This window comes from Mesorhizobium sp. LjNodule214, assembly GCF_964252735.1.
Lineage (GTDB): Bacteria > Pseudomonadota > Alphaproteobacteria > Rhizobiales > Rhizobiaceae > Mesorhizobium.
Map to the genome: position 1 here is coordinate 555,070 of NZ_CAXUPE020000001.1, position 54,943 is coordinate 610,012.

The 54,943-nt window shown below is 64.1% G+C and carries 57 protein-coding genes and 1 pseudogene (1 of these 58 cut by a window edge); 27 read left to right on the top strand and 31 right to left on the bottom strand.

The window, feature by feature from the left end:
- Positions 1-139: 139 nt before the first annotated feature.
- The 3 genes from ACSQ3Z_RS02700 to rplS all read right to left on the bottom strand — a co-directional run bounded on the left by ACSQ3Z_RS02700 (position 140) and on the right by rplS (position 1,807).
- Positions 140-649 (bottom strand): MarR family winged helix-turn-helix transcriptional regulator, encoded by a 510-nt coding sequence (locus ACSQ3Z_RS02700; protein WP_436169841.1) that lies wholly within the window; start codon positions 647-649, stop codon positions 140-142.
- Entirely contained in the window at positions 646-1,080 is a 435-nt protein-coding gene (locus tag ACSQ3Z_RS02705; RefSeq protein ID WP_436169842.1) for an organic hydroperoxide resistance protein, read from the bottom strand. The genes ACSQ3Z_RS02700 and ACSQ3Z_RS02705 overlap by 4 nt, the downstream gene beginning before the upstream one ends.
- Before the next feature lie 187 nt (positions 1,081-1,267).
- Entirely contained in the window at positions 1,268-1,807 is a 540-nt protein-coding gene (gene rplS / locus ACSQ3Z_RS02710; RefSeq protein ID WP_436169843.1) for a 50S ribosomal protein L19, read from the bottom strand.
- A 320-nt stretch (positions 1,808-2,127) separates the two neighbouring features.
- On the opposite strand from rplS, the gene ACSQ3Z_RS02715 reads away from it, so the two are divergent.
- The gene (locus ACSQ3Z_RS02715) at positions 2,128-2,880 is read left to right on the top strand and encodes a sulfite exporter TauE/SafE family protein (RefSeq protein ID WP_436169844.1); all 753 of its coding nucleotides are present in this window, start codon (positions 2,128-2,130) and stop codon (positions 2,878-2,880) included.
- Here ACSQ3Z_RS02715 and trmD read toward each other — a convergent pair.
- Positions 2,862-3,560, bottom strand: coding sequence for a tRNA (guanosine(37)-N1)-methyltransferase TrmD (trmD, locus tag ACSQ3Z_RS02720; RefSeq protein ID WP_436169845.1), 699 nt, complete (start codon positions 3,558-3,560; stop codon positions 2,862-2,864). The genes ACSQ3Z_RS02715 and trmD overlap by 19 nt on opposite strands.
- Positions 3,557-4,156 carry a ribosome maturation factor RimM gene (gene rimM, locus ACSQ3Z_RS02725; protein ID WP_436169846.1) on the bottom strand — a complete coding sequence of 200 codons (600 nt, stop codon included), beginning with the start codon at positions 4,154-4,156 and terminating at the stop codon, positions 3,557-3,559. Before rimM ends, trmD begins: the two co-directional genes overlap by 4 nt.
- Before the next feature lie 113 nt (positions 4,157-4,269).
- Between rimM and ACSQ3Z_RS02730 the strand changes: the two genes are divergently transcribed.
- A complete protein-coding gene (locus ACSQ3Z_RS02730; RefSeq protein ID WP_436169847.1) occupies positions 4,270-5,208 on the top strand; it encodes a tyrosine recombinase XerC in 939 nt (312 codons plus the stop codon).
- A gap of 62 nt (positions 5,209-5,270) precedes the next feature.
- The gene (locus ACSQ3Z_RS02735; protein ID WP_436169848.1) at positions 5,271-6,338 is read left to right on the top strand and encodes a TraB/GumN family protein; all 1,068 of its coding nucleotides are present in this window, start codon (positions 5,271-5,273) and stop codon (positions 6,336-6,338) included.
- 779 nt (positions 6,339-7,117) lie between these two features.
- On the opposite strand, the gene lpdA is transcribed toward ACSQ3Z_RS02735, so the two are convergent.
- From lpdA to mdh, 10 genes are read right to left on the bottom strand one after another with little or no spacing between them, the layout of a single operon-like run.
- On the bottom strand, positions 7,118-8,521 hold the full coding sequence (gene lpdA / locus ACSQ3Z_RS02740; RefSeq protein ID WP_436169849.1) for a dihydrolipoyl dehydrogenase: 1,404 nt from the start codon (positions 8,519-8,521) through the stop codon (positions 7,118-7,120).
- A gap of 25 nt (positions 8,522-8,546) precedes the next feature.
- Positions 8,547-9,302 (bottom strand): SDR family oxidoreductase, encoded by a 756-nt coding sequence (locus ACSQ3Z_RS02745; RefSeq protein ID WP_436169850.1) that lies wholly within the window; start codon positions 9,300-9,302, stop codon positions 8,547-8,549.
- The gene (locus ACSQ3Z_RS02750) at positions 9,299-9,817 is read right to left on the bottom strand and encodes a hypothetical protein (RefSeq protein WP_436169851.1); all 519 of its coding nucleotides are present in this window, start codon (positions 9,815-9,817) and stop codon (positions 9,299-9,301) included. Before ACSQ3Z_RS02750 ends, ACSQ3Z_RS02745 begins: the two co-directional genes overlap by 4 nt.
- Before the next feature lie 42 nt (positions 9,818-9,859).
- Positions 9,860-11,134: a 2-oxoglutarate dehydrogenase complex dihydrolipoyllysine-residue succinyltransferase gene (odhB, locus tag ACSQ3Z_RS02755; RefSeq protein ID WP_436169852.1), complete on the bottom strand. Its 1,275-nt coding sequence runs from the start codon at positions 11,132-11,134 to the stop codon at positions 9,860-9,862.
- A gap of 28 nt (positions 11,135-11,162) precedes the next feature.
- A complete protein-coding gene (locus ACSQ3Z_RS02760; RefSeq protein ID WP_436169853.1) occupies positions 11,163-14,150 on the bottom strand; it encodes a 2-oxoglutarate dehydrogenase E1 component in 2,988 nt (995 codons plus the stop codon).
- 39 nt (positions 14,151-14,189) lie between these two features.
- A complete protein-coding gene (locus ACSQ3Z_RS02765) occupies positions 14,190-14,936 on the bottom strand; it encodes a hypothetical protein (RefSeq protein WP_436169854.1) in 747 nt (248 codons plus the stop codon).
- Positions 14,937-14,977: 41 nt separating this feature from the next.
- Positions 14,978-15,880: a succinate--CoA ligase subunit alpha gene (gene sucD / locus ACSQ3Z_RS02770; RefSeq protein WP_436169855.1), complete on the bottom strand. Its 903-nt coding sequence runs from the start codon at positions 15,878-15,880 to the stop codon at positions 14,978-14,980.
- Positions 15,881-15,930: 50 nt separating this feature from the next.
- On the bottom strand, positions 15,931-16,302 hold the full coding sequence (locus ACSQ3Z_RS02775) for a cupin domain-containing protein (protein ID WP_436169856.1): 372 nt from the start codon (positions 16,300-16,302) through the stop codon (positions 15,931-15,933).
- 4 nt (positions 16,303-16,306) lie between these two features.
- Positions 16,307-17,500, bottom strand: coding sequence for an ADP-forming succinate--CoA ligase subunit beta (gene sucC, locus ACSQ3Z_RS02780; RefSeq protein WP_436169857.1), 1,194 nt, complete (start codon positions 17,498-17,500; stop codon positions 16,307-16,309).
- Positions 17,501-17,533: 33 nt separating this feature from the next.
- Complete coding sequence (gene mdh / locus ACSQ3Z_RS02785; protein ID WP_436169858.1) at positions 17,534-18,502, bottom strand: malate dehydrogenase; 969 nt, start codon at positions 18,500-18,502, stop codon at positions 17,534-17,536.
- 214 nt (positions 18,503-18,716) lie between these two features.
- On the opposite strand from mdh, the gene ACSQ3Z_RS02790 reads away from it, so the two are divergent.
- Together ACSQ3Z_RS02790 and ACSQ3Z_RS02795 are read left to right on the top strand one after the other, a co-directional pair.
- Positions 18,717-19,145, top strand: coding sequence for an N-acetyltransferase family protein (locus ACSQ3Z_RS02790; protein ID WP_436169859.1), 429 nt, complete (start codon positions 18,717-18,719; stop codon positions 19,143-19,145).
- Between the two features lie 84 nt (positions 19,146-19,229).
- Positions 19,230-19,949 carry a cysteine hydrolase family protein gene (locus ACSQ3Z_RS02795; RefSeq protein WP_436169860.1) on the top strand — a complete coding sequence of 240 codons (720 nt, stop codon included), beginning with the start codon at positions 19,230-19,232 and terminating at the stop codon, positions 19,947-19,949.
- 48 nt (positions 19,950-19,997) lie between these two features.
- On the opposite strand, the gene zapE is transcribed toward ACSQ3Z_RS02795, so the two are convergent.
- From zapE to ACSQ3Z_RS02810, 3 genes are all read right to left on the bottom strand, one after another.
- On the bottom strand, positions 19,998-21,191 hold the full coding sequence (zapE, locus tag ACSQ3Z_RS02800) for a cell division protein ZapE (RefSeq protein WP_436169861.1): 1,194 nt from the start codon (positions 21,189-21,191) through the stop codon (positions 19,998-20,000).
- 87 nt (positions 21,192-21,278) lie between these two features.
- A complete protein-coding gene (locus tag ACSQ3Z_RS02805; protein WP_436169862.1) occupies positions 21,279-21,818 on the bottom strand; it encodes an AprI/Inh family metalloprotease inhibitor in 540 nt (179 codons plus the stop codon).
- Between the two features lie 273 nt (positions 21,819-22,091).
- Positions 22,092-22,535 carry a VOC family protein gene (locus ACSQ3Z_RS02810; RefSeq protein WP_436169863.1) on the bottom strand — a complete coding sequence of 148 codons (444 nt, stop codon included), beginning with the start codon at positions 22,533-22,535 and terminating at the stop codon, positions 22,092-22,094.
- Between the two features lie 140 nt (positions 22,536-22,675).
- Between ACSQ3Z_RS02810 and ACSQ3Z_RS02815 the strand changes: the two genes are divergently transcribed.
- The 8 genes and pseudogenes from ACSQ3Z_RS02815 to ACSQ3Z_RS02850 all read left to right on the top strand — a co-directional run bounded on the left by ACSQ3Z_RS02815 (position 22,676) and on the right by ACSQ3Z_RS02850 (position 29,950).
- Complete coding sequence (locus ACSQ3Z_RS02815) at positions 22,676-23,689, top strand: MBL fold metallo-hydrolase (protein ID WP_436169864.1); 1,014 nt, start codon at positions 22,676-22,678, stop codon at positions 23,687-23,689.
- A 59-nt stretch (positions 23,690-23,748) separates the two neighbouring features.
- The gene (locus ACSQ3Z_RS02820) at positions 23,749-23,910 is read left to right on the top strand and encodes a DUF1328 family protein (RefSeq protein WP_120014473.1); all 162 of its coding nucleotides are present in this window, start codon (positions 23,749-23,751) and stop codon (positions 23,908-23,910) included.
- A gap of 177 nt (positions 23,911-24,087) precedes the next feature.
- Positions 24,088-24,972, top strand: coding sequence for a diaminopimelate epimerase (dapF, locus tag ACSQ3Z_RS02825; RefSeq protein ID WP_436169865.1), 885 nt, complete (start codon positions 24,088-24,090; stop codon positions 24,970-24,972).
- Positions 24,972-26,270: a tRNA (N(6)-L-threonylcarbamoyladenosine(37)-C(2))-methylthiotransferase MtaB gene (gene mtaB, locus ACSQ3Z_RS02830; protein ID WP_436169866.1), complete on the top strand. Its 1,299-nt coding sequence runs from the start codon at positions 24,972-24,974 to the stop codon at positions 26,268-26,270. The genes dapF and mtaB overlap by 1 nt, the downstream gene beginning before the upstream one ends.
- A 12-nt stretch (positions 26,271-26,282) precedes the next feature.
- Entirely contained in the window at positions 26,283-28,019 is a 1,737-nt protein-coding gene (ftsY, locus tag ACSQ3Z_RS02835) for a signal recognition particle-docking protein FtsY (RefSeq protein ID WP_436169867.1), read from the top strand.
- A 61-nt stretch (positions 28,020-28,080) separates the two neighbouring features.
- On the top strand, positions 28,081-28,749 hold the full coding sequence (locus ACSQ3Z_RS02840) for a septation protein A (RefSeq protein WP_436169868.1): 669 nt from the start codon (positions 28,081-28,083) through the stop codon (positions 28,747-28,749).
- Between the two features lie 12 nt (positions 28,750-28,761).
- A pseudogene (locus tag ACSQ3Z_RS02845) lies at positions 28,762-29,380 on the top strand (pyridoxamine 5'-phosphate oxidase family protein).
- Between the two features lie 36 nt (positions 29,381-29,416).
- Positions 29,417-29,950, top strand: a complete 534-nt coding sequence (locus ACSQ3Z_RS02850) for an NADPH-dependent FMN reductase (protein ID WP_436169869.1) — start codon at positions 29,417-29,419, stop codon at positions 29,948-29,950.
- Positions 29,951-29,962: 12 nt separating this feature from the next.
- Here the strand turns inward: ACSQ3Z_RS02850 and ACSQ3Z_RS02855 are convergent, their stop codons facing one another.
- Positions 29,963-30,883, bottom strand: a complete 921-nt coding sequence (locus tag ACSQ3Z_RS02855; RefSeq protein ID WP_436169870.1) for an SMP-30/gluconolactonase/LRE family protein — start codon at positions 30,881-30,883, stop codon at positions 29,963-29,965.
- A gap of 285 nt (positions 30,884-31,168) precedes the next feature.
- Here ACSQ3Z_RS02855 and ACSQ3Z_RS02860 point away from each other — a divergent pair, with 285 nt between their 5' ends.
- The gene (locus ACSQ3Z_RS02860; protein WP_006202677.1) at positions 31,169-31,336 is read left to right on the top strand and encodes a hypothetical protein; all 168 of its coding nucleotides are present in this window, start codon (positions 31,169-31,171) and stop codon (positions 31,334-31,336) included.
- A 152-nt stretch (positions 31,337-31,488) separates the two neighbouring features.
- On the opposite strand, the gene ACSQ3Z_RS02865 is transcribed toward ACSQ3Z_RS02860, so the two are convergent.
- The 4 genes from ACSQ3Z_RS02865 to ccmA all read right to left on the bottom strand — a co-directional run bounded on the left by ACSQ3Z_RS02865 (position 31,489) and on the right by ccmA (position 33,659).
- Positions 31,489-32,067, bottom strand: a complete 579-nt coding sequence (locus ACSQ3Z_RS02865) for a DsbE family thiol:disulfide interchange protein (RefSeq protein ID WP_436169871.1) — start codon at positions 32,065-32,067, stop codon at positions 31,489-31,491.
- On the bottom strand, positions 32,064-32,261 hold the full coding sequence (ccmD, locus tag ACSQ3Z_RS02870; protein ID WP_436169872.1) for a heme exporter protein CcmD: 198 nt from the start codon (positions 32,259-32,261) through the stop codon (positions 32,064-32,066). The genes ACSQ3Z_RS02865 and ccmD overlap by 4 nt, the downstream gene beginning before the upstream one ends.
- Before the next feature lie 124 nt (positions 32,262-32,385).
- Positions 32,386-33,051 carry a heme exporter protein CcmB gene (gene ccmB / locus ACSQ3Z_RS02875; RefSeq protein ID WP_436169873.1) on the bottom strand — a complete coding sequence of 222 codons (666 nt, stop codon included), beginning with the start codon at positions 33,049-33,051 and terminating at the stop codon, positions 32,386-32,388.
- Positions 33,051-33,659, bottom strand: coding sequence for a heme ABC exporter ATP-binding protein CcmA (ccmA, locus tag ACSQ3Z_RS02880; RefSeq protein WP_436169874.1), 609 nt, complete (start codon positions 33,657-33,659; stop codon positions 33,051-33,053). Before ccmA ends, ccmB begins: the two co-directional genes overlap by 1 nt.
- Positions 33,660-33,943: 284 nt before the next feature.
- On the opposite strand from ccmA, the gene acnA reads away from it, so the two are divergent.
- Positions 33,944-36,634 carry an aconitate hydratase AcnA gene (gene acnA / locus ACSQ3Z_RS02885; protein WP_436169875.1) on the top strand — a complete coding sequence of 897 codons (2,691 nt, stop codon included), beginning with the start codon at positions 33,944-33,946 and terminating at the stop codon, positions 36,632-36,634.
- A gap of 46 nt (positions 36,635-36,680) precedes the next feature.
- Here acnA and ACSQ3Z_RS02890 read toward each other — a convergent pair whose 3' ends face one another.
- Positions 36,681-37,355, bottom strand: coding sequence for a ceramidase domain-containing protein (locus tag ACSQ3Z_RS02890; RefSeq protein WP_436169876.1), 675 nt, complete (start codon positions 37,353-37,355; stop codon positions 36,681-36,683).
- Positions 37,356-37,540: 185 nt separating this feature from the next.
- Here ACSQ3Z_RS02890 and ACSQ3Z_RS02895 point away from each other — a divergent pair, with 185 nt between their 5' ends.
- Positions 37,541-38,290, top strand: a complete 750-nt coding sequence (locus ACSQ3Z_RS02895; RefSeq protein ID WP_436169877.1) for a DUF1223 domain-containing protein — start codon at positions 37,541-37,543, stop codon at positions 38,288-38,290.
- Positions 38,291-38,924: 634 nt separating this feature from the next.
- A complete protein-coding gene (locus ACSQ3Z_RS02900; RefSeq protein WP_436169878.1) occupies positions 38,925-39,314 on the top strand; it encodes a DUF2794 domain-containing protein in 390 nt (129 codons plus the stop codon).
- A 99-nt stretch (positions 39,315-39,413) separates the two neighbouring features.
- Here ACSQ3Z_RS02900 and ACSQ3Z_RS02905 read toward each other — a convergent pair whose 3' ends face one another.
- From ACSQ3Z_RS02905 to ACSQ3Z_RS02920, 4 genes are all read right to left on the bottom strand, one after another.
- Complete coding sequence (locus ACSQ3Z_RS02905) at positions 39,414-39,983, bottom strand: N-acetyltransferase family protein (protein ID WP_436169879.1); 570 nt, start codon at positions 39,981-39,983, stop codon at positions 39,414-39,416.
- Between the two features lie 106 nt (positions 39,984-40,089).
- Entirely contained in the window at positions 40,090-40,863 is a 774-nt protein-coding gene (locus tag ACSQ3Z_RS02910) for a Bax inhibitor-1/YccA family protein (protein ID WP_436169880.1), read from the bottom strand.
- Between the two features lie 235 nt (positions 40,864-41,098).
- A complete protein-coding gene (locus ACSQ3Z_RS02915) occupies positions 41,099-43,648 on the bottom strand; it encodes an ABC transporter permease (protein WP_436169881.1) in 2,550 nt (849 codons plus the stop codon).
- Positions 43,648-44,346 carry an ABC transporter ATP-binding protein gene (locus tag ACSQ3Z_RS02920; RefSeq protein ID WP_436169882.1) on the bottom strand — a complete coding sequence of 233 codons (699 nt, stop codon included), beginning with the start codon at positions 44,344-44,346 and terminating at the stop codon, positions 43,648-43,650. The genes ACSQ3Z_RS02915 and ACSQ3Z_RS02920 overlap by 1 nt, the downstream gene beginning before the upstream one ends.
- Positions 44,347-44,481: 135 nt before the next feature.
- On the opposite strand from ACSQ3Z_RS02920, the gene ACSQ3Z_RS02925 reads away from it, so the two are divergent.
- On the top strand, positions 44,482-45,126 hold the full coding sequence (locus ACSQ3Z_RS02925) for an arylesterase (RefSeq protein WP_436171820.1): 645 nt from the start codon (positions 44,482-44,484) through the stop codon (positions 45,124-45,126).
- Positions 45,127-45,243: 117 nt separating this feature from the next.
- Complete coding sequence (thpR, locus tag ACSQ3Z_RS02930; RefSeq protein ID WP_436169883.1) at positions 45,244-45,840, top strand: RNA 2',3'-cyclic phosphodiesterase; 597 nt, start codon at positions 45,244-45,246, stop codon at positions 45,838-45,840.
- Here thpR and ACSQ3Z_RS02935 read toward each other — a convergent pair.
- Positions 45,744-46,262, bottom strand: a complete 519-nt coding sequence (locus ACSQ3Z_RS02935; RefSeq protein WP_436171821.1) for a low molecular weight protein-tyrosine-phosphatase — start codon at positions 46,260-46,262, stop codon at positions 45,744-45,746. The two genes, thpR and ACSQ3Z_RS02935, sit on opposite strands and share 97 nt — an antisense overlap.
- A 106-nt stretch (positions 46,263-46,368) precedes the next feature.
- Between ACSQ3Z_RS02935 and ACSQ3Z_RS02940 the strand changes: the two genes are divergently transcribed.
- From ACSQ3Z_RS02940 to ACSQ3Z_RS02960, 5 genes are all read left to right on the top strand, one after another.
- Positions 46,369-46,665 (top strand): 4a-hydroxytetrahydrobiopterin dehydratase, encoded by a 297-nt coding sequence (locus tag ACSQ3Z_RS02940; protein WP_436169884.1) that lies wholly within the window; start codon positions 46,369-46,371, stop codon positions 46,663-46,665.
- Between the two features lie 128 nt (positions 46,666-46,793).
- The gene (locus ACSQ3Z_RS02945; RefSeq protein WP_436169885.1) at positions 46,794-47,156 is read left to right on the top strand and encodes a YkvA family protein; all 363 of its coding nucleotides are present in this window, start codon (positions 46,794-46,796) and stop codon (positions 47,154-47,156) included.
- Positions 47,157-47,407: 251 nt separating this feature from the next.
- Positions 47,408-47,911 carry an invasion associated locus B family protein gene (locus ACSQ3Z_RS02950; protein ID WP_006202696.1) on the top strand — a complete coding sequence of 168 codons (504 nt, stop codon included), beginning with the start codon at positions 47,408-47,410 and terminating at the stop codon, positions 47,909-47,911.
- A gap of 414 nt (positions 47,912-48,325) precedes the next feature.
- On the top strand, positions 48,326-49,561 hold the full coding sequence (gene rlmN, locus ACSQ3Z_RS02955) for a 23S rRNA (adenine(2503)-C(2))-methyltransferase RlmN (protein ID WP_436169886.1): 1,236 nt from the start codon (positions 48,326-48,328) through the stop codon (positions 49,559-49,561).
- Positions 49,558-50,037: a hypothetical protein gene (locus tag ACSQ3Z_RS02960; RefSeq protein WP_436169887.1), complete on the top strand. Its 480-nt coding sequence runs from the start codon at positions 49,558-49,560 to the stop codon at positions 50,035-50,037. Before rlmN ends, ACSQ3Z_RS02960 begins: the two co-directional genes overlap by 4 nt.
- Here ACSQ3Z_RS02960 and ACSQ3Z_RS02965 read toward each other — a convergent pair.
- Positions 50,009-50,650 (bottom strand): LysE family translocator, encoded by a 642-nt coding sequence (locus ACSQ3Z_RS02965; protein ID WP_436169888.1) that lies wholly within the window; start codon positions 50,648-50,650, stop codon positions 50,009-50,011. The two genes, ACSQ3Z_RS02960 and ACSQ3Z_RS02965, sit on opposite strands and share 29 nt — an antisense overlap.
- Positions 50,651-50,816: 166 nt before the next feature.
- Here ACSQ3Z_RS02965 and ACSQ3Z_RS02970 point away from each other — a divergent pair, with 166 nt between their 5' ends.
- Both ACSQ3Z_RS02970 and ACSQ3Z_RS02975 read left to right on the top strand, forming a co-directional pair.
- Complete coding sequence (locus tag ACSQ3Z_RS02970; RefSeq protein WP_436169889.1) at positions 50,817-52,040, top strand: argininosuccinate synthase; 1,224 nt, start codon at positions 50,817-50,819, stop codon at positions 52,038-52,040.
- A gap of 153 nt (positions 52,041-52,193) precedes the next feature.
- Entirely contained in the window at positions 52,194-52,787 is a 594-nt protein-coding gene (locus ACSQ3Z_RS02975; protein ID WP_436169890.1) for a hypothetical protein, read from the top strand.
- 111 nt (positions 52,788-52,898) lie between these two features.
- On the opposite strand, the gene ACSQ3Z_RS02980 is transcribed toward ACSQ3Z_RS02975, so the two are convergent.
- Positions 52,899-53,693 carry a lytic murein transglycosylase gene (locus tag ACSQ3Z_RS02980; protein WP_436169891.1) on the bottom strand — a complete coding sequence of 265 codons (795 nt, stop codon included), beginning with the start codon at positions 53,691-53,693 and terminating at the stop codon, positions 52,899-52,901.
- 254 nt (positions 53,694-53,947) lie between these two features.
- On the opposite strand from ACSQ3Z_RS02980, the gene ACSQ3Z_RS02985 reads away from it, so the two are divergent.
- A protein-coding gene (locus ACSQ3Z_RS02985; protein ID WP_436169892.1) for a flavin monoamine oxidase family protein crosses the window boundary here: on the top strand, positions 53,948-54,943 show its 5' portion. Its footprint extends 252 nt past the window's final position; the window shows 996 of its 1,248 coding nt (coding positions 1-996); it begins with the start codon at positions 53,948-53,950; the stop codon falls past the right edge of the window.

Here is a 54,943-nt window from a genome sequence, read left to right on the forward strand (position 1 = left end):
GGGGCCTGCAGGAAAATCCGGCGCCGACTTTAGCTTTCCGCAAGCGCCTTGCAAGCCGATCCGCTGCACCGCTTGGCGCGATAGCGGATTCCCATGCCTTCAATCGGCGGATTCCGGAACGATCGTGTCGCGGTGGGGATCAGTCGCGATCCGCCGCATTCTCGGTAGCGTTCCGCAACCGAGCGACCAAGCGGGTGACCGTCTGGTGCAAGGCTTTCAGCTCGCCAGGCTCCAGCGGCATGCTGCAGGCAAGCCCGGAGGACACCTCCTTCATCCGCCCACGCAGCGCCTGGCCCTTGGCGGTCGGCTCGACCAGCACGCGGCGCTCGTCCGCCGCGTCGCGCCGGCGCGTGACGAGACCACCTGCTTCCAGTCGCTTGAGCAGCGGGGTCAGCGTCGCGGAATCCAGGCCCAGCGCCGCGCCAAGCGCGCCCACTGTGCTCGGCGCGTGCTCCCACAGCGCCAGCATCGCCAGATATTGCGGATAGGTGAGCCCGAGCGGATCGAGCAGCGGCCGATAGAGCTTCGTCATCAGCCCGCTCGCCGAATAGAGCGCGAAGCATAGCTGCTGGTCGAGTCGCGGAACCGGAAAAGTCCCGGCGGCAGCCGCCGGGACGTCGCAGGCACTCTCTGTGGTCTTTGTCGTCATGCTGCCTTTGCCGGAAGCGCCACTGCCGAAAGCGTCACCTCGACATTGCCCTTGATGGCGTTGGAATAGGGGCAGATCTGGTGCGCCGCCGATACAAGCGCTTCCGTGGCCGCCTGATCAAGACCTTTCGTCTCCGCCGACAGCGAAACGCCAAGCGCGAAACCGCCCTGGCCATTGGGGTGCAGGCTGACTTTGGCCGTCACCGCAGCATCCTCGAGTGACAGCTTCTGCTTGCCGGCGATGAAGCGCATGGCGCTTTCGAAGCACGCCGCATAGCCGGCAGCAAACAGCTGCTCCGGATTGGTGGCGCCACCCTTGCCGCCCAGTTCCTTCGGCATGGCAAGGTCGACGCTGAGCAGCCCATCATTGGTCCGGACATGGCCGGCGCGGCCGCCGACGGCGCGGGCTTCGGTGGAGTAGAGTGCAGGCATTTCGTTTCTCCAATTGATTTGTGCACGATTGTTTAGTGTACAAGACAATTGGAGTCAACCAAAGCTGGGGCAGATTTTCCGCCTGGAGAGCAAGCCGGTCCCATCGGGATGGGCTCTGCCTGCCTGCAAAACGAAAAAAGGCGGCCGAAGCCGCCTTTCCGAAGCATGCGTCTCGAAAAACTTATACTTATTCGGCGGTAGCCGCTTCCGCGGCCTTGGCGGCCTCTTCGGCGGCCTTCTTCTCAGCCGCTTCCTGGGCGGCCTTCTCGGCGGCCAGCGCCTGGGCGGCGGCCACCTTCTCGGCCTCGATGCGCGCCTTCTCGGCGTTCAGCGCATCGCGCTCTCCGTCGTTCAGCTTGCGGGCGCGCACGCCGGTGTTTTCCGAAATACGGGCCGACTTGCCGCGACGGTCACGCAGGTAATAGAGCTTGGCGCGACGCACCTTGCCGCGGCGCACGATCTCGACGCCCTCGACCATCGGCGAATAGACCGGGAACACGCGCTCCACGCCTTCGCCGTAGGAGATCTTGCGGACGGTGAAGTTTTCCTGGAAGCCGGCGCCGGAGCGGGCGATAACGACGCCCTCATAGGCCTGGACGCGGGTGCGGGTGCCTTCGGTCACGCGGACCTGGACACGCACGGTGTCGCCGGGCTGGAATTCGGGAAGCTTGCGCTTGGCTTCGATCTTGGCGGCCTGTTCGGCCTCGAGCTGACGGAGAATATCCATCTGTAAAAATCCACTTCTTGTTCTTCCGACAGTCAGAGCGTCCGACACTCGCCTTGCAGTTCCATTGACCGCTCGGCTATGCCCTTTGTTGGAAACATCGGGCAGGGGCGACTACACCGTCATTGTTGACGGGCCAGAAGATCGCGCTTGGCAGATTGTTCTTCCGGTTCGGGCGGGCACATACAGCTATTTCGACGCTTTGTCACGCCTTGGCCCTGTCTTTTTTGCGCGCATGCCATCACGCAATTGTCCCGGGCGGGGTTGCGCCCACTGCTCAAGCTTCCTAATCCGGGCAAAACACAAGTCCCGGCGCCATCCTCATGTCTGTTTTCGACGCTGTCCTGCTCTTTGCGGCGGGCTTTCTGTCCGGCGCCGCCAACGCGGTCGCCGGCGGCGGCACATTCATCACCTTCGGCGCCATGACGCTGGTCGGCCTGCCGCCGATCGTCGCCAACGCCACCTCCTCGGTGACGCAGTTCCCCGGCTATATAACCTCGACGCTCGCTTACTGGGCCGACATCAAACATTTCTGGCGAGGCGCGCTGCTGCTCTGCCTGCTCTCGGCGGCCGGCGCGCTCACTGGCGCGCTCATCCTGCTCGCGCTGGACAATCCGTCGTTTCGCGCCATGGTCCCCTGGCTGCTGCTCGCCGCGACCGCTCTGTTCGCCGCCGGGCCATGGCTGAAGCCGGCGCCGAAGCCGGATCATGAAGCGTCGGTCGGCTCCCTCGTCGGCTCGCTGGCGCAGTTCCTGACCTCTATCTATGGCGGCTTCTTCGGCGCCGGCATGGGCGTGATGATGCTGGCGACACTGGGGCTCACCCAGAGCGGCGACTACCATCGGCTGAACGCGCTGAAAAACATGCTGGCCGTGGTCATCGCCGCCATCGCCATCCTGGTCTTCGTCTCGGGTGGCGTCGTCGCCTGGCCACAGGCGATCGTCATGATCCCGGGCGGTGCGCTGGGCGGCTATGCCGGGGTCTGGATCGCCAAGCGCGTGCCGCAGAATGTCGTGCGCGGCTTCGTCGTCGCCGTCGGCCTCTTTCTCGCCTTCTACTATTTCGCCAAGGGCTGAGCGGCAAAGAGATCAGGCCGCCGCTCTTTCGTCAGCTTTTCGGCCTCGACGCGCCGCCACGCGGCGATCTTCTTGTGGTTGCCCGAAATCAGCACCTCGGGGATCTGTCGGCCCTCGAATTCCTGCGGCCGCGTGTAGTGTGGATGTTCGAGCAGGCCGTTCTCAAAACTTTCTTCCTCGCCCGACACCGCATTGCCCATGACGCCGGGCAAAAGCCGCACCACGGCGTCGAGCAGCACGAGTGCTGCCGGCTCGCCGCCGGACAGAATGAAGTCGCCGACCGAAATCTCTTCCAGCCCGCGCGCCTCGATCAGCCGCTGGTCGACGCCTTCGAAGCGGCCGCAGAGGATGACCGCGCCCGGCCCCGCCGCCAGTTCGCGCACGCGGGCCTGCGTCAGCGGTTTTCCACGCGGGCTCATCAGCAGTCTTGGACGCGCATCGCCCGGCGGTGAAGCATGGTCGATCGCCCTGGCCAGCACGTCGGCGCGCATCACCATGCCGGCGCCGCCGCCGGCCGGCGTGTCGTCGACGGTGCGGTGCTTGTCGGTGGCGAAGTCGCGGATTTGGATCGCTTCCAGCGACCATGTGCCGGCCTCCAGCGCCCGTCCGGCCAGCGACAGGCCGAGCGCGCCCGGAAACATCTCGGGATAGAGCGTCAATACCGAAGCAGCAAAGCTCACCGGTTGCCCCCGGCGTCCCTCGGTCCGCGCGGTCGGCCCTTCGGGTCGAAACCGTCGCGGCCGGGCGCCTCGCCCTCTTCGTCTTCGACCAGGCCGGCGGCTGCCGGATCGACGCGAACAAACCCTTCGGCGATCGACACTTGCGGAACGGCGGCTTGGGTAAACGGGATCAGCACGCCCTTGCGGCCGCCAAGCGTCACGTCGAGGATGTCGCCGCCGCCGAAATTGTGCACGGCCACGACCTTGCCGATCTCGGCGCCGGTGTCGTCCCTGACCGCCAGCCCGACGAGGTCGGCATGGTAGAACTCATCCTCCTCGCCATCGTCGGGCAGCATCGAGCGGTCGACGAACAGTTCGGTGCCGGCGAGCGCCTCGGCGGCATTGCGGTCGCTGATGCCCTTGAACCGCACCACGACCACGGTGTTGGCCGGCCTGATGTCGATGATCTGGAAGGCGCGGCCGTCCCTGGCATAGAGCGGCCCGTAGTCGGCCAGCGCCAGCGGCTCACCGGTAAACGTCTTCACGCGCAGTTCGCCCTTGATGCCATGCGCGGCGCCGATCACGGCCATCTGGACGGGGTTCTGGGGCTTGCTCATGGCGAAAGGTCCTTTGCCTTGCTCTAGCCCTAGCCGGTTGTCATTTCAATGACGGGCTCTTCACCGCTTCCTAACCCGGCCGGCCGAAAATGCCCGGGAACTGGAAGAACGCTATGCAGGAATTCCTCATCCCGGCGAAACCCGACCTTCACGCGGCGCGCGAAAGCTGGCTGAAGATGCTGGCGCGCGAGCGCCGACTGTCGCCTGAGACAGTCGAAGCCTATGAGCGCGACACGCGCCAGTTCCTGCATTTCCTGACCGGACATTGCGGCGGCCCGCCCGGCATTTCGGATATCGCCGATCTGCGCCCGGCAGACCTGCGCGGCTTTCTCGCCGCCCGCCGCAACGCCGGCGCCGGCGCCCGCACGCTCGGCCGGGGGCTGGCCGGCATCCGCTCGCTGCTGCGCTTCCTCGAGCGTCGCGGTCTCGCCAATGCGGCGGGTGCGGCAGCGCTGCGCGCGCCGCGCCAACCAAAGTCGCTGCCCAAGCCACTGACCGCCAGCGACGCAAAACATGTCGTGTCGGTGGAGGGCCAGCTGGCCGAAGAGCCATGGATTGCCGCCCGCAACGCCGCCGTGCTGACGCTGCTCTACGGTTCGGGTCTGCGCATTTCCGAGGCGCTCGGCCTCAGCGGCGCCGACCTGTCGTCGGAGGGCGACACCGTGCTGCGCATCACCGGCAAGGGCGGCAAGACGCGGCTGGTGCCGGTGCTGCCGGTGGCATTGAGGGCAGTTGCCGAATACCGCAAGCTCTGCCCCTATCATATCGACCCGAAGGGCCTGCTGTTTCGCGGCGCGCGCGGCGGTCCGCTCAATCCGGCCATCGTCCAGCGCGAGATGGCAAAACTGCGCTCGGCGCTCAACCTGCCCGATACGGCGACGCCGCATGCCTTGCGCCATTCCTTCGCCACGCATCTGCTGGGACGTGGCGGCGACCTCAGAACCATCCAGGAACTGCTCGGCCATGCCAGCCTGTCGACCACTCAGATCTACACCGGCGTCGACACGGCAAGGCTGCTCGAAATCTACGACTCCGCGCATCCGCGGGCGTGAACCCTTCAAATTTGCGGCGCCGATTAACGGTTTTGCCGCTTTTTTCCCTTAAGACGCAGGCCATGAAACGCGTCATCGCCATCGCTGACCGAGCGGCCATTGTGTCGCTCAAGCTGCTTGTTGCGCTCAACGTCTTGTTTTTCCTGTCTTTCCTGATCGTCGCGCTGCTTGCCGCCGGCAGGGCGCATGCGCAGACGCCAGCCTGCAGCGGCGCCGACATGCTGTCGGCCTTGCAGAAGGACAACCCGGACAGCTACCGCAAGATCGAGACGGAGGCGGCCGCGACCCCGAACGGCAAGGGCTTGTTGTGGAAACTGGAAAAGGCCGGCGAGAAGCCATCCTTCCTGTTCGGCACCATGCATATGACTGACCCGCGCGTCACCACGGTGCCGCCCGCCGCGCAAACGGCCTATGACGCCGCCGACACCATCATCATCGAGACCACGGAAGTGCTCGACAAGCAGAAGATGATGGCGGCCATGCTCAAAGAGCCGGACCTGATGATGTTCACCGACCACACGACGCTGTCGTCGCTGCTGTCGCCGGACGACGCCGCGGCGGTGAACAAGGCGCTCGACGCGCGCGGCATCCCGCCGGGCAGCGTCGCCAAGATGAAGCCGTGGCTGCTGTCGGCCATGGTGGCGCTCCCGGTCTGCGAGGTCGCCCGCCAGGCCGGCGGCACACCGGTGCTCGACGTCAAGCTCGCGCAGGATGCCATGGCTTCAGGCAAGGCCGTCGAAGGTCTGGAAACGGTCGCCGACCAGTTGCGCGCCATGGCTTCGCTGCCGCTCGCCTTTCACATGAAAGGGCTGGTCGACACCCTGAAGCTCGGCGACAAGATAAACGACGTCAACGAAACCATGATCGTGCTCTACCAGCGCGGCGACACCGGCATGTTCTGGCCGCTGTTCCGCGCGATCCTTCCAGGCGATGGCGATGACGCGGCCGGCTACGCGGCCTTCGATCAGACCATGATCACCAGCCGCAACCAGGTAATGGCTGAGCATGCCGGACCGATCCTCGCCCGCGGCAACGCCTTCATGGCGGTCGGCGCCATGCACCTTCCGGGCGCGCAAGGCCTGGTCGAGGATTTCCGCAAGGCCGGCTACACCGTCACCGCCGTCAACTGACCTGCACGGTCGGGTTGTACGCCGAATCACACGCGGGCTGGTGCTTGTCGAGATTCGCCCTGATTCGCGGTCCGGTCACGCATCGGTCCTGTTTACAGCGAAAAAGGCCAAAGCGGTTGGCTTCCGCTCGCTCGCGGCCAAATTTGCGGGGGAAACACATGCCAACCAGCGAATCCGGGTTAAAATTGCCCTGCTTTCGGCATTTTCAAGGCGTAGTATGAAACCCGTTCAACGGTTGCGCGTTGATGGGTGTTGATTGATACTTTTCATCCACGGAGGACACTTTTATGGCGAACCCCAACGACCCCTTCACCTCTCCTGGCCCGGCGCCCAAATCGGGCGGCGGCGGTAGCGGCTGGCTGATTGCCCTGGTTGTCATTATCCTGGCCATTGTCGCCTACTACGTTTTCGGAAGAAGCGGCGAACACCCCACGGCGCCCGCCGAACCGCCGGCCGCCAGCACACCGGCGCCTGCTCCCGCACCGGAGCCGATGAAGCCCGCCGAACCTGCTCCGGCACCTGCGCCTGCGCCAGAACCCGCGCCGGCTCCCGCCCCGGCCCCGGCGCCTGCGCCAGAACCCGCACCGGCTCCTGCGCCAGCCCCGGCGCCCGCACCGGCCAACTGATCAGGCTGCTGAGTTCAACGACGAACGGCCCGCCGAAAGGCGGGCCGTTTTGTTTGGGGCGATGAAATCGAAACGGCCACCGTCAAGCGGCTATGCTGGGCGATTGGCCACAAGCTGCCACACCCTTCGTCGGAAGCGTTCGGCCCGTCGGCTCTAGATGTGGATCGGCTTGAAGAACGTGGCCAGCGCCGCTTCCTTCACCGCTTCCGACATCGTCGGATGGGCATGGCAGGTGCGGGCGAGGTCTTCCGACGAGCCGCCGAACTCCATCAGCACCGCCGCCTCGTGGATCATCTCGCCGGCGCCGAAGCCGACGATGTGGACGCCCAGCACGCGGTCGCTTGCCTTGTCGGCCAGGATCTTGACGAAGCCGTCGGTGTGCAGCATGGCGCGCGCCCGGCCGTTGGCGGTGAACGGGAATTTACCGGCCTTGTAGTCAATGCCCGCCTTCTTCAATTCCTCCTCGGTCTTGCCGACCGAAGCGATTTCCGGGCTGGTGTAGACGACACTTGGGATCACGTCGTAGTTCACATGGCCGGCCTGGCCGGCAATGGTCTCGGCAACCGCCACGCCCTCGTCCTCGGCCTTGTGGGCGAGCATCGGCCCGGCGATGACATCGCCGATGGCGTAGATCCCCGGCACGTTAGTCCTCAGATGGCCGTCGGTCTTGACCCGCCCGCGCTCGTCGACCTCGACGCCGGCTTCCTTCAGCCCGAGACTGTCGGAATAGGCCCGGCGCCCGGTCGAGATCAGCACCGTATCGGCCTCGATCGTCTCGGCCGCACCACCCTTGACCGGCTCGAAGGTGACGGTCGCACCTTTCTTCGCCTTGGCGACGCCGGTGACCTTGGCGCCGAGCTTGAACTCGAAACCTTGCTTGGAAAGCATGCGCTGGAACTGCTTGGATACCTCGCCGTCCATGCCGCCCAAAATGGTGTCGAGGAACTCGACGACGGTGACTTTGGCACCAAGCCTGGCCCAGACCGAGCCGAGCTCCAGCCCGATGACGCCGCCGCCGACCACCACCAGATGGCTGGGCACTTTGGCCAGCGACAGGGCGCCGGTAGATGAGATGATCACCTTCTCGTCGATATCGACCTTGACGCCGGGAATGCCGGCGACGTCGGAACCGGTGGCGATGACGATGTTCTTCGTCTCGATCTCCTCGACCTTGCCGTCCTCGCCAGTCACCGACACCTTTCCCGCCGCGACCACCTTGCCGGTGCCGCGAAAGCTGTCGATCTTGTTCTTCTTGAACAGGAAGGCGACGCCGTTGACGTTGGCCGCCACCGTGGCGTCCTTGTGCGCCATCATCTTCTTCAGATTGAGCTTCGGCGTCACCTCGACGCCAAGCGTATCGAAGGAATGGCCGGCCTCGGCAAACATCTCGGAAGCATGGAGCAACGCCTTGGACGGGATGCAGCCAATGTTGAGGCAGGTGCCGCCGAAGGTCGCGTTCTTCTCGACCACAGCCGTCTTCAGCCCGAGCTGCGCCGCCTTGATGGCGCAGACATAGCCGCCCGGGCCCGATCCGATGATAACGACGTCATAAGCCATGATGATGTCCTTCTTGGTCTGGCCCTCAGCGGCCGCCGCTTACATTCAGGATCGCGCCCGTCGAATAGGACGCCGCGTCCGACAACAGATAGAGGATTGCGCGCGCGACTTCATCCGATGTGCCCGCCCTTTTCATCGGCAGCGTGTCCTGGATGCGCGCCACCCGGTCGGGCTGGCCGCCGGAGGCATGGATTTCGGTGTCGATGATGCCCGGGCGCACCGCATTGACGCGGATGCCCTCCGTCGCCACTTCGCGGGCAAGCCCGAGGGTGAAAGTATCGATCGCGCCCTTGGACGCGGCGTAGTCGACATACTCACCCGGCGAGCCATGCGCCGAGGCGGCCGACGAGACGTTGACGATGGCGCCACCCTTGCCGCCGTGACGGGTCGACATGCGCCTGACAGCCTCGCGCGCGCAGAGGAAGGAGCCGACGACATTGATGCGCATCATGCGCTCAAGCCGCGCGCCGCTCATCTCGTCGAGGCGCGCCTTGGCGTCGACGATGCCGGCATTGTTGACCAAGGCATCGAGCCGCCCCCAGGCACGGTCGACCGCCTCGAACATGCCGACGACATCGGCCTCGTTGCCGACATCGCCTCTCACCGCGATCGCTTCGCCGCCGCCAGCCTCGATCTCGGCGACCAGCGTCCCGGCGGCGCCTTCATTGGAGGCGTAGTTGACCGCAACGCGGTAGCCGGCTTCGGCGCCGAGCCGGCACACCGCCGCACCGATGCCGCGGCTGCCGCCGGTGACCAGAAGAACCTTTTGCGCCGTGCTCATTCCTGGCAGCCCTTAAGCAGAAACGCATCCCACGGCACCTTGGAAAAGCCATCGGCACCATAGGCCGCCGACATCTGCAGGGACGGCCCGAGGTCGGGAAAAATCAGCGTCTTCGGCGCGTCCACGCCTTCGGCTGGCAACAAAGCGATATTGCCCTTGTCATCGGCACTGTAGACGACGCCTTCCCAGACCGTGCAGGCGGCAAGCTCGTCGCCGGTGACATCGCCCGTCGGGCATTTGTACATCAGCGAACCATGCGGCCGCGCCACGCCGTCCGTCCACATGACGATGCCGTCCAGCACGACGCCCTTGTCGAGCACCATCTTGAAGCTGTTGGTGACGGTGGCCGAGTCCATGGTCGGCCTGAAATCGATCCCGGCCTCGCTTTCGGCATCGCCATAGACGGCAAGGGCGAGCGGGCAGGCGGCATGGGCATTTGCAGCGACCAAGGCCATACCGGCCGCAAGCGATGCGACCGGTAATCCCCTGGGCAGACGAAAGGAACGGGTCGTCATCCGGTGGCGCGATCCTTTCTCCGGGCTCGCCTTGAACCCGTTCTAGAGGTCGAGCACCAGCCGTTCCGGATCTTCCAGGCTTTCCTTGACGCGGACGAGGAAGGTCACCGCTTCCTTGCCGTCGACGATGCGGTGATCGTAGGAGAGCGCCAGGTACATCATCGGCCGGATGACGATCTGGCCGCCGACCACCACCGGCCGGTCCTGGATCTTGTGCATGCCGAGAATGCCCGATTGCGGCGCGTTCAGGATCGGCGTCGACATCAGCGACCCGTAAACGCCGCCATTGGAGATGGTGAAGGTGCCGCCCTGCATATCCGCCACCGAGAGCTTGCCGTCGCGCGCCGCCAGACCCAGCCGGCCGATCTCCTTCTCGATCTCGGCGATCGACATCTGGTCGGCGTTGCGCACGACCGGCACGACGAGGCCTTTTGCCGTGCCGACGGCGACGCCGACATGGGCGAAGTTCTTGTAGATGATGTCGGTGCCATCGATCTCGGCGTTGACCGCCGGGATTTCCTTCAGCGCATGCGTCACCGCCTTGGTGAAGAAGCCCATGAAGCCGAGCTTCACGCCGTGCTTCTTCTCGAACACATCCTTGTATTTGGTCCGCAGCGCCATCACCGCGCTCATGTCGACCTCGTTGAAGGTGGTCAGCATGGCGGCGGTCGACTGCGCTTCCTTCAGCCGGCGCGCGATGGTCTGGCGCAGCTTGGTCATGCGCACGCGCTCCTCGCGCGAGGCGTCGTCGGCCGATGACGGCGCCCGCACGGCGACTGGTGCCGCCTTCGGCGTCTCGGCCGGCTGCGACGGCGCGCCCCTGGCGATGGCGTCGAGCACGTCGCCCTTCAGCACCTGGCCGCGCTTGCCTGAACCCGCGATCTGGTCGACCGCAAGATTGGCCTCGGCGATCAGCTTTGCCGCGGCCGGCGCTGGCGGCATCGAGCGCTGTTCGATCGCGCCGGCGTCGCCGGCGATCTTGGCGCTCTCGGCCGCGGCCTGCTTGACGGTGGACGCCGCCTCGGGGCTCGACGCCTGTGACACGGCTTGCGGCTTGGTGGCGGGAGCGGCAGCGCCGGCCCCGGCCGAAATCGTCCCCAGAAGCGCGCCGACCCCAACGGTCTCGCCTTCCTTGGCGGTGATCTCCGAAAGCGTGCCCGCGCTCGCGGCCGGCACCTCCACCGTCACCTTGTCGGTCTCGAGCTCGACCAGCGGCTCGTCGGCGGCGATCGCGTCGCCGACCTTCTTGAACCATTTGCCGATGGTCGCCTCGGTGACGGATTCGCCGAGTGTGGGGACGCGGATTTCGGTAGCCATTGTGCCTGTCCGTTCTCTTGAATGGGTTCTATTCGCCGAGCGCGTCGTCGAGCAAGGCGGCGAGCTGGCTGAGATGCTTCGACATCAGTCCGGTCGCCGGCGAGGCGGAAGCCGGCCGGCCGGTGTAGCGCACCCGCTGATGCTTGGCGTCGATATGCGCCAGCACCCATTCGAGATACGGGTCGATGAACGACCAGGCGCCCATGTTCTTCGGCTCCTCCTGGCACCAGACCATCTCCGCGCTGCGGAAGCGCGACAGTTCGGTGATCAGCGCCTTGGCCGGGAACGGATAGAGCTGTTCGACGCGCAGCAGGTAGATGTCGTTGATGCCGCGCTTCTCGCGCTCCTCGTAGAGGTCGTAATAGACCTTGCCCGAGCACAGCACGACACGGCGGATCTTGGAATCCTTGACCAGCTTGATCGCCTGGCCGGAGAGCAGCTGGGCATCGTCCCACAGCAGCCGGTGGAAGGAGCTTTCGCCTGAAATCTCCGGCAGCGTCGACACCGCCCGCTTGTGGCGCAGCAGCGACTTCGGCGTCATCAGGATCAGCGGCTTGCGGAAGTCGCGCTTCAATTGCCGGCGCAGGATGTGGAAGTAGTTAGCCGGCGTGGTGACGTTGGCCACCTGCATGTTGTCTTCGGCGCAAAGCTGCAGGAAGCGCTCGAGTCGGGCCGAGGAGTGTTCGGGACCCTGGCCCTCATAGCCATGCGGCAACAGGCAGACGAGGCCCGACATTCTGAGCCACTTGCGCTCGCCCGACGAGATGAACTGGTCGAACACCACTTGCGCGCCGTTGGCGAAGTCGCCGAACTGTGCTTCCCACAAGGTCAGTGCCTTCGGCTCGGCCAGGCTGTAGCCATACTCGAAGCCGAGCACCGCTTCTTCCGACAGCATCGAGTTGATGACCTCGTAGCCGGCCTGCGCCGCCGAAATATTGTTGAGCGGGATGTAGCGGGTTTCGTCGCGCTGGTCGTAGAGCACGGAATGGCGCTGCGAGAAGGTGCCGCGCTCGGAATCCTGGCCCGACAGCCGGATCGGATTCCCGTCGAGCAGGATGGCGCCGAAGGCCAGCGCCTCGGCGGTCGACCAGTCGATGCCTTCGCCGGACTCGATCGCCTGGCGGCGGTTCTCGAGGAAGCGCAGGATCGTCTTGTGCGCCTCGAAATCCTTCGGCACTTCGGTCAGCTTCTTGCCGAGTTCCTTCAGCGTCTTGACCGGCACGGCGGTCTTGCCGCGCCGCTGTTCGTCCTGGTTGTCGGCTGTGCGCAGGCCCGACCAGGCGCCGTCCAGCCAGTCGGCCTTGTTCGGCTTGTAGCTCTGGCCGACCTCCCATTCCGATTCGAGATGCGCCCGCCAGTCGGCCTTCATCTTGTCATACTCGGCCTGGGTGATGTGGCCTTCGGCGATCAGGCGGTCGGCATAGATCTGCACGGTCGTCTTGTGGTTGCGGATGCTGCGATACATGATCGGCTGGGTGAAGGCCGGCTCGTCGCCCTCATTGTGGCCGAAGCGGCGATAGCAGAACATGTCCACCACGACCGGCTTGTGGAACTTCATGCGGAATTCGGTCGCCACCTTGGCGCCATGGACCACGGCTTCCGGGTCGTCGCCATTGACGTGGAAGATCGGCGCCTCGATCATCTTGGCCACATCCGACGGATAGGGCGACGAGCGCGAGAAACGCGGGTTGGTGGTGAAGCCGATCTGGTTGTTGATGATGAAATGCAGCGTGCCGGCGACGCGGTGACCGCGCAGGCCCGACAGGCCGAGGATCTCGGCAATCACGCCCTGGCCGGCGAAGGCGGCGTCGCCGTGCAGCAGCAGCGGCATCACCTTGGCGCGTTCCGACAGCGGCACGATCTCGCCGCGCTCGCGCCCGGCGAACTGGTCCTGCTTGGCGCGCGCCTTGCCCATCACCACCGGATCGACGATTTCCAGATGCGAGGGATTGGCGGTCAGCGACAGATGCACCTTGTTGCCGTCGAACTCGCGGTCCGAAGAAGCGCCGAGATGGTACTTGACGTCGCCCGAACCCTCGACCTCGTCGGGAGCCGCCGAGCCACCCTTGAATTCGTGGAAGATGGCGCGGTGCGGCTTGGCCATCACCTGGGAGAGCACGTTGAGCCGGCCGCGATGCGCCATGCCGAGCACGACCTCCTTGAGGCCGAGCTGGCCGCCGCGCTTGAGGATCTGCTCCAGCGCCGGGATCAGCGACTCGCCACCGTCGAGGCCGAAACGCTTGGTACCCTTGTACTTGACGTCGATGAACTGCTCGAAGCCTTCCGCCTCGATCAGCTTTTGCAGGATCGCCTTCTTGCCGGGAGCAGTGAAGGTGATCTCCTTGTCGGCGCCCTCGATGCGCGCCTGGATCCAGGCCTTCTCCTCGGGATCGGAAATGTGCATGAACTCGACGCCGAGCGTCGAGCAGTAGGTGCGCGTCAGGATTTCCAGCATCTGCCGGATGGTGCCGAACTCGAGGCCCAGCACATTGTCGAGGAAGATCGGCCGGTCGTAGTCGGCGGCGGTGAAGCCGTAATTCTCCGGCGACAGCTCGTTGTAGTCCTCGAGCGGCTTGGCGATGCCGAGCGGGTCGAGATTGGCGTGCAGATGGCCGCGCATGCGGTAGGCGCGGATCATCATGATGGCGCGCACGGAATCGCGCGTTGCCTGATGCACGTCGGCGTCGGAAAGGACGATGCCGTTGGTGACAGCTCTGTCCTTGACCTTCTTTTCCAGGTGCTTTTCGACGATGCCCCAATTGCCGTCGAGCGCCGACACCAGCTCGCCATTGGCCTGCAGCGGCCAGGACGGCCTGGCCCATGAGGCGCCCTTGGCGTTCTTGCGGACATCGGCGGCGTCGTCCTGCAGCGCCGCGAAGAAGTCCTGCCATTCGGGGTTGACCGATTCCGGATCGTCCTCATAAGCGGCATACAACGCGTCGATGTAATCGGCGTTGCCGCCATAGAGGAATGAGGTAAGCGAGAATTGGTCGTTGGTTTGATCTTGTCGTGCCATTTTGCCTATTAGCGGAGTGCTACTCCGTTCTCCCTATCCCTAATGCGCTACCACACGGCTAAGCCGCCACATGCCAAAAGGGTTCGTATACAGATTGTGTTCCCCGTCTGGCTGCTGCGTCTCCACACTCAAACGATATCGCGGTGCGCCTGTTTCCAGTCCAAACGTCTGACCGGCCAAAAGCTTGGGGCTTTCGTAAAGTTGATACATGTTGAAGCCGCGAAGCAGCTTGACGGCAGACTGAAACTCGTCGCCTGAAACGATAGAATCCCAAAGTCCCAGATTACGCATGCCGCAGCTGTAGGTCGTCGTGCCATCCGAGACAGAATCCAGAACCACCAGTCCATAGATCTCAACAAAATCACCGCTTGTCCGTTCAAGCCATTGATCCGCTGAGAATGCCTTGCCGGCCGTTTCGACCTTCACGCCAAGACCGCCGGCCTTGATCAGATGGGCTGCCGCTTTTGCGATGGAAATCGATGTTTCCTTCGTTTGTGGGGATGTTGAAAGCAGGTAGACGACGCTCCTATGCCAGGCGATTTTGTCAATGACATCCTTACCGAGCTCGTTGACGACCCCAGCGCTAGCGAAGGCTCTCGTCATGTCCTCGTCGCGGTCGCAGAAATCAAACTCGAACGCAGCTTTGCTCGGTCCATGCATCACGATCATCCCCGCAGCCACATATTCGGCTGAAGGCATCGACGCCTCTGCAACAGCGCGCACGAAGGCCGACCTGCCCTCCCAAGGGCCGGGTATGCATAGGATGATGCGCTTCTCATCTTCCATGTCCTGCTCATCGGCATTCGAAAGCTCGACTGCTCACGTTCTTATCCCTTGATCGCCTCGACCAGCGTCGTGCCCAGCCGTGCCGGCGACGGCGAAACCTTGATGCCTGCCGATTCCATTGCCGCGATCTTGTCCTCGGCACCGCCCTTGCCGCCGGAGATGACCGCGCCCGCATGGCCCATGGTGCGGCCGGCCGGTGCCGTGCGCCCGGCGATGAAGCCGGCCATCGGCTTCCTGCGGCCATGCTTGGCTTCGTCCTTGAGGAACTGCGCGGCGTCTTCCTCGGCCGAGCCGCCGATCTCGCCGATCATGATGATCGACTTGGTCTCGTCGTCGGCGAGGAACATCTCCAGCATGTCGATGAACTCGGTGCCTTTCACGGGATCGCCGCCGATACCGACGGCGGTGGTCTGGCCGAGGCCGACATTGGTGGTCTGGAACACCGCCTCATAGGTAAGCGTTCCCGAGCGCGAAACAACGCCGACCGAGCCCTTGCGGAAGATGTTGCCGGGCATGATGCCGATCTTGCATTCGTCGGGGGTCAGCACGCCCGGGCAGTTCGGGCCGATCAGCCGCGACGTGGAACGGTCGAGCCTGGCCTTGACCTTGACCATGTCCATCACCGGTATGCCTTCGGTGATGCAGACGATCAGCGGGATCTCCGCCTCGATCGCTTCGATGATCGCTTCGGCCGCACCCGCCGGCGGCACATAGACGACCGAGGCGTTGGCGCCGGTCTTTTCCTTGCCTTCGGCGACGCTGGCGAAGATCGGCAGGCTTTCGCCCGTCGCGCCGGTCCAGGTCTCGCCGCCCTTCTTGGGGTGGATACCACCGACCATCTTGGTGCCGTGATAGGCCAAAGCCTGCTCGGTATGGAACGTGCCGGTCTTGCCGGTCAGGCCTTGCACGAGCACCTTGGTGTTCTTGTCGACGAGAATGGACATTGGAGCCCTTTTTTAAAAACCGTTGATCGAGGAACGCTGCGCGGTCATGGTCAGAGCCGCTTGAGATCGGCGACGGTGAAGTCGCTCTTGGCATTGCCGGTGTTTAAAGTCGTCGCCGGCTCGAACATCAGCACCACCGGCTCATCGGTGAGCGAGCGCGGCCGGTGCTCGACGCCGCGCGGCACGACGATGAAGTCGCCTTCGCCGAGTTCGACCGGCCCGTCGCGGAAATCGATCGCGATGCGACCGCGCAGCACGAGGAAGGCCTCGTCCTCATTGTCATGCGCATGCCAGTCGAAGACCTCGCCGAACTTGGCAACCTTCGCCTGGCTGTCATTCACGTCGCCGGCGATGTGCGGATCGAAGACCTTGGTGATCGTCCGGTCCGCCGCCTCGACGAGGTTTATCTTGCGCGGAGGCACAGGCTCAGCCCTTCACCGCCGCAACGATCTTCTTGGCAGCATCATCGAGGTCGTCGGCGGAGACGACGTTGAGGCCGCTGTCGTTGATGATCTTCTTGCCGAGCTCGGCATTGGTGCCTTCGAGCCGCACCACCAGCGGCACCTTCAGCCCGACTTCCTTGACCGCGGCGATCACGCCCTCGGCAATGACGTCGCACTTCATGATGCCGCCGAAGATGTTGATCAAAATGCCTTCGACTGCCGGGTCCCGGGTGATGATCTTGAACGCCGCCGTCACCTTCTCCTTCGATGCGCCGCCGCCGACGTCGAGGAAGTTGGCGGGCTCGGCGCCATAGAGCTTGATGATGTCCATCGTCGCCATGGCAAGGCCGGCGCCGTTGACCATGCAGCCGATATTGCCGTCGAGCGCGACATAGGCAAGGTCGTATTTCGACGCCTCGATCTCCTTCTCGTCCTCTTCGGTGGTGTCGCGCAATTCCATCACGTCGGGGTGGCGGAACAGCGCGTTGTTGTCGAACGACACTTTCGCGTCGAGCACGCGCAGCCGGCCGTTCTTCATGACGATCAGCGGGTTGACCTCGAGCAGGCTCATGTCCTTCTCGACGAAGGCCTTGTAGAGCAGCGGGAACAGCGTGCCGCCGTCCTCGGCCGCGTCGCCGTCGAGCTTCAGCGCGCTGTTGAGCGTCTTCACGTCATCTGCCGTCACGCCCTTTTCCGGATCGACGGCGACGGTGATGATCTTTTCCGGCGTGTCATGGGCGACCGCTTCGATATCCATGCCGCCCTCGGTCGAGACGACGAAGGCGATGCGGCCGACCGAACGGTCGACCAGGATCGACAGATAGAGTTCGCGCTCGATGTCGGCGCCGTCCTCGATATAAAGGCGGTTGACCTGCTTGCCGGCCGGGCCGGTCTGCTTGGTGACCAGAGTGTGGCCGAGCATCTCGTTGGCGTTGGCGACCACATCGGCCACTGACTTCGCCAGGCGCACACCGCCCTTGGCGTCGGGCGACAGCTCCTTGAACTTGCCCTTGCCGCGGCCGCCGGCATGGATCTGGCTCTTCACCACATAGAGCGGGCCGGGCAGCGCCTTGGCGGCGGCTTCCGCCTCGCTCGCCTTGAACACCGGCACGCCCTCGGCAACCGGCGCGCCGAAAAACTTCAGCAGCGCCTTGCCCTGATATTCATGGATGTTCATGGCTCAATATCTCCAGATCGATTTGCTGGGGGATCACTTCGAGGCGAGGTGCGGGGCGATCTTGACGCAGGCTTCAGTGAGGCCCTGCACAGCTGCCACCGAGCTGTCGAACATCTTCTGCTCGCTCTTCGAGAGGTCGATCTCGATGATGCGCTCGACACCACCGGCGCCGATCACCACGGGAACGCCGACATAGGTGTTCTTGACGCCATATTGGCCCGAGAGGTGCGCCGCACACGGCAGCACGCGCTTCTTGTCCTTGAGGTAGGCCTCGGCCATCGAGATCGCCGAAGCGGCCGGCGCGTAATAGGCCGAGCCGGTCTTCAAGAGGCCGACGATCTCGGCGCCGCCATCGCGGGTGCGCTGCACGATCTGGTCGAGCTTGTCCTTCGAGGTCCAGCCCATCTTGACGAGATCGGGCAGCGGAATGCCGGCGACCGTCGAGTAGCGGATCATCGGCACCATGGAGTCACCATGGCCGCCGAGCACGAAGGCGGTGACGTCCTCGACCGAGACCTTGAACTCCTCGGCCAGGAAATAGCGGAAACGTGAACTGTCCAGCACGCCGGCCATGCCGACGACATGGGTCTTGGGCAGGCCGGAAAACTTCTGCAGCGCCCAGACCATGGCGTCGAGCGGGTTGGTGATGCAGATGACGAAGGCCTTCGGCGCGTATTTCTTCAGCCCGGCGCCGACCTGTTCCATGACCTTGAGGTTGATGCCGAGAAGGTCGTCGCGGCTCATGCCCGGCTTGCGCGGCACGCCGGCGGTGACGATGCAGACATCGGCGCCCTCGATCCCGGCATAGTCATTGACGCCGGTCAGCCTGGAGTCGAAGCCGTCGACCGGCGACGATTGCGCGATATCCAGCCCCTTGCCCTGCGGAATGCCCTCGGCGATATCGAATAGCACCACGTCGCCGAGATCCTTGAGGCCGATCATATGGGCGAGCGTGCCGCCGATCATGCCAGAGCCGATGAGCGCTATCTTGTTGCGTGCCATGTCAGGATGTTTTCCCTTGTCGGTGACGGCGCCAAACGGCGTCGAGGAAGAGGCCGGAATGCTGCGGGGAACCGCGGATTTTCGCCGCACCCAATAGCCCCGGCGGAGATGAAATTCAAACGATTATTTTGGGCGTAGGAATTTCAATCGGTTAGATGGTTTGGGACTTACGTAAACGTCAAAATTTGTGAGCCGACTTTGGGGAAGTTACACAATGACGATCGAAATCAGAAGGCTTGAAGCGGGCGATGACGCCCTTGTGATGCACGTCGCCGAGGACGTGTTCGACGAGCCGGTGCGGCCTGACCGGCTTGCCGCCTACCTCGCCTCGCCGGGACATTTCATGATCGTGGCATTGGCAGACGGCGTGGTGGTCGGCCAATGCGCCGCCGTCATCCACCGCCATCCCGACAAGGTGAGCGAACTCTACATCGACGAGGTCGGCGTGACGCCGGCCTTCCAGCGCCAAGGCATCGCCCGAAAAATGCTCGACGCCTTGTTCGCGATTGGACGTGAGCATGGCTGCGGGGAGGCTTGGGTCGGCACCGAGCCGGACAATGCTGCGGCGCGGGCACTCTATGAGTCGCGCACCGAGCGGTATGGGCCAGCAGAAGAGTTCGTCATGTATGTGTATGAGCTCTAGGTTTCACCTGACGGGTACTTGCTGCCGGCAATCATGGTATGATGCCGACAAGATAGCCATCAGCATACGAATGGAGGGGTGCTCATGGGAACGCGACAATCCATCGAGGCGAGGCCTGAACCAGTCAGCTTCGATACCGGCCGGACTGCGGTCATGGTCATCGACATGCAGAAGGATTTCGGCAGTCGCGGCGGCATGTTCGACCTTGCCGGCCTCGACGTTGCGCCGATCGGCCGTCTCGTCCAGCCCATCTCGCGCTTGCTCGAGGCGGCGCGCAATGCCGGACTGTTCATCATCTACACAAGGCAGGAGCACAATGCCGACCTCTCCGACGCCGGAAGCGAGGACGCCCCGCACCGGATCAAGCACAAGCGCATGAATGTCGGGCGCACCGTTGCGGCCCCGGACGGCAGCGAAAGCCGGGTCCTGGTGCGCGGCACCTGGAATACGGCGATCGTTCCGGACCTCTCGCCCCACCCTGGAGACGCCGTGATTTCGAAGCATCGCTTCAGCGCTTTCTTCGAAACCTCGCTCGACTCTGTTCTGCGCGCCAGAGGCATCGACACGCTGATCTTCACCGGGGCGACGACAAGCATATGCGTCGAATCGACGGTCCGCGACGCGACATTCCGCGATTATCGCTGCATCGTGCTCAGGGATTGCACGACGGAGCTGATTGGCGCAAACGCCCCGCGCAGCAACCACGAGGCATCGCTGCTCGCCATCGAGGTTCTTTTCGGCTGGACGGCCGAGTCTGATGCCGTGATCGGCGCCTTGGCCGAGCAACGCGCAGCGGCCGAATGAAGGATCGGCCCGCCGGCCTAAACGCCGAGTTGCGGTGAGCGAAGCCTTCTACGCCTGCGCCTGCTGCGCCTCCAGCGGCGTCGCCTGCTGCCGCCCCGCCCAATCCTCCAGCCAGTCGCGGCTCTGCATCTCGATCAATCGCGAGGCCGTGCGCTCGAATTCGAACACCTCGTTGCCGCGCTTGGCCGTATAGAGCCCGGGCGGCAAGGCTTCGGCGCTGACCACCAGCCGCACATGATGGTCGTAGAGCGTGTCGATCAGCAAGATGAAGCGCTTGGCCTCGTTGCGCTTGCCTTCGCCGAGCACCGGCACATGGTCGATGAAGAGGGTCGAGAAGCGGCCGGCGATCGCCAGATAGTCACGCGCGCCGAGCGGCTTTTCGCAAAGATCGGCGAAGGAGAAGCGCGCCGCTTCGCCGGCGGCGCGGGGTACCGCCACCTGCCGTCCCTTCACGGTCAGCGCCGTCTCTGCCGTCGGCCGGCCATGCGTCATCGCTTCCCAGGTCTGGTCGAGCATCTGGTCGGCGCCGGCATCGTCCGGCGTGACATAGACCGGCATGCGGCTGAGCTTTTCGAGCCGGTAGTCCTTGTCGGCGTCGAGAGCAAGCACCTCGGCATGCCGCCCCAATATGCCGACAAAGGGCAGGAAAAGCTGGCGGTTCAGCCCGTCGCGGTAGAGATCGTCGGGTGCGACATTGGAGGTGGCGACCAGCACCACGCCATTGGCAAACAGCGCCGAAAACAGACGGGAGAGGATCATCGCATCGGCGATGTCGGTGACGGAGAACTCGTCGAAGCACAGCACCCAGGCCTGCTCGGCCAGCGCGCGCGCCACCGGCGGGATCGGATCGTCCTCCTTGACGTCGCCATTCTTGCGCGCCTGCCGGTGCTTCTGGATACGGTCCTGCACATCGGCCATGAAGTCGTTGAAATGCACGCGGCGCTTGCGCCGGACCGGCAGCAGCTCGAAGAACATGTCCATCAGCATGGTCTTGCCGCGGCCGACGCCGCCATGGATGTAGAGGCCCTTGACCGTCGCGGGCGGCTGCTTGCGGGCAAACAGCCAGCCCAGCGCGCTCGACTTCTGCGCCAGCCGCTTGACCGAGATCTCGTCGATCAGACGGTCGAGTGCCGCGGCGATGCGCTCCTGCGTCGGATCGCGCTCGATGGCGCCGGTCTCGACCAGATGGTCGTAGCGCTGCCTGACGGTCGCATGAGTCTGGAGGCCGTCACGCAGATGCATCGGTCACGTCGTTCTCGAGCAGTTCCAGGAAAGCTGTAGCGGTTTTCCGTCCGGAATTGCGTAAAAACAAATAAGGGGCGGATCGGCCTATCTTGTAAGCGAAATCGGCAGGCCGGTGGAAGTCTGGCCGTCGAATTTCTCGCCGCCCGAGGAATAGAGGCGCGCCAACGTGCCGCCATTCTCGTCGTAAAGCGTCAGCTGCTTGCCGGCGACGTTCCAAGACTTGATGCCGTCGATCGGCGCCGGGCAGTGCAGCGGGCCGGCGCGGTAGCCGGCGCCGAATTTGGTCTGTGGCGTCGCCACCTTGCAGCTCTGGCCCGACACGCTGGCGTTCCAGACGCCGGCGACGCTGGCCGCGGTCAGATCCGGTGCGCCGGCAGGCGCCGTGCCGTCCGGCGGCAGCGAGGCGACCTGGCTGTTCGCCGGCGCCGTCGGGAACTGCGACGGGTCGGTGGTGCCGGGCGCGGCCGGCGGCGGCAGCTGGTTTCCCGTAACCGTTCCGGATGGCGCCGGCGTCAGCGGCGCGGGCTGCTGGTCGTCCATCGAGGAGAACCGCGAGGTCGAACAGCCGCTTGCAACAAGCGCGGCAAGCGATACGGCCACCAGAGCAGTCTTCGAAAAAATCATTCCAACCTCCGTCGGATACGGCTGGGGGAACGCCGTCCGCGCAATCTCTCCCTCACCAAGATGGAGAAGGTGGCAGAATTTCAACCCGATATGGTTAAAATAGGGTTTTCGGCGCGATTGTTGCAATTTTATCGCAACAGCCGTGTGACCGCTCAGGCGCCTGTTGCCGTCTGGCCGGCGAATGCGCGGCGTTTTGGGCGTGAAAGCTAGAGCTATTTGTTTTTTTGCGCAATTCCGGACGGAAGACCGCTACGCACTTTTCCTGGAATTGCTCTACGCGGGGAGCCGCGCGCTCGGCACGAAGACGTAGCCGTCCGGGCCGACGACATGGCATTCGCGCAAGCCGTGCGGCTTGTCGATCGCGCCGGCGAGCACGATGTGCCCGAGGTCGCGCGCTTTGGCTTCAACCGCATCCGGATCGGCGCCGTAGAGGCGAAGCTCGATGCCCGCACCGCGCGTTTCGGCGCCCGCGATGACGCCGGTCATCGGGTTGTCGAGGTAGCTGTGGTCGGCATGCAGCATGAACACCGACCCCAGGAGTTCGATCGCCGCGAAATCCTCATCGGCATAGATGATATCAGCGCCGAGCACGTCGCGACAAAAAGCTTCCATGGCCGGCATGTCGGTGACCAGAAGATTGACGCCGATGCCCCGCGCCAGCGAGCGGCCGAAATCCTCGGCCTTCATCCACGGTGTTTTGGTCCGTTTCTTCGCCATGGTGGTCCCCTGCCTTGCCGGTTCCCACGATTCTAGCCGATGCAGATCGCCTACCCTTGGCATTCGCCGGCCAAATGCTTGCGCCAGACAGCCAAGGCCCTATCTCAGAAGAAAGGGACGCAGCGGGAGCGGAAGAAAAAATGGCTGCGAGAAAAAGAGCCGCCAACCGCTACTATGGCGGCCCGCCCAGCGATCATTTCGACGGCACCTTGTTCTTCAATCCCGACGGCCAGCCGCCGGGCCGCTTTGCCGACCTGCTGAAATGGCAATTGAGCGGCGAGCGCTCGAAATGGCCGGCGGCCAGTCCGAGCCCGTTTCATCAGGCAAGGCCGGACGAACGAATCGACGGATCAGGGCTGCGGCTGACCATGGTCGGCCATTCCTCGCTGCTGGTCCAGACGGCCGGTCTCAACATCCTGACCGATCCGGTCTGGTCGCCGCGCGTCTCGCCGCTCTCCTTTGCCGGGCCAAAACGGGTCAACGCGCCCGGCATCGCCTTTTCGCAGCTGCCGCCGATCGACCTCGTTCTGGTCAGCCACAACCATTACGACCATCTCGATCTCGCCACGCTGAAGCGATTGAAGGCCAAGCATGACCCGCAGGTGCTGACGCCGCTCGGCAACGACGCCATCATCGACGATGTGGTGCCCGGCATGCAGCTCACAGCGCATGACTGGGGCGACAGGGTCGAGATCGGCGACGATGTCGCGGTCCATGTCGAGCCGGTGCATCACTGGTCGGCGCGCGGCGCGCGTGATCGGCGCATGGCGCTGTGGGCGGGTTTCGTCGTCGAAACCCCGGCCGGAAAGGTCTACTTCGCCGGCGACACCGGTTTCCATGGCGGCACCAATTACCGGCTGATGGCCAAAAAACATGGCGGCTTCCGCCTCGCCATCCTGCCGATCGGCGCCTATGAGCCGCGCTGGTTCATGGCGCCGCAACACCAGAACCCGGAAGAGGCGGTGCAAGGCATGAAGCTGTGCAACGCCGCCCATGCCGCCGGCTGTCACTGGGGCACGTTCCAGCTCACCAACGAGCCGATCGACGAGCCGACCCGGAAACTGGCCGAAGCGCTGGACACGGAGGGGGTGCCGCAGGAGCGCTTTCGCGCCTTGCGGCCGGGCGAGGTCTGGGACGTGCCGGAGATTGGCTGAGGAACCCAACCTTTGAAAACGCGTTGGTTCCACAACGCAATTCGGCTGGGAGGCTTTCCATCATCAAGTGGATCATCATTCTTCTGATTGTCGCCGCCGCCGCCAGCCTGCTCGGCATGCCGGCGCTGGCGGGTGCCGCCGCCACCGGCGCGCGCATCCTCATCGGCATCGTCCTCATCATCTTCCTGCTGCTCGTGCTGGGCGTTTTCGCGGTGACATAGGTCCGGCGTCTTCGCCGTGGCCAGCCGGCGTCTTCGCCGTCGCCAGCCCGGCGTCTTCGCCGTGGCCCAGCTCAGCATCTTCGCGTAGCTGAGCCCGTCGTCTTGAAGCGTGGCACACTGGTAATTCCTGCCCGTTTCCGCCATATAGCGCCAAACGGACATGGAACCATCGGAGCAATGGCAGGCACGGCCCCCTTCGCCAAGATGAACGGCATCGGCAACGAGATCATCGTTGCCGACATGCGCAGCCGTGCCGATCGGGTGACGCCGGCTGCCGCCATCGCCCTGAATGCCGATGCCGCGACCAAGTTCGACCAGATCATGGCGATCCATGACGCGAGGACGCCGGGCACCGCCTTCTTCATCGATATATTGAATTCCGACGGTTCCGGCGCGCAGGCCTGCGGCAATGGCATGCGCTGCGTCGTCCAGGCGCTGGCAGCCGAGACCGGCCAGAGGATATTCACCTTCGAGACCGTCGCCGGCATCCTCAATGCCAGGGAGCACGCCGACGGCACGATCTCGGTCGACATGGGCACGCCGCGCTTCGGCTGGCAGGATATTCCGCTGGCCGAGGAATTCCGCGATACCCGCATGATCGAATTGCAGATCGGCCCGATCGACGCGCCGGTGCTGCATTCGCCCTCGGTCGTCTCGATGGGCAATCCGCACGCCATCTTCTGGGTCGACAGCGATGTCTGGTCCTATGAGCTCGACCGCTTCGGTCCGCTGCTCGAAAACCATCCGATCTTTCCCGAGCGCGCCAACATCACCATCGCGCAAGTGACCTCGCCGGATACCATGGTCATCCGCACCTGGGAGCGCGGCGCCGGCCTGACCAAGGCCTGCGGCTCGGCGGCTTGTGCCGCGGTGGTCGCAGCCGCCCGCACCAGGCGCACGGGACGCAGCGTGTCGCTGATGACCCCGGGTGGCGGCTCGCTGCATGTCGAATGGCGCGACGACGACCACGTCATCCTGACTGGTGCCGCCGAATGGGAATTTTCCGGCAGCTTCGACCCGTCGACCGGCGCCTGGGCCCGCGACACCGAAAGCGCGGCCTGATGCCCGCTCTTCAAAAAGGTGTCGACGTCGTCACCTTCGGCTGCCGGCTGAACACCTATGAATCCGAGGTGATGCGCCGCGAGGCCGAAAGCGCCGGCCTCGGCGAGCTGCAAGGCGGCGCGATCATCTTCAACACCTGCGCCGTCACCGGCGAGGCGGTGCGCCAGGCCAAGCAGTCGATCAGAAAGGCCCGCCGCGAGAACCCGACCGCCCGTATCATCGTCACCGGCTGCGCCGCGCAGACTGAGCCGGAAAATTTCGTCGCCATGGGCGAGGTCGATCTCGTTCTCGGCAATGAAGAGAAATTGAAGGCGCACTCCTATCGCGCGCTGCCGGATTTCGGCGTCAACGACACCGAGAAAGCGCGCGTCAACGACATCTTCTCGGTGCGCGAGACGGCCGGCCACATGGTCGACGCCATCGAGGGCCGGGCGCGCGCCTTCGTCCAGGTGCAGAACGGCTGCGACCACCGCTGCACCTTCTGCATCATCCCCTACGGCCGCGGCAATTCGCGTTCGGTGCCGATGGGCGCCGTGGTCGAGCAGGTCAAGCGGCTGGTCGGCAACGGCTATGCCGAGATCGTGCTGACCGGCGTCGATATGACCAGTTTTGGCGCCGACCTGCCGGGCGCACCGAAGTTGGGCAAGCTGGTGAAGACCATCCTGAAGCAGGTGCCCGACGTGAAGCGCCTGCGGCTGTCCTCCATCGATTCGATCGAGGCCGATGACGAATTGCTCGACGCCATTGCCACCGAGCCGCGGCTGATGCCGCATCTTCATCTGTCGCTGCAGTCGGGCGACGACATGATCCTGAAGCGCATGAAGCGCCGGCATCTGCGCGATCAGTCGATCCGCTTTTGCGAGGATGTGCGCAAGCTGCGCCACGGCATCGTCTTCGGCGCCGACATCATCGCCGGCTTCCCGACCGAGACCGAGGCGATGTTCGAGAACTCGGAAAAGATCGTCGAGGAATGCGGCCTGACGCATCTCCATGTCTTCCCGTTCAGCCCACGCGAAGGCACGCCCGCCGCGCGCATGCCGCAGGTCCGCCGCGAGGTGGTCAAGCAGCGCGCCGCCCGGCTGCGCGCCGCCGGCGAGGCCGCCTACCGCCGCCACCTCTCCTCGCTCGCCGGCACACGTCAGTCGATCCTGGTCGAGCGCGATGGGCTCGGCCGCACCGAAGGGTTCACGCTTGCCGCGATCGCTGCAGGCGCGCCGGGCGAGATCATCGAGGCCGAGATCACCGGCCATGACGGTGCCCGCCTGATCGCCGCGCCCGCTACCGCCCGCGCCGCCTGAGAAACGCAAAGCATGGCTGGTTTTTTCAAGAAGATATTTTCGTTCGGCAAGAAGGAAGTGGTCGAGGAGCGGATCGACGAGACCGCACCGCTGCCGCCGATCAAATGGGACGCGCTGGACGCACTGAAGCCGGCGGCCGAGCAGGCGTTGCCGGAGTTTTTGAAGCGCGACGAGGCGCAGCCTGCGGCAGAGGTCGCGCCGCAGGCTGAACCGACGCCGCCTCCCGCTGTTGTGCCAGAAGCGCCGCCGGCGCCGCAACCGGTCCCCGAGGAACCAAAGCCCGAGCCGACCCCGACCATTCCATCAACGCCGGAGCCGGTTGTCCCGTCCGAGCCGGAACCTCTGCCGGAACCCGAGCCTGTCGAGGAGCCGGAGCCCGAGAATCCTGCCGAGCCGCCAGCGCCTCAGGAAGTTCCGACGCCACCCGTCGTTCCGGAGCCTGCCCCAGAACCGCAGCCTCAGGAAATCCCGCCACCCGCGCCGGCCGAGCCGGAGATCACGCCGCCGCCGGAGACACAACCGGAACCCGCACCGGTCGAAGTGCCGACGCCTCCTGTGGAGGTTCCGGCCGAAACGCCGGCGCCTGAAATTCCTCCGGCCGAAGTCTTGCCGCCCATTCGCCAGCCGGCACCCGTCGAGCCACAGCCGGTGCGTGCCGAAATTGCGCCGGAGATCGAAGCCGCGCCAACGCCCCACCCTCCCCTCGATGGGGAGGTAAAGTCCGCGCCCATCCCACAACCAGCCGGGCCAAAGCCCGCTCCTGGCAAGGTAACCGTCACCAAGAAGGTCGAGCAGAAGGCCGAGCCGCAGAAAGTGCCGGAGCCGGCGCCGAGGCGCTCATGGTTCCAGCGCATGAAGGACGGGCTTGCCCGTTCGTCCCGCGAACTCTCAGGCAACATCGCCGGCGTCTTCACCAAGCGCAAGCTGGACGACGACACGCTGCAGGATCTGGAGGACGTGCTGATCCGCGCCGACCTTGGCCTGGAGACGGCCTTGCGCGTCACTGACGCACTGGCCTCCAGCCGCTACGGCAAGGATGTCTCCGACACCGAAGTGCGCACGGTGATGGCGGCCGAGGTGGAGAAGGTGCTGACCCATGTCGCCATGCCGCTGGAACTCGACCTCTCCCATAAGCCGCATGTTATCCTGGTCGTCGGCGTCAACGGCACCGGCAAGACCACGACCATTGGCAAGCTGGCGGCCAAGCTGACCGATGGCGGCCTGTCGGTGATGCTAGCCGCCGGCGACACTTTCCGCGCTGCGGCGATCGAGCAGCTCAAGATCTGGGGCGAGCGGACGAAGTCGCCGGTGATCGCCTCCAAACTCGGCGCCGACGCCGCCGGCCTCGCCTACGACGCCTTCGAGAAGGCCAAGGAGGCCGGCTCCGACGTGCTGATCATCGACACCGCCGGACGGCTGCAGAACAAGACCGAGCTGATGGCGGAACTTGAAAAGATCGTCCGCGTGCTGGGCAAGCTCGATCCGGAGGCGCCGCACACCGTGCTGCAGACGGTCGACGCCACCACCGGCCAGAACGCGCTCAACCAGGTCGAGATCTTCCGCAATGTCGCCGGCGTCAACGGCCTGGTCATGACCAAGCTGGACGGCACGGCGCGTGGCGGTATTCTGGTGGCGATCGCGGCAAAGCACAAACTGCCGGTCTATTTCATCGGCGTCGGCGAACAGGTCGACGACCTCGAACCTTTCTCGGCAAGCGAATTCGCGAGGGCGATCGCTGGAGTGGCCTAACAAGCGTGATCTCGAAAAGGCGCAAGCTTTTTGGATTGGATCACGCGCAAGAAGGAAGCCTATGAACCCGCCCATCCTCGAGCGCGACCCGTCGGATCCGCAGAAGCAAAAGAAAGAAGGCGTCAACCCGGTGCTCAAGCTGGCGCTCGAGCTCGGCCCGCTGCTGGTGTTCTTCTTCGCCAATGCGCGCAGCGGATGGCTGGTGCAGAAATTTCCCGTGCTGGCCGAATTCGGCGGCCCGATCTTCGTCGCCACCGGCCTGTTCATGGCCGCGACAGCGATCGCGCTGATCGCCTCCTGGCTGCTCACCCGCACTCTGCCGATCATGCCGATGGTGTCGGGCGTCGTCGTCTTCATTTTCGGCGCGCTGACGCTCTATCTGCAGGATGATGTCTTCATCAAGATGAAGCCGACCATCGTCAACACGCTGTTCGGCGGCGTGCTGCTCGGCGGCCTGTTCTTCGGCCGGTCGCTGCTCGGCTACGTCTTCGATTCCGCCTTCAGCCTCGATACCGAAGGCTGGAAAAAGCTCACCTTCCGCTGGGGGCTGTTCTTCCTGTTCCTGGCCCTCGTCAACGAAGTTGTGTGGCGGAATTTTTCGACCGATGCCTGGGTTACCTTCAAGGTCTGGGGCATCATGCCGATCACGCTTCTGTTCACCTTCAGCCAGATGCCGCTGATCCTGCGTCATTCGCTCGAGGACAAGACCGAAGAGAAGGCCGGCAAGTAGGGAGACGCGGCCATGGAGTTTGTCACCTCGCGCGACGAGCTGAGGACGATCTACAAGACGCCCCGGCCGACCGACGGTTCGATCCGCAAGGAACTCAGAGCGCTCGACGGCCACTGCCGCTCCTTCATAGGCAAGAGCCCTTTCGTGCTGATCGGTTCCTCCGACGGCGCCGGCAATGCCGATGTGACGCCGAAGGGCGACAGACCGGGCTTTGCGGCCGTGCTCGACGACAGGACCATCGCCATCCCCGACCGGCCCGGCAACAACCGGCTGGACACTGGAAAACATCATCCGCAATCCCTCGGTCGGCCTGCTCTTTCTCATCCCCGGCATGAACGAGACGCTGCGCGTCAATGGCGATGCCCGCATCACCGTCGATGCCGGCCTGCGCGAACGCCTCGCGATTGACGGCAAGGCGCCGCAAAGCGTCGTCGTGGTGACGGTCAAGGCCGCCTACATGCATTGCGCCAAGGCCTTCATGCGCTCCGATTTGTGGAAACCCGAGACCTGGTACGACCGCGCGACGCTGCCCACGCTCGGCCAGATCATGCGCGACCAGCTGGCGCTGGCCGACACCGCGGGTGATATCGACCGCGAGCTGGACGAGGATTACCGCAAGACGCTGTGGTAGCATTTCGGAACGACTCACCGTTCAGATCCCATCCCCTTGATCGAAATCCTCGCCATCTCCGGCAGCCTGCGCGCCGCCTCGACCAATTCGGCCCTCGTCGCGACGCTGGCCGCGAACGCGCCTGCGGATTGCAGCGTCACCGTCTATGATGGGCTTGGCCGGCTGCCGATCTTCAACCCGGACGATGAAGGCGAACGCACGCCACTGGAGGCATCAAGGCTGATCGACGCCGTCACCCGCGCCGATGGCGTCATCGTCTCCTGTCCCGAATATGCCCATGGCGTGCCGGGCGGGCTGAAGAACGGGCTCGATTGGCTGGTGTCGCGCGATGCCGCGGTCGGCAAGCCGGCCATGCTGGTGCATGCCTCGCCGCGCTCGCTGTTTGCCCGCGCGGCACTCGCCGAGATCATGCGCACGATGTCGTTCGCGCTCTATGAGGATACGGCACTCGAAATCGTCCTGATCGGCAAGAAGCCACCGGAGATGGACAGAATCCTGGCCGAGCCGGCGAGCCGGCTGGCCAAGCGCGAGGCGGTTTCGGCCTTCGCCGGCTTCATCCGCGCCCGCTGAACGACATGTGGTTCAAACGGTCTTGGCGCCGTTGACCATCAGCCGGACCATGTAGAGCGAGGTGGTGCCGGCGATGTAGAGGCAGTTGCGCTTGTTGCCGCCGAACACGCAATTGGCGGTGACTTCGGGCACCTTGACCTTGCCGATCAGCGTCCCGTCCGGATCGTAGCAATGGATGCCGTCGGCCGCACTCGTCCAGATGCGCCCGTCCTCGTCGAGCCGGAAGCCGTCGAACATGCCGGAGGTGCAGTCGGCGAACACCTTGTCGCCGGAAACCTTCTTGCCGCCCTTGCCGACATTGAACACGCGCATATGCGCAGGGTTCTTCGCGCCATGCGTACGGCCGGTGTCGACGACATAGAGCTTGCTCTCGTCGAGCGAGAAGGCCAGCCCGTTGGGCCTGACCATGTCGGTGATCACGGCTTCGATCTCGCCGCTGCCGGGATCGACCCGGTAGACATTGCAGGCGCCGATCTCGCTCTCGGCCTTGTCGCCCTCATAATCGGTGTCGATACCGTAGGTCGGATCGGTGAACCAGATCGAGCCGTCGGACTTCACCACTACATCATTGGGCGAGTTCAGCCGCTTGCCGCGCCATTTGTCGGCGATGGTCGTGATGGAGCCGTCATGTTCGGTGCGGCTGACGCGGCGGCCCGAATGCTCGCAGGTCACCAGCCGGCCCTGCCGGTCGACGGTGTTGCCGTTGGAATTGCCGGAGGGCTGGCGGAAGACGCTGACATTGCCGTCGGTCTCGTCGTAGCGCAGCATGCGGTTGTTGGGGATGTCGGACCAGACCACATAGCGGCCGGCGGCGAACCAGGCCGGCCCTTCCGCCCACTGGCAGCCAGTGAACAGCTTTTCCACCTGCGCGTTGGAGTTGAACAGCCGCGCGAAACGCGGATCGAGAATTTCATAATAGTCTGCGGCGGCCATGCTTTTCCTCCCGGCACTTGAGATCGGGCGCGATCAAGCCAGCCGGCGACCGATCTGGCAAGATCGATGATCGGTGCTTCACCGCATCTTGAGGTCTCGTAGCAAGGCCGGGGCTACGCCGCCTTGCGGGAATTGCGGGTAAGGGCCGGTTAACCGGCTATGCACTGGGCGCAATGGTGCATTGCAACATCTTCTTTTTGCAACGCACAATTACTATGTCATGCTTCGTATCGATCAAGGGAGGAACAATTCGCCGCCAGAACGCGGCACGAAAGGAACCTTGCTATGATCATCGACAGCCTCATGACTCGCGCTCGCCAGAGCATTGCCAAGCGCAAGCACTACAACCGCCTCGTCGCCGAAATCGACAGCTTCACCGCCCGCGATCTGGCCGACATGCGCGCCGACCGCTCGGAAATGCTCTACCAGATCCACAAGCAGATCTACGGCTAAACTTTTGGTCGAAAGACCCGGTCCGGCACTTTGAGATTCAGGTCAGGCCGAGTCGAGAATGGTGGCTTCCGAGAACCGGAGCGGAGCGTACTAAGTACGTGAGCACCGGAAGCGCAGGAAGCCGCCGTTCGCAGGCCGGCATCACCTGAATATCAACGTGCCGCCAGGGCCTTCTCGATCTGCGACAAAAGCAATGTCTCAGCCGACTCGGCCGTCAGCGGACCGACATGCTTGTAGGCGATCTTGCCGTCCTTGCCGACGACGAAGGTTTCCGGCACGCCATAGACGCCCCAGTCGATCGCCGCGCGTCCGGCTTCGTCGACGCCGATCGCCTGGAACGGATTGCCAAGCTCGCCAAGGAAGCGGCGGGCGTTTTCCGGTTCGTCCTTGTAGTTCAGCGCCGCGGTAACGAAGCGCTTGTCCTGTGACAGCGCCAGCAGCACCGGATGCTCCTCGCGGCACGGCGCGCACCACGACGCAAAGACATTGACCAGCGTCACCTTGCCGGCGAACTGTTTTGAGTCGAGCCCAGGCAGGTTGGTGCCTTCGAGTGCCGGCAGATTGGTCTGCGGCGCCGGCTGGCCGATCAGCGCCGACGGCACTTCCGAAACATCGCGGCCGGACAGAAGCTGCAACAGGAACAGCCCCGCCAGGCCGAGGAAGATCACCAGCGGCAACAGCACGATCAGGCGGCGACGAGGCGGCGACGGCGTTTCGGTTTCGCTGCTCATGACTTGGCGCCTTTTTCCCGGGCATTTTTGTCGCCGGCGCCCGTGTCGGAGCGGCGGCGCACGCCGGCGGCCTCCAGCTCTGCCAGGTCGCGCTTGCGCCCGCGCTGGTCGATCAGTATCCAGCCGATCAGCCCGGCCAGTACGATCGCCGTGATGGCATAGGCGGCAGTCACATAGAGCGCATGCGCGCTCATGCCAGCTGCTCCGCGCGGGCGTCCAGCCCAGCCATGTCGCCGTGTTCGATCATGCCTTCCCTTAGCCTTGCCGTCCCGGCTTCGCAATCGGCCGCTGCGCCGCAGCCACCCACGGCCCGATGCGTCAGTCGGTCCCGTGGCGCAGCGCCAGTGCCGCCGCCACCGGTCCCAGCACGGCAAGAAACAGGGTCAGCGCGGCGAGAATGAGGAAGGGCTGCAGGAACGGATCGGGATCCGCCACCGCGCCATAGCTTGCCGAGACGCCGAAGATCAGCACCGGAATGGTCAGCGGCAGCACCAGCACCGAGATCAGCAGCCCGCCGCGCGGCAGTGCCACCGCCACGGCGGCACCGGCCGCCCCGATGAAAGTAATCGCCGGCGTGCCGACCAGCAGCGTCAGCGCGGTTGCGCCGATACCGATCGGCGCCATATTCATGAACAGGCCGAGCAGGGGTGCCGCGACCACCAGCGGCAGCACGCTGCCAGCCCAGTGCGCCAGGCATTTCACCAGCACCGTCAGCGCCAGCATGTGTCGGTCGTGGCCCAGCACCAGAAGATCGAGCGAGCCGTCCTCGCGATCGGCCTGGAACAGCCGGTCGAGCCCGAGCAGGCAAGCGAGCAGGGCCGCGATCCACAGGATCGCCGGACCGATGCGGGCAAGCAGATTGAGATCCGGGCCGACGCCGAAGGGGATCGTGGCGATGACGGCAAGGAAGAAGATCACGCCGGTCAATGCACCACCGCCGGCGCGGATGGAGAGGCGGATGTCGCGCAGGAAGAGGGCCAGCATCACCCGGCCATCCCCATCACAAGCCCCTTCGCCCCTTCCAGTCCCAGCGGCAGATGCGTTGCCGCGACGACTATCCCCCCATCCGAGCAATGCTTGGCCATCACTCCGCCAAACCGCGACTCCGAAGCCTTGTCTAGCCCCGCAGTCGGCTCATCCAGCAGCCACAGCGGCCGGCGGCTCACCAGCAATTTGGCGATCGACGCGCGCCGCCTTTGCCCCGTCGACAGATACCCGAACGGCAAATGGCCGATCCCCCCGAGCCCGGCGGTCTCGAGCGCCTCTTCAACCGAAAGCAGTGGCTCGCCAGATAATTCCCGCCAGAAGCGCAAATTCTCCGTCACGCTGAGCACCGTCTTCATCGCGTTCTGATGGCCAAGATAGTGGCAGGCAGAGGCAATCGACGGGAAATCCTCGCCACCGCCCTCGATTCGTACCCGGCCTCCCGCCACCGGCAGCAGCCCGGCGACAACCCGGAGCAGCGTCGACTTGCCAGCGCCGTTCGGCCCGGTGACGACCAGCGCTTCGCCTTTTTCCAGGACGAAGCCGATGCCGGAAAAGACCGTCTCGCCGCCGCGTTCGCCGCTCAGATCTTCGGCGATCAGCCGCATTCGTTCCCCTTCGCCGAAAGTCCAAGCGCGGCTTCGGTGCGCCGCAACAAAAATGGCGATTCCGTGTCTAGAACTATTCCAGGAAATTCTCTATATCCGGGTCATCCGTGCCAGCGGTCGGCACGGGAACAGAATTAGCGCCGAACCAGCGCACGCGCCGCCTTGAACGGCTCGGGTTGGCTGGGAACGGACAGCGGAAATGGCCGTACCCGCACCTTTGCGCGTGATTGCATGCCATCGGCGTCCGTTCCCTTTCAGGCTGAACAGACAAGGACGGATCGCACGTGTCAAAATCTCTCGATAGTTTCAATTGCCGCCGCACGCTGACCGCGGGTGGCGCGGACTATGTCTATTTCGACCTCATCGAGGCCGAAAAGAACGGCCTTACCGGCATCGCCCAGCTGCCCTATTCGATGAAAGTGCTGCTGGAGAACTTGCTTCGCAACGAGGACGGCCGCTCCGTCACCAAGGAAAGCATCCAGGCGGTCGCCGGCTGGCTGACCGACAAGGGCACCGCCGGCGTCGAGATCGCCTATCGGCCGGCCCGCGTGCTGATGCAGGATTTCACCGGCGTTCCGGCGGTGGTCGACCTTGCCGCCATGCGCGACGCCATGGCCTCGCTCGGCGGCGACCCGCAGAAGATCAACCCGCTGGTGCCGGTCGATCTTGTTATCGACCATTCGGTCATCGTCGACGAATTCGGCACGCCGATGGCTTTTGCCCGCAATGTCGAGCTCGAATATGAGCGCAACGAGGAACGCTACAAGTTCCTGAAATGGGGCCAGCAGGCGTTCCGCAATTTCCGCGTCGTGCCGCCCGGCACCGGCATCTGCCACCAGGTCAATCTCGAATATCTCGGCCAGGTCGTCTGGACAAACGCCGAGGACGGCGAAAACACCGCCTATCCCGACACCTGCGTCGGCACCGATTCGCACACCACCATGATCAACGGTCTTGGCGTGCTCGGCTGGGGCGTCGGCGGCATCGAGGCCGAGGCGGCCATGCTCGGCCAGCCCGTCTCCATGCTTCTGCCCGAAGTCATCGGCTTCCGTCTCACCGGCAGACTGAAGGAAGGCGTCACCGCCACCGACCTCGTGCTCACCGTCACCCAGATGCTGCGCAAGAAGGGCGTCGTCGGCAAATTCGTCGAGTTCTTCGGCCCCGGCCTCTCCAACATGACGCTGGCCGACCGCGCCACCATCGGCAACATGGCGCCGGAATATGGCGCCACCTGCGGCTTCTTCCCGGTCGACAGCGAGACCATCCGCTACCTGACCATGTCTGGCCGCGAGGAAAACCGCATCGCGCTGGTCGAGGCCTATTCCAAGGCGCAAGGCATGTGGCGTGATGCCGGCTCGGCCGATCCGGTCTTCACCGACCTGCTCGAACTTGAGCTCGGCAGCGTCGTGCCGTCGATGGCCGGCCCCAAGCGTCCCGAAGGCCGCGTCGCCCTGGAAGGCATCCCGGAAGGCTTCGCCAAGGCGATGGAGACCGAATACAAGAAGGCCGCCGAAATCCACAAGCGTTACGCCGTCGAGGGCACCAGCCACGATCTCGGCCATGGCGATGTCGTCATCGCCGCCATCACCTCCTGCACCAACACCTCGAACCCGAGCGTGCTGATCGGTGCGGGCCTGCTCGCCCGCAACGCCAATCGGCTCGGCCTCAAGCAGAAGCCCTGGGTCAAGACCTCGCTGGCGCCTGGCAGCCAGGTGGTCGCCGAATATCTGGAGAAGTCGGGCCTGCAGAAGGAGCTCGACCAGATCGGCTTCAACCTGGTCGGTTTCGGCTGCACCACCTGTATCGGCAATTCCGGCCCGTTGCCGGCGCCGATCTCCAAGACCATCAACGATAAAGGCTTGATTGCTGCCGCGGTGCTCTCCGGCAACCGCAATTTCGAAGGCCGCGTCTCGCCCGACGTGCAGGCGAACTACCTCGCCTCACCGCCGCTGGTCGTCGCCCACGCGCTGGCCGGCACCGTGACCAAGGACCTGACCACCGAGCCGCTCGGCGAGGACAAGAACGGCGAGCCGGTCTATCTCAAGGACATCTGGCCGAGTTCGGCCGAGATCCAGGAGTTCATCGAGAAGAACGTCACGCGCGAACTATTCGCCCGCAAATATGCCGACGTCTTCAAGGGCGACGAACACTGGCAGAAGGTCAAGGCGCCGGAAGGCCAGACCTATGCCTGGGACGACAATTCGACCTATGTGCAGAACCCGCCCTATTTCGCCGGCATGACCTCGGGCTTCGGCAAGATCGGCGACATCAAGGGCGCGCGCGTGCTTGGCCTGTTCGGCGACAAGATCACCACCGACCACATTTCGCCGGCAGGCTCCATCAAGGCGGCCTCGCCGGCGGGAAAATACCTCACCGACCATGGCGTCGGCGTTGCCGACTTCAACCAGTACGGCACGCGCCGCGGCAACCATGAGGTGATGATGCGCGGCACCTTCGCCAACATCCGCATCCGCAACCACATGCTGGGCGAGAACGGCCGCGAGGGCGGCTACACGATCCACTATCCGTCGAAGGAAGAGACGTCGATCTACGACGCCGCGATGGAGTACAAGAAGGACGGCGTGCCGCTGGTCATCTTCGCCGGCGTCGAATACGGCAACGGCTCGTCGCGCGATTGGGCGGCCAAAGGAACGAATCTCCTTGGTGTCCGCGCGGTCATCGCCCAATCCTTCGAGCGCATCCATCGCTCGAACCTGGTCGGCATGGGCGTCATCCCCTTCGTCTTCGTGGAAGGCACCTCATGGGCCTCGCTCAATCTCAAGGGCGACGAGTTGGTCGAGATCGACGGTCTGGACGCCATCAAGCCGCGCCAGAAGATGACCGCCAAGGTCACTTACGGTGACGGCACGGTGAAGAACGTCCCGATCATCTGCCGCATCGATACGCTGGACGAGCTCGACTACTTCAAGAACGGCGGCATCCTGCAGTACGTGCTGCGCGATCTCGCTGCCTAGGGGAATAAGGGGCAGTAAGGGAGTAGGGAATAGAGAATAGAGCTCCCTACTGCCCTACTGCCCTCGGCGCGCCAAAGCGCGCCGTCGCGGCCAGAAGCACGCCGAGCATCAGGCCGTTCAGGATGTGCCACAGGAAATGCGTGCCGAGCGGGAAGCTGCCGCAGACCAGCGGATCGGCCATCCGGCAGATGACCGAGACGACGAAGATCGCCAAGGCCGCCAGATTGTAGCGGCCGGCGCAGCTGCCGCTTAGCGCCGTCCATGCGCCGAGGAAGGCGAGCGCCAGGAAGGGCGCCAGATAGCCGGTTGTGCCGTTCGAGGCCTGCCGCAGCCAGTCCGGCACCGCCCATGTCAGCAGTCCGGCGACGGCGTAGAAGGCGACGAAGATGGCGATCGCCTTGCCCCATCCCATGCCGAGGAAGCGACGCAACGTGAACAGCGTGTAGGCGAGCGTGAAACCGGCGATCGGCAGCACGTCGGCCCAGATCGTGGCTCGGATGGCGAAGGTATGGAACAGCATCGAGCCGATGCCGATCGCCACCACCCACCAGGCCAGCACTTCGGCGAAAGTGCCGGTGCCGCGCCGGCGCACTTCCCGCACACCCCACAGACCGGCGGCAAGAAACGCAAGATTTGTCAGAGCATTGACCGGTTCGGCCCAAAGTTCCGGCCCTGTCCGTTCACAATAAAGATCGACCGGCGTCAGGAGAGTTTGCCACATGCTGACGATGCCGCCTCCAATCGAACCGCACCGCGTAGTGCAGACGCCTCTCCTATTGCGGGCTTGCCTTCGGTTGCAACCATAAAAATTTCACCGCAACGTGACTTCCCGTTGACTGTCGCTTCTGCCACATATTTTAGCAACCACAACAAGGCCGGCGTCACCGGCGGGAAATTGGAACGGCCATGGCATTTCAAGGACCATTGCGGCTTGCGGCACTTGCGCTGGCCCTGTCGGCGTTTGCCGGCAACGGGCTTGCGGAAGAGTCGGACAAGCCGCTCGGCGTGGTCGAGCTTTTCACCAGCCAGGGCTGCAACTCCTGTCCGCCGGCCGACGAATTCTTCGCCGAGCTCGCCGCCAAGGAAAACATCATCGCGCTCGCCTATCATGTCGACTACTGGGACTATCTCGGCTGGCAGGACACGCTGAGCCGCAAGGAGAACACCGAGCGGCAGTATGACTATATGCGCGCCTTCGGCAGCCGTTCGGTCTATACGCCGCAAGCCGTCATCAACGGCCGCAGCCATGTCAACGGCGCCAGCCGCAAGGAAGTCGACGGCACACTTGCCCGCCTGCAGAAGACCGGCGAAGGCATGCGGGTCGGCATCAAGGTCAGCCGGACCAGCGACCGCGTCATGATCGACACCGGCGACGCCGGCAGCGGCCCGACCGATGCCCATGTCGTCATCGTCTATTTCAATGCGCCGCAGACGATCGACATCGCCAAGGGCGAAAACAGCGGTCGCAGCATGACCTACTGGAACGCCGTCTCCGGCATCCAGACTGCCGGCATGTGGCACGGCAAGGCGCAGCGCTACGAATTGCCGATGACCGAGATCTCCAAGAAAGGCGGCTGCGCGGTGCTGCTGCAGTCGGTCGGCAAGGACGGCACGCCCGGGCCGATCCTGGGCGCCGCCTTCATCCGCAAGCCGTAACTGGACCCTCGGCGCCGCCCCTGATCCGCCTGCCGGCACCTTCTCCCAGGAGAAGCCCGCTGACTCGCCGTCGGCGCGCATTCCGCAACGCTGGTAAGTGGCGAAACCATTCGTGGCGGCGTCTTTCTCCCCGTCACATACGGGGAGAAATGCCCGGCAGGGCAATGAGGGGCAGGGCGGACCGACGATATCAGCAATTGAATCGCTTGCACGGGGCCATTCAAACGCAACGCGCTTTGGAACCGCACCAACCAGCCAATAAAAAACCGGCGTCAGCTTGCTTCTGACGCCGGTCATTTAGGTTTTGGGATCGTCGCACCCGATTTTTCCGAGGGAAAAACCGAGGTTGGTTCGATCCGACGCAGACCCGTGGGCGGGGGGCTTGGGGTTTACGAGCCGGTGCCGGACCGAACCGTCTCAGGCAACGCTGGTAAACTCGTCGGACATTGGGGCATTAGCGCGGATAAAATAAGGCAGGAATGTGGCGAAGCATCACCAATTCCAACAGGCGTTTGACAAATGTGACTGGACGTGACGGAAACGGCTTGGCTCCGGCTTGCTTAGCCGGGGCCTTGCAATTCGGCAGCGAACACGCCAACTTCTGCAGGCAAAGATTCATTCGAAGGATCGAGGCATGACTGATCGCGGCGGCAGTGGGACGGAGGATGGGGACGCATCCGCAATATTGATCCCGCTGCATGAGGCAAGACGCGAACGCCTCGACCAGCCGGTGCGCTTCGACCGGCGCGAACTGGACCAGATCCTGAGGCTCTACGGGCGCATGGTCGCCGCCAATGAATGGCGCGACTACGCCATCGATCACCTCTCCGACCGCGCCGTCTTTTCCGTCTTCCGCCGCGCCAGCGAGGTGCCGTTGTTCCAGATCGTCAAGGACCCGAAGCTGGCGCGCCGGCAGGGCGCCTTCGCCGTCATCGCCGCCGGCGGCCGCATCCTCAAGCGCGGCCAGGAACTCGGCCGCGTGCTTGGCGTCTTCGACGGCAGGCTGAGGGTGGTCGAAGCCTAATTGGAGCGCCGCGCGTCGGACGCGCAAAGGACGCTCTAACACTTTGACTCTGCACATGATCCTTTCTGGAAACCGAGATCGGTTTCCAGGTTTATGTGCTTATTTTTGCTGGCGGAATTTCCGTTCCGGCAGCGAGTTGGGATCCGGCGGCAGGCCTGCGCCGCCATTCATCGACAGCTGCATGAACACCGTGTCCAGCCAGCGTCCGTGCTTGTAGCCGGAGCCTTCCAGGCGGCCCGAATGGCGAAAGCCGAGCCTCTCATGCAGCCGCACCGAGGCGCTGTCGGCATGGCCGTCGCCGATGACCGCGATGATCTGGCGAAAGCCCGCCGCCCGTGCCGCCTCGATCAGCCCCTGCATCAGAAGCCGCCCGACGCCCTGGCCCTTGGCCTCCGGAGCGACATAGACGGAATCCTCGACGACGAAGCGATAGGCCGGGCGCGGCCGGAACGGGCCGGCATAGGCATAGCCGAGCACGGCGTCGTCCTTTTCCGCCGCCAGATAGGGAAAGCCGCCCGCCGTCAGCGCGTCGAACCGGTTGCCCATTTCGGCGCGGCTGGGCGGTTCCAACTCGTAGCTCGCGGTGCCGTGGGTCACCGCGTCGGCGTAGATTTCCGTGATTCGGTCGAGGTCGGCCGCGGCTGCGCCCCGTATGGTGATGCTGCTCATAATTTATGCAAATCGTTCATGTGCCTTCTTTTAAGCAAAGGCCAGGACAAAAGAAAAGGGCGGCCGTTGGGCCGCCCTTCCGAACTCGCTGGTCCAAGAGACCGTATTAGCGACGGTCGCCCATGAACTGCAGCAGGAACATGAACAGGTTGATGAAGTCGAGATAGAGCGTCAGCGCGCCCATGATAGCCTTGCGGCCGGCGACATCGGCGGCGTCGCCCTCGAAATACATCTCCTTGATCTTCTGCGTGTCATAGGCGGTGAGGCCCGAAAAGATCAGCACGCCGATCGCCGAAACGGCGAAGGACAGAGCCGACGACTGCAGGAAGATGTTGATCACCATTGCGATGATCAGGCCGAACAGGCCCATGATCAGGAACGAGCCGATCGCGGTCAGGTCGCGCTTGGTCGTGTAGCCGTAGAGCGACAGCGCGCCGAAGGCGGCGGCGGTGGCGAAGAAGGTCTGCGAGATGCTGGCCGTCGTGTAGACAAGGAAGATCGACGACAGCGACAGGCCGACGAGGCCGGCATAGACCCAGAACGTCGTCTGCGCGGCCGACACGCTCATCGACTGGACACGGAACGACAGGAACAACACCGCGGCCAGCGGAGCCAGGATGACCACCCAGCGCAGCGGCGACCCGAAGATCGCGTAGCCGAAGGAGGTCAGCATCTCGCCGCTCGGCAGCGTTGCGACCGCCGAGGCCGGATCGGTGGTGGTGGCCAGCATGATGGTGCCGACAGCGGCAAGGCCTGTGATGAGCAAGCCAAGCCCCATCAGATTGTAGACTTTGATCATATAGGCGCGCAGGCCCTGATCGATATCGACGGCGGCGCCGGGTACGGCGCGCGTCTGGTAATTGCGAATGGGATCAGCCATTGGAATCCTCTTTTGCTTCTGCCCCGTCCGGTCCGGTGTCAGGCTCACTCGAGCCCAGGCGCCGCTGGCGGGGCTCCAGCATGCCTGCGGCGGAATATGATGGTTCTTGGCGTCAAGAACAAGACCGTAACCGAGCGTAATGCTTCGTGAAGCAGCCAAATCGCGCATTATCAGCCGTCCCAGCCGCAACATTACCGAGATTTAATCGATAGTGGGCCGATTCAGGCGTTGCAGATCAGAGATTTCGCAGCACCGGCGCCGCCTTGTGCCCCAGCACCCGCCAGGTTCCGGCAAGGCCGATGCCGACTGTGATGACCAGCGCAAAGCCTATGGTTGCCACCGCGACCTCCGGCATGAAATGCGATGGCAGGGTCATGATACGAGCAACGACGAACCACGCCGCGACCCCACCAGCTGCCAGCGCGAAGACGGCAGTGGCAAGGCCGATCAGCATATATTCGAGTGAGAAGGCCGCGATCAGCGTTCGCCTAGTAGCACCCAGTGTCTTCAGCACCACAGCGTCGTGGATGCGCGCCCGGTTGCCGGCGGCAAGCGCGCCGGCCAGCACCAGCACGGACGCAATCAACGCCACGCCGGCCGCGGCCCGGATCGCCGTGCCGAGTTGCGCCACCAGCCGGTTGACGATGTCGAGCGCGTCCTTGACCCGCACCGTCGTCACCGCCGGGAAGGCGCGGGTGACGGCATTGAGCAGGCGGGCATCGTCTGCGGCCGACGCGTTCTTCTCGGTCAGCGTCGCCAGCCAGCCATGCGGAGCACCGGCGAATGTGTTGGGCGAAAACACCATGACGAAATTGATGCCCATGGTTTCCCACTCGACCTGGCGGAAATTGGCGATCCTGGCGGTGACGTTGCGTCCCAGCACATTGACGGTGACGGTGTCGCCGAGCTTCAGCCCAATCTCCTTGCCTTCCTCGGCCGAGAACGACACCAGCGGCTCGCCGGCATAGTTTTGCGGCCACCATGAACCTTCCGTCAGCGTCGCGTTCGACGGCTGGCGGTCGTCATAGGTCAGCCCGCGATCGCCGCGCAGCACCCAGGCGCCCTCCGCCGGCACCTTCACTTTTTCGACATCGACGCCGTTCAGCGCCATCACCCGGCCGCGCAGCATCGGCACCTTGACCAACATTCCCTGCGGCGCCTGCCCGCCGACCAACGCCGAGAAGGCGTCGACGTCGCGGCTCTGGATGTCGACGAAGAAGAAGTTCGGCGCCCGTTCCGGCAGGCTGCCGGAAATCTGCCGCCTGAGATTGCCGTCGATCAGCGCCAGCGTCACCAGCAGCGTCAGCCCGAGGCCGAGCGACAGCACCACCGACGGCGTGAGCGCCCCTGGCCGATGGATGTTGCCGATGGCGAGCCTGAGCGCGACGGAGCGGACCCTCGGGCTTCTCTTGGCGATCCATTGCACCAGCGCGCCGACGAGGCGCAGCACTAGGAATGACACGACGGTGGCGCCGACGAAGATCGAGGCGATGCGGCGGTCGCCGGAAAACAGGATGGCCAAGGCCGCCAAAGCGAGCGCGATGCCGACCGCTGCCGCCACATAGGGCAGGCGCGGAAAGCCGCGGCTCTCGAACCCCATCTCGCGAAACAATGCCGTCGCCGGCACGTCGCGGGCGCGGCCGAGCGGCAGCAGCGCGAAGGCCAGCGTCACCAGCAGGCCAAACAGCGCCGCCATGGCAAGCGCGCCAGGATAGAAGCCGCCCTCCGCCGGCACCGGGATCACCGACTGAAGTGCCGCACTCGCCGCGAACGGCATCAGCGCGCCGAGGATGAGGCCAAGCACGATGCCGAGGCCGGCGATCAGCAGGATCTGCACCAGGTAGACGGCAAAGACGAAGCCGCCCGAGGCACCCAGGCTCTTGAAAGTGGCGATGACGCCGCGCTTGCCGTCGAGATAGGCGCGCACCGCATTCGCCACGCCGACGCCGCCGACCACCAGCGCCGTCAGCCCGACCAGGGTCAGGAATTGCGAGAAGCGCTCGATGTTGGAGGAGAGCGCCGGCGCTGCGTTGGAGCGCGTGCGGATCGACCAGCCGGACTGCGGAAAGTCTGCTGCGGCCTGATTCTGGATCGCCTTGATATCAGCCTCGCTGGCGCCGGCGGGCAGGCGGATCTTGTAGGCGTGCTCGACCAGGCTGCCCGGCTGGATCAAGCCGGATGCCGTGAGCCCTTCGGTTGACACCAGCAGCCGCGGCGCGAAACCGAAACCGTCGGACACCGCATCCGGCTCGTTGGTGAGCCTGGCGCGCAGCTCGAATGTGGCGCTGCCGAGCTTCAGCCGGTCGCCGACCTTGAGGTTCAGCCGGTCGAACAGCAGGTCGGGTGCCGCGGCGCCGAAAACTCCGGATTTCTCGCCGAACAGGTCCTGCCTCGATAGCTGTGGCTCGGTCTCCAGCGCGCCATAGAGCGGATAGGCGTCGTCGACCGCCTTGGCCTCGACCAGCGACTGGTCGGAGCCGTCCTCGAGCCGCGCCATCGAGCGCATGCTGGCGCTGTGCGAAACGGCGCCGAGCCGATCGAGGAAATCACGTTCGTCCGGCGTTGCGTCGCGCTGGTTGAGCTGGAAGCGCAGATCGCCGCCAAGCAGCGTCTGGCCCTGATTGGCAACGCCGGCGGTGATTGCCTGCGCCACCGAATTGACGCCGCCGATTGCCGCGACGCCGAGCGCGATGCAGGCAAGGAAGATCAGGAAGCCGGACAGCCCGCCGCGCATCTCGCGCAGCGAGAAGCGGACGGCGAGCTTCATGGTCTGCGACAGCGGCATCAGGCCGTCACCTTCAGCGGCATCAGTGCGTCCTCGATCCGTCCCGAACGCATCGAGACCTGGCGCGGGCAGCGCGCCGCGAGCGCCGGATCATGCGTGACTAGCACCAGCGTCATGCCGCGCTCGGCCGCCTTGGCGAACAGGAGGTCGGCGACCTGCCGTCCCGTCGCCTGGTCGAGATTGCCGGTCGGCTCGTCGGCGACCAGGATGCGCGGCGAAGGCGCCAGCGCCCGGGCGATCGCCACGCGCTGCTGCTCGCCGCCGGACAATTCGCCGGGATAGTGGGTGACGCGGTCGCTGAGGCCGACTGCCGCGAGTTCGCGTGCCGCCACCCCGAACGGATCGGCATGGCCGGCGAGTTCGAGCGGCACAGCGACATTTTCGAGTGCCGTCATGTTGGGGATGAGATGGAAGGATTGGAAGACGATGCCAATGTTTCGCCCACGAAACGATGCGATCCGGTCCTCGCTTTTGCCGTTGAGCAACTCGCCGGCGATTCGAACCGTACCCGAATCGACCCTTTCCAGCCCGGCCAGGACCATCAGCAGCGTCGACTTTCCGGACCCTGAAGGGCCGACGATGCCGGTTGCCTCGCCGGCAGCGACATCGAGACTGACGCCTTTCAGCACATGGACCGATGACGCGCCTTCGCCGAGCGTCAGCGATACGTCTTTCAGCACGATGACGGCTTCTGTCACAATGAAAGCGTCCTATATGGAGGGTGGGGGCAGAGCATCGGACCCAAAAGTGGAGACCGGTTTTGGGAAAATCCGATGCTCGACAAGGAATCCGCCTTCGCCAAAAAACTGTTCCGCTCATATGGGGCCTGCCGCATGGCTTTCAAACACACTCTTGCCGCAGCTCTCGTTCTTTTCGCCGCGATCAGCAGTGCGATTTCGTCGGCACGCGCCGAGGCCTTCACCATAGTCGGCTTCGGCGACAGCCTAATGGCGGGTTTTGGCCTTGGCCCCGGCGAAGGCTTTACCGACAGGCTGCAGGCCGCACTTCGCGCCAAGGGCCATGACGTGATGGTCGCCAATGCCGGCGTTTCCGGCGATACGACAAGCGGCGGCCTGGCGCGGCTCGACTGGTCGGTGCCCGACGGCACGCAGCTGGTGATCCTCGAGCTCGGCGCCAACGACATGCTGCGCGGCGTCTCGCCCGGCATCACCGAAAAGAACCTGGATGAGATGCTGGCCAAGCTCAAACTGCGCAAGATCGCCGTGCTTCTGGCCGGCATGCGTGCAGCCCCCAATCTCGGCGCCGACTACCAGAACGCCTTCGACGCGATCTATCCGAAGCTGGCCGCGAAATACGGCGTTCCGCTCTATCCGTTCTTTCTCGACGGCGTCGCCGGCCAGCCCGGACTGCGGCTGGAGGACGGCCTGCATCCCAACGCCAAGGGTGTCGGCGTGATGGTCGAGCGCATCCTGCCGACGGCCGAAAAGGCCATCGCGGGGGCGGGCGGTGCGTCGTGAGGCTGAAAAGTCACGGTTACCGCTGGGGAAACCGCGGAGCCAACAAACCGCTTGCCCCGTTTGAGTATCGATGATTCGCTAGGGGCGTGAGTTCGATTCGAGGACAGGAGGCTTTCCATGCCACGTCTTTTCACCGCCCTCGAAATTCCGCGTGATGCTGCCCTTTCGTTGTCCCTGCTCAGGGGCGGCCTGCCTGGGGCCCGCTGGATCGATGTCGAAAACTACCATCTGACGCTGCGCTTCATCGGCGATGTCGAAGGCCATGTCGCCGACGAGATCGCCAACGCGCTCGACCGCGTCCACCGCCCGTCCTTCCCGATAGCCTTGTCCGGTGTCGGCGCCTTCGGCCAGAGAAAGCCGCACGCGGTATGGGCCGGCGTTTCCGCCTCGCCGGATCTTACCGCCCTGCAAGCCGAAATCGACCGCATCTGCCAGCGGCTCGGCCTGCCGGCCGACCCGCGCAAATTCATGCCGCATGTGACGCTGGCGCGCTTGCGCAATTCGAGCCCGCTCGATGTCGCCCAGTATCTTTCGGCGCGCGGCAATTTTTCGACGCTGCCCTTCCGCGTCGGCCGCTTCGTTTTGATGTCGTCGCGCGATTCGGTCGGCGGCGGCCCCTATATCGTCGAGGAAGCCTGGCCGCTGTCGGGCGCCGACACGCGCACTTCCAGCCGCGCCGCCAGCGCTTCCGACGCCTCGCGGATCATGCGGTAGACGGTGGCGAACGCCTCCGGCCCGTCATAGTACGGGTCCGGCACATCGCGACCGCTGCCGCTCGCAAACTCCAGGTAAAGATGGATGCGGTCGTGCACGGCGGCAGGCGCCAGCGCCTTCAGGTCGCGGACATTCTGCCGGTCCATCCCCAGGATCAGGTCGAAGCGGTGAAAATCCTCCGGCCTGACCTTACGCGCTGTCTGTCCGGAAATGTCGATGGCGTGGCGGGCGGCGATCGCGATCGAGCGCGGGTCGGGGGCGGAGCCCACCTCCCAGCCACTGGTTGCGGCTGAATCGAGCACCATATCCAGGCCCCCTGCGCGCTCGGCCCAGATGGCGCGAAAAACGCCCTCGGCCAGCGGCGACCGGCAGATATTGCCGAGGCAGACGAACAGAATGGATTTTATGGGCCTTGCGCTCATCGATCCGGCGCTATTTTTGTGCATGTCGTTATCCCAAAACCGCGACGCACTTTTGGGCGACATGCATTATGGTGAGGGTCATTTTCGAATAGCACAGGAACCCGACATGACGAGAGAGAAACTGGGCAAGGACGCCATCGTGGCGGCCCTGGCCGAACTGGGCGGCTGGTCGCTGGCCGCCGACGGTGCTTCGATCAGGCGCACCTTCACCTTCAAGAACTTCTCCGAGGCCTTCGCCTTCATGACACGCGTTGCGCTGGCGGCGGAGAAGATGGATCATCATCCGGACTGGTCGAATGTCTACAAGACCGTCGACGTCACGCTGAACACGCACGATGCCGGCGGCGTGACCGCACTCGATATCGAACTGGCGAAGAAGATGAACCGCTATTTCGGCGGCTGAGTGACGCCCCGCGGCAGATCCAGCATGCCAAATCGGCGCCGGCATCTTGCAGCAGGGGTCGGCTTTCACCACATTTTTGCTCGCAGCCGCGCGTTGAACGATGCGCGGCCGCCTGCAAGGAGAGATTGATGGCGCAAGATTCCGGTTTTGATTTCTTCGGCTTTGGCGACAGGCTGGCCGGCGAGCGCGAGGTGCGCGAAAAATTCTGGCGCACCGCCAAGAAGGCCGCCCGGCACATCCCGTTCATGGAGGACGTGGTGGCAGCCTATTACTGCGCCATGGACAAGAACACGCCGCTGCGCGCCAAGGGCATCCTGGTGGCGGCGCTCGGCTACTTCGTGCTGCCGGTGGACTTCGTCCCCGATTTCGTCTTGGGCCTCGGCTTCACCGACGATATCGCCGTGCTTATGGCCGCGATCACCGCCGTCAGCGCCCACATCACCCCGGCGCACCGGCAGGCCGCGAAGCAGGCGATCGCCGACAAGAGCTGAGCCGGCACAGCACACGCAGGGGTGGTTTGAAAAGACAAACTCTTGCCGCTTTCGTGGCCTCCAAGTCGAGACAGGGACGTCGCGCTGCTGCTTTTCGAGCAGCAGTGCGGTGATGGCGGCGGTTTCCTGGGGTGTGGGTCCTTTTCTTGAGGAAAATTCACCGTTTGGTAACCCAGATTAAATCAAAATGAAGCGACGGGCAGGACGCCAGACCGGCCTGCCGCCGCACCAGTTGGAATACGGGAAAAACGATGCGCGGATTGATTGCTACAGTTTCCAGCCTGGTCCTGGTGGCCCTGGCCGCGCCGGCGCTGGCGCAGTCGGCGACCAAGATCGGCCAGCACAATGCCTGGGGCACCTACAGCTACCAGGCATCCGGCGGCAAGGTCTGCTACGTGCTCACCGTGCCGACCGACAAGCAGCCGCCGACGCTCGACCATGGCGACATGTTCTTCTTCGTCAGCCAGCGCCCTGGGCAGCAAGTGTCCTACGAGCCGCAATTCATCGCCGGCTACAATTTCCAGGAAGGCTCCAAGGCCACCGTCACCATCGACAAGAAATCCTTCTCGATGTTCACCCGCGGCAAATCGGCCTGGGTCGAGAACGCCGCGGAAGAGCCTGTCCTGATCGCTGCCATGAAGACCGGCACCGACATGAAGGTGTCGGCCAAGTCCGGCCGCGGCAACACAACCACCTATGTCTTCTCGCTGAAGGGCATCTCGGCCGCGCTGGCGTCGATCGCCAAGTGCAAATAGGCCGAACGGGATCTGCTAAGCAGGAATTTGAAAGGCCGGATCGCGAGGTTCGGTAGAACCAGTCTTCGAGGCGTTGACGCTGCCCCTCATTGCCCTGCCGGGCATTTCTCCCCGTATAGGGACTGGGAGAAAGGAACCGCATCAATGCTTTCGCCAATCGCCGGCGTTGCGGGGATGGCACCGGCGTTGCGGCCTGCCCCCTTCTCCCCGTCCCTATACGGGGAGAAGATGCCGGCAGGCAGATGAGGGGCGGCGCCGAGATCGAAAATTTGTCTCCGGCGCAAATTTGGACACCAATCCCTGCCCTTGCTCGCCGCCCCCCGCATGACTCCGCCCGCAACCTGTGCTATGCGCCGCGCTTCATTTCGGGCACGATGCTGAAATCGGCCGCAAACCGCTTATATTGGCGCAACCATGACCCTTTCGTTCGATCTTACCGCCGAAGGCGCCCGCGACGCGTTGCGCGCCCGCGCCGCGTCGGCTGAAAAACCGTCGCTGATCGGCCTGACGCGCGCCGAACTGAGTGAGGCCCTTGTCGGTGCCGGCATCGTGCCGGAGCGCCAGGCAAAAATGCGCGCCCAGCAGCTCTGGCACTGGATGTATGTGCGCGGCGTTTCCGACTTTGCCGGCATGTTCAACATCTCCAAGGATCTGCGCGCCGAACTCGACAAGCACTTCACCGTTGCGCGGCCCGAAATCGTCGAGGAGCAGATTTCCGCCGACGGCACCCGCAAATGGCTGTTCCGCTTTCCGCCACGCGGCGCCGGCCGGCCGGTCGAGATCGAGACCGTCTATATCCCCGAAGAGGGCCGCGGCACGCTGTGCATCTCCTCACAGGTCGGCTGCACGCTGACCTGCTCGTTCTGCCACACCGGCACGCAGAAGCTGGTGCGCAACCTGACGGCCGAGGAAATCCTGGCGCAGTTGCTCACGGCGCGCGACCGGCTCGGCGATTTCCCCGACCGCGACACGCCGGACGGCGCCATCGTGCCGGCCGAGGGTCGCAAAGTGTCCAACATCGTCATGATGGGCATGGGCGAGCCGCTCTACAATTTCGAGGCGGTGAAGAAGGCGCTGCTGATCGCCTCCGACGGCGACGGGCTTTCCCTGTCGAAAAGACGCATCACCCTGTCGACCTCGGGCGTCGTGCCCGAAATCTTCCGTACCGGCGAGGAGATCGGCGTCATGCTGGCGATCTCGCTGCACGCTACCAATGACGATCTGCGCGACCTGCTGGTGCCGATCAACAAGAAGTATCCGCTCAAAGAGCTGATCGCCGCCTGCCGCGCCTATCCTGGCCTGTCCAACGCCAAGCGCATTACCTTCGAATATGTGATGCTGAAGGACGTCAACGATTCCATCGAGGACGCCAAGGGGCTGATCAAGTTGCTCAAGGGCATTCCGGCCAAGATCAATCTGATCCCGTTCAACCCCTGGCCGGGCACCAACTACCAGTGCTCGGACTGGGAGACGATCGAGAAGTTCGCCGACTACATCAACAATGCCGGCTACGCCTCGCCGATCCGCACCCCGCGCGGCCGCGACATCCTGGCCGCCTGCGGTCAGCTGAAGTCGGAATCGGAGCGCATGCGCAAAGTCGACCGGCTGGCGCTGGAAGCGATGATGATCGCGGGGCACGGCGAGGCTTGAGCCGCCTCATCGCCTATCTCATCCGCTTTGCCATCATCCTGTTCGGCTATGCCGTCGCCGCGCTGGCTGCGAGCGCCTTCCTCAATATCCTGTTCCTGGCCTCGCTCGGCTATGCACCGGACCAGGCCGCCCCAACGGCGACCGCTTCGCTCTATTTTTCTATTCCGTTCGTGGCGCTGTTCGTCGCCTATTTCGCCTTCATGCCGGCGGCCATCGTCATCCTGATCGCTGAAATCCTCGGCCGGCGCGATTGGCTGTTCTACGCGCTTGCCGGCGGCGTGGTTGCCGCGGTCTTCCTCGGCTTCGTCCACCAGAATGCCGATGCCAATTTCGACGTCACCGAGCCGCGCGCCATCGCTGCCGTGATCGGCTGCGGCATGGTCGGCGGCATCTTCTACTGGCTCGCCGCCGGCCGCTGGGCCGGAAGCTGGTGGAAGAGCGATGCGCCTACTTCGCCTGGGCCGTCAGGATCTTGAGCGCGAAGGCCAAGAACACGCCGGCAAACAGATAGTCGACCACCCGCGTCACGCGCGGGCTGGCCTTCATCGCCGCCGAGAACTTTTCCGCTGCAAACACCATCGGCGCTGTCACCGGGATCGACAGCACGATGAACATCACGCCAAGGAAGAACAGTTTTCCCGGCGCATTCGGGTCGTGCGCAGAAACGAACTGCGGCAGGAACGTCATGAAGAACAGGATGATCTTCGGGTTGAGCAGATTGACGCCGAGCCCGGCCGCCCAGCTGCGGAACAGCGATATCTCAGGTCCGTTCTTGTTCTCGGGTGAAAAGGCCGATCCCTTGGTGATCGCCTGCCAGGCCAGGAACACGAGATAGCCGGCGCCAAAAATCTTCAGCACGAAGAAGGCCATCGGCGAGGCGACGATCAGCGCCGAGATGCCGACCACCACCAGCGTGGTGTGGATCAGCGTGCCGCACAGCGCGCCGGCCATCGAGGCGAAGCCGGTGGCGCGGCCCTGGCCGAGCGTGCGCGACACGAACAAGGTCATGTCGGGTCCCGGCGTGATTGCCAGGATGACGGTGGCGATGGCGAACTGGATCAGTGTCGTTGTGTCGGGAATGAAGGACATGTCCGGTCTCAAGGCAGCAAAAGACGGCGCAGCCATACCGCGAGCGTCCTGCCCTTGCCAGCCTCTGGCCGATGCAGCATCTGGTCCAGCCACCGTTCGTCTCTTGCGCAGGCCGGAAACGCCGTGATACCTCGCCCGCCGAGAACTCCTGTCGCGGAACCGCCAAATGTCAAAAGCAAAAGACGTGAAGAAAGTCGTGCTCGCCTATTCCGGCGGCCTCGACACCTCCATCATCCTGAAATGGCTGCAGACCGAGCTCGGCGCCGAAGTCGTCACCTTTACCGCCGACCTCGGCCAGGGTGGCGAACTGGAGCCGGCGCGCCGCAAGGCCGAGATGATGGGCATCAAGGACATCCGCGTCGTCGACGTGCGCGAGGAGTTCGTTGCCGACTTCGTCTTCCCGATGTTCCGAGCCAATGCGGTCTATGAAGGCACCTACCTGCTCGGCACCTCAATCGCCCGGCCGCTGATCTCCAAGCACCTGGTCGAGATCGCAAAGGAGACGGGCGCCGATGCAATTGCTCATGGCGCCACCGGCAAGGGCAACGACCAGGTCCGTTTCGAGCTGTCGGCCTATGCGCTGAACCCCGACATCAAGGTCATCGCGCCGTGGCGCGACTGGTCGTTCAAATCGCGCACCGACCTCATCAACTTCGCCGAGCAGCACCAGATCCCGGTGCCGAAGGACAAGAAGGGCGACGCGCCGTTCTCGGTCGACGCCAACCTTCTGCACTCCTCATCGGAAGGCAAGGTGCTGGAAGACCCGTGGACCGAGCCGCCGGAATTCGTCCACCAGCGCACCGTCTCGCCGATGGACGCGCCGGACAAAGTCACCGAGATCGAGATCGAGTTCCTCAAGGGCGACCCGATTGCGCTGAATGGCAAGAAACTGTCGCCGGCAACCATGCTGGCCGCCCTCAACGATCTCGGCCGCGACAATGGCATCGGCCGGCTCGACCTGGTCGAGAACCGTTTCGTCGGCATGAAATCGCGTGGCGTCTACGAGACCCCCGGCGGCACTATCCTGATCGCCGCCCACCGCGCCATCGAGTCGATCACGCTCGACCGCGGTGCCGCCCACCTCAAGGACGAGTTCATGCCGCGCTATGCCGAGCTCATCTACAACGGCTTCTGGTTCGCGCCCGAGCGGCTGATGCTGCAGGCGATGATCGACAAGAGCCAGGATGACGTCGAAGGCACGGTGCGGCTCAAGCTCTATAAGGGCAATGTCATGGTCACCGGCCGCAAGTCGAAGAAGACGCTCTATTCCGACGCGCTGGTTACCTTCGAGGACGACCGCGGCGCCTACGACCAGAAAGACGCCGCCGGCTTCATCCGCCTCAATGCGCTGCGGCTCAGGACACTCGCGGCGCGCAACCGCAAGGGCTGAGCCGAAGCTATTGCCAGAACAAAACTCGGCGGAGACGCCGGGTTTTTATTTGGCAATTCTAATATAAGAGAAGTCAAACTCCTCTGATAATTTCCTATTTGACCTTTCGACAGCTTCATTTAGTTTCCCTTGCGGGATAGAGGGGTTTTGACAGTGAAAATTGTTATTTTTCTTCTGCTTGCGACGGCCATCGTCTTTACGGGATGCCAGTCCTCACAGGCAGCTGCTAAGCGCGAACCGAAGATGAACCTGGACGGGTGCATCGCGGAGGTGCTCGCATGGAACATCACGCTCAAGCACGATATCGCCTCCTTCATTGGCGTCTCGCTGGAGCGCATGCCGACCCTGTTCTGCCAGCGCCTTGCCGCCGGAGTGCGCAGCGGGCGGATCAGCTACTCTGATATAAACAACCTGCAGCTCGACCAACCGACCGAAATCTGGATGGTCATCAAGGGCAAGTCAAAGGCGGCTACGCAAGCCCCGGCGTCGCGGACCTCCAAGTTCCGTACCTGCAACCGTAATAACGGCACCTTCCAGATTCCCGCTTCCCAGAAATGCCCGTTGAGCGGCCACGCGCAGTTCGACCAACCGACCAAAATCGAGATGAAGGGCAAGTCAAAAGCGGCTACGGGCACGCAAGCCGGGACACTGCGGAACTCCAAGTTCCGTACCTGCAACGGTGTTGACGGCACCTTCCAGGTTCCCGCTTCCCAGAAATGCCCGTTGAGCGGCTACGCGCATTATTGAGAGCGATGCGATGAGATCGAATTTGGTCGTTCCGAGTGATTGGGTTTGACCCTGCTCCATAAATGGAAAGCCCGGCACTTGGCCGGGCTTTCTGTCGATTAGAGATGTCTATCAGTTGCCATCGATCGCCGTGGCGATACGGGCGATGGCCTGTTGATAGACGCTTGCGGAATTCCAGCCGGCAATTGCGCCCATATTCGCCTGCGCGCTGGCACCCGCCTGCCAGCCATGAGCCTTGAGGAAGTTGGCGGTGGAGGCCAGCGCAGTGGCCTTGTCGCGCAGATTTCCGTTGCCGACGCCATACTGCAAGACATTTCCGGGCAGGAACTGCGTATGGCCAATCTCGCCATGCGCAGCGCCGACCGACGAGGCGCTCAACGCGCCGTGATCGACCAGCTTCAGGGCTGCGATGGCATGCGGATAAAAGAACCCCGGCCGGCGGCAATCATAGGCAAGCGTCAGAATGGCAGAGACCGTATTCTGCTTGCCCAGGGAGGAACCGAAGCCGGTCTCCATACCCCAGATGGCCAGCAACACACCCGGCGACACGCCGTAGGTCGCTTCGATCTTGTTAAACAGCGCCGCGTTCGACTTCTTCAGCGAACGGCCCTTGGAAATAATCGCGGCCCCACCGCGACGCTTCATGAAATCTTCCACCGAGCCGCTGAAAGCCTTGTGGATGGCGCGGTCGACGGAGATCGTCTTTGTTGCGTAGGTCGCGCCGGCCAGAGCGGCCAGACCCTTCGAACCGACACCGTTGGCCTGGGCCTCCCCGGCAAACTCCTGCTTCCAGGCCTCGAAGCCGGCGCCGTTCTTGCCGCAGCTGGCCGCCTGCGCGCCCGTCGCCAGCGCAAGCATCGCCACAATTGCGGCCGCAAAAATCTTTCCCTTGGCAAGAAATGCCATGTTCTTCTCCTAGTTGCCTGAATCACGTCCCGGTTGCGAATTTGCCAGTGAACCGGTTCATTGTCACTGGCTCCGGTAGAGCGCCGATGCGGCGAAGCCGAAAATCGCAGTCCTTTGCAGCAAGGCTACGCACGAAATTCGGTTTCAACGCCTTCGAACACTGATGCCACTGGAACTTCAAAATCCACCGCACTGGCCAATGCCGCGCAATTTGCCTACGATCAAGTACTTATTGTGGCGGGGGTCTTGCATTCATGGATGACGTTGACGTCGTGATCATCGGCGCCGGCTCCGCGGGGCTCGCCGCCGCCAAGACCATTCGCGCCGCCGGCCTTTCCTTCAAACTGCTGGAAGCGATGGGCCGCGTCGGCGGTCGCGCCTGGACCAGCGACCAGCATTTCGGCGTCCCGTTCGACATCGGCTGCGCCTGGCTGCATGCCGCGGACCGCAATCCCTATTTTCCCGAGGCCGAGGCCGCCGGCTGGACGCTTCACCATCACGACATGAACGTCGATCATCTCTATTACCGCCAGCGCAAGGCAAGCGAGGCCGAGGAGGCCGAGATGAAGGCCGCCGATGCGCGGCTGTTCGAACTGCTGGCCGCGCACCAGGTGGAGGAGGGCGACGATGACCGCCTTTCGGCACTGCTCGCCAAGGGACATGCGCCGCGCGCCGCCGCCACCTTCGCCGGGCCGATGGATTTCGGCGCCGACGAGGACGAAATATCGATCCGCGACTTCCAGGCCGCCGCCGATCTCGATCCCAATTATTTCAGCAAGGAAGGGTTTGGCGCCCTGGTGGCGCATTTCGGGGCCGACGTGCCGGTGGAACTGTCGACGCCGGTGCGAAAAATCCTCTGGGACGTGCCGGGCGTCGCCTGCGTCACCGATCGCGGCACCATCCGCGCCAAGGCGGTCATCGTCACCGCCTCGCCGGCGGTGCTCGCCTTCGAGGAGATCGAATTCTCGCCGGCGCTGCCCGATACGCATTTTTCCGCCTTCTTCGATCTGCCGATGGGCATGCTGACCAAGCTGCCGGTCGAGATCCGGGGCACCAGGCTCGGGCTGCAGCCCTTCGACGATCTGTTGATCGAGCGGCTGGCCAGGCACGACATCTACTTCCTCTGCTTTCCCTTCGATCTCGACCTGATGGTCGGTTTCGTCGGCGGCGATTTCGCATGGGAGATGTCGGCTGCCGGTGAGGCGGCGGGCATCGACTTCGTCGTCGACCGGCTGTGCAACATCTTCGGT

Bases quoted from the DNA above. Each gene is read 5' to 3' on its own strand.
- ACSQ3Z_RS02700 (WP_436169841.1), bottom strand. From the start codon at position 649: ATGACGACAAAGACCACAGAGAGTGCCTGCGACGTCCCGGCGGCTGCC.
- ACSQ3Z_RS02705 (WP_436169842.1), bottom strand. From the start codon at position 1,080: ATGCCTGCACTCTACTCCACCGAAGCCCGCGCCGTCGGCGGCCGCGCC.
- rplS (WP_436169843.1), bottom strand. From the start codon at position 1,807: ATGGATATTCTCCGTCAGCTCGAGGCCGAACAGGCCGCCAAGATCGAA.
- ACSQ3Z_RS02715 (WP_436169844.1), top strand. From the start codon at position 2,128: ATGTCTGTTTTCGACGCTGTCCTGCTCTTTGCGGCGGGCTTTCTGTCC.
- rimM (WP_436169846.1), bottom strand. From the start codon at position 4,156: ATGAGCAAGCCCCAGAACCCCGTCCAGATGGCCGTGATCGGCGCCGCG.
- ACSQ3Z_RS02730 (WP_436169847.1), top strand. From the start codon at position 4,270: ATGCAGGAATTCCTCATCCCGGCGAAACCCGACCTTCACGCGGCGCGC.
- ACSQ3Z_RS02735 (WP_436169848.1), top strand. From the start codon at position 5,271: ATGAAACGCGTCATCGCCATCGCTGACCGAGCGGCCATTGTGTCGCTC.
- lpdA (WP_436169849.1), bottom strand. From the start codon at position 8,521: ATGGCTTATGACGTCGTTATCATCGGATCGGGCCCGGGCGGCTATGTC.
- ACSQ3Z_RS02745 (WP_436169850.1), bottom strand. From the start codon at position 9,302: ATGAGCACGGCGCAAAAGGTTCTTCTGGTCACCGGCGGCAGCCGCGGC.
- ACSQ3Z_RS02750 (WP_436169851.1), bottom strand. From the start codon at position 9,817: ATGACGACCCGTTCCTTTCGTCTGCCCAGGGGATTACCGGTCGCATCG.
- odhB (WP_436169852.1), bottom strand. From the start codon at position 11,134: ATGGCTACCGAAATCCGCGTCCCCACACTCGGCGAATCCGTCACCGAG.
- ACSQ3Z_RS02760 (WP_436169853.1), bottom strand. From the start codon at position 14,150: ATGGCACGACAAGATCAAACCAACGACCAATTCTCGCTTACCTCATTC.
- ACSQ3Z_RS02765 (WP_436169854.1), bottom strand. From the start codon at position 14,936: ATGGAAGATGAGAAGCGCATCATCCTATGCATACCCGGCCCTTGGGAG.
- sucD (WP_436169855.1), bottom strand. From the start codon at position 15,880: ATGTCCATTCTCGTCGACAAGAACACCAAGGTGCTCGTGCAAGGCCTG.
- sucC (WP_436169857.1), bottom strand. From the start codon at position 17,500: ATGAACATCCATGAATATCAGGGCAAGGCGCTGCTGAAGTTTTTCGGC.
- mdh (WP_436169858.1), bottom strand. From the start codon at position 18,502: ATGGCACGCAACAAGATAGCGCTCATCGGCTCTGGCATGATCGGCGGC.
- ACSQ3Z_RS02790 (WP_436169859.1), top strand. From the start codon at position 18,717: ATGACGATCGAAATCAGAAGGCTTGAAGCGGGCGATGACGCCCTTGTG.
- ACSQ3Z_RS02795 (WP_436169860.1), top strand. From the start codon at position 19,230: ATGGGAACGCGACAATCCATCGAGGCGAGGCCTGAACCAGTCAGCTTC.
- zapE (WP_436169861.1), bottom strand. From the start codon at position 21,191: ATGCATCTGCGTGACGGCCTCCAGACTCATGCGACCGTCAGGCAGCGC.
- ACSQ3Z_RS02805 (WP_436169862.1), bottom strand. From the start codon at position 21,818: ATGATTTTTTCGAAGACTGCTCTGGTGGCCGTATCGCTTGCCGCGCTT.
- ACSQ3Z_RS02810 (WP_436169863.1), bottom strand. From the start codon at position 22,535: ATGGCGAAGAAACGGACCAAAACACCGTGGATGAAGGCCGAGGATTTC.
- ACSQ3Z_RS02815 (WP_436169864.1), top strand. From the start codon at position 22,676: ATGGCTGCGAGAAAAAGAGCCGCCAACCGCTACTATGGCGGCCCGCCC.
- dapF (WP_436169865.1), top strand. From the start codon at position 24,088: ATGGCAGGCACGGCCCCCTTCGCCAAGATGAACGGCATCGGCAACGAG.
- mtaB (WP_436169866.1), top strand. From the start codon at position 24,972: ATGCCCGCTCTTCAAAAAGGTGTCGACGTCGTCACCTTCGGCTGCCGG.
- ftsY (WP_436169867.1), top strand. From the start codon at position 26,283: ATGGCTGGTTTTTTCAAGAAGATATTTTCGTTCGGCAAGAAGGAAGTG.
- ACSQ3Z_RS02840 (WP_436169868.1), top strand. From the start codon at position 28,081: ATGAACCCGCCCATCCTCGAGCGCGACCCGTCGGATCCGCAGAAGCAA.
- ACSQ3Z_RS02855 (WP_436169870.1), bottom strand. From the start codon at position 30,883: ATGGCCGCCGCAGACTATTATGAAATTCTCGATCCGCGTTTCGCGCGG.
- ACSQ3Z_RS02860 (WP_006202677.1), top strand. From the start codon at position 31,169: ATGATCATCGACAGCCTCATGACTCGCGCTCGCCAGAGCATTGCCAAG.
- ACSQ3Z_RS02865 (WP_436169871.1), bottom strand. From the start codon at position 32,067: ATGAGCAGCGAAACCGAAACGCCGTCGCCGCCTCGTCGCCGCCTGATC.
- ccmD (WP_436169872.1), bottom strand. From the start codon at position 32,261: ATGAGCGCGCATGCGCTCTATGTGACTGCCGCCTATGCCATCACGGCG.
- ccmB (WP_436169873.1), bottom strand. From the start codon at position 33,051: ATGCTGGCCCTCTTCCTGCGCGACATCCGCCTCTCCATCCGCGCCGGC.
- ccmA (WP_436169874.1), bottom strand. From the start codon at position 33,659: ATGCGGCTGATCGCCGAAGATCTGAGCGGCGAACGCGGCGGCGAGACG.
- ACSQ3Z_RS02890 (WP_436169876.1), bottom strand. From the start codon at position 37,355: ATGTGGCAAACTCTCCTGACGCCGGTCGATCTTTATTGTGAACGGACA.
- ACSQ3Z_RS02895 (WP_436169877.1), top strand. From the start codon at position 37,541: ATGGCATTTCAAGGACCATTGCGGCTTGCGGCACTTGCGCTGGCCCTG.
- ACSQ3Z_RS02900 (WP_436169878.1), top strand. From the start codon at position 38,925: ATGACTGATCGCGGCGGCAGTGGGACGGAGGATGGGGACGCATCCGCA.
- ACSQ3Z_RS02905 (WP_436169879.1), bottom strand. From the start codon at position 39,983: ATGAGCAGCATCACCATACGGGGCGCAGCCGCGGCCGACCTCGACCGA.
- ACSQ3Z_RS02910 (WP_436169880.1), bottom strand. From the start codon at position 40,863: ATGGCTGATCCCATTCGCAATTACCAGACGCGCGCCGTACCCGGCGCC.
- ACSQ3Z_RS02915 (WP_436169881.1), bottom strand. From the start codon at position 43,648: ATGCCGCTGTCGCAGACCATGAAGCTCGCCGTCCGCTTCTCGCTGCGC.
- ACSQ3Z_RS02925 (WP_436171820.1), top strand. From the start codon at position 44,482: ATGGCTTTCAAACACACTCTTGCCGCAGCTCTCGTTCTTTTCGCCGCG.
- thpR (WP_436169883.1), top strand. From the start codon at position 45,244: ATGCCACGTCTTTTCACCGCCCTCGAAATTCCGCGTGATGCTGCCCTT.
- ACSQ3Z_RS02935 (WP_436171821.1), bottom strand. From the start codon at position 46,262: ATGAGCGCAAGGCCCATAAAATCCATTCTGTTCGTCTGCCTCGGCAAT.
- ACSQ3Z_RS02940 (WP_436169884.1), top strand. From the start codon at position 46,369: ATGACGAGAGAGAAACTGGGCAAGGACGCCATCGTGGCGGCCCTGGCC.
- ACSQ3Z_RS02945 (WP_436169885.1), top strand. From the start codon at position 46,794: ATGGCGCAAGATTCCGGTTTTGATTTCTTCGGCTTTGGCGACAGGCTG.
- ACSQ3Z_RS02950 (WP_006202696.1), top strand. From the start codon at position 47,408: ATGCGCGGATTGATTGCTACAGTTTCCAGCCTGGTCCTGGTGGCCCTG.
- rlmN (WP_436169886.1), top strand. From the start codon at position 48,326: ATGACCCTTTCGTTCGATCTTACCGCCGAAGGCGCCCGCGACGCGTTG.
- ACSQ3Z_RS02965 (WP_436169888.1), bottom strand. From the start codon at position 50,650: ATGTCCTTCATTCCCGACACAACGACACTGATCCAGTTCGCCATCGCC.
- ACSQ3Z_RS02970 (WP_436169889.1), top strand. From the start codon at position 50,817: ATGTCAAAAGCAAAAGACGTGAAGAAAGTCGTGCTCGCCTATTCCGGC.
- ACSQ3Z_RS02980 (WP_436169891.1), bottom strand. From the start codon at position 53,693: ATGGCATTTCTTGCCAAGGGAAAGATTTTTGCGGCCGCAATTGTGGCG.